Origin of the sequence: Pseudomonas sp. PDM30, from assembly GCF_019218985.1 — a bacterium.
In the GTDB taxonomy this organism is placed as follows: Bacteria; Pseudomonadota; Gammaproteobacteria; order Pseudomonadales; family Pseudomonadaceae; genus Aquipseudomonas; species Aquipseudomonas jessenii.
The window spans coordinates 346,029-403,699 of the sequence record NZ_JAHUWM010000004.1 but is presented as its reverse complement, the minus strand read 5'-3'; the positions used below and the strand labels follow the sequence as shown (position 1 = coordinate 403,699).

The following is a 57,671-nucleotide window of genomic DNA, read 5'->3' as shown; positions in this document are numbered from 1 at the left end:
ATTTTTTTGGATGTTATTTGAAGTCGTTCTGGCGCCAGGCTTCGTAAACGGCCACCGCCACGGTATTGGACAGATTCAGGCTGCGGCAGCCCTCGCGCATCGGCAGGCGCAGGCGTTGCTCGCCGGGCAGGGCATCCAGCACTTCGGCGGGCAAGCCACGGCTTTCCGGGCCGAACAGGAATGCGTCGCCCGGGGCGAAGCTGGCATCATGGAACGGCCGCGAACCCTTGGTGGTGAAGGCGAACAGTCGTGGATGGCCGAGGCTCTCCAGGCAGCTGGCAAGGTCCGCGTGGCGTTGCAGGGTGGCATACTCGTGGTAATCGAGGCCGGCCCGGCGCAGGCGCTTGTCGTCCATCTCGAAGCCCAGCGGTTCGATCAAATGCAGGTGGCAGCCACTGTTGGCGCACAGCCTGATAACGTTGCCGGTATTCGGCGGAATTTCTGGTTGGAAAAGGATGACGTGAAACATGCACGGCTCCGAAGGCAAAGATGACGCGCATTCTACGCCGCCAGAAGGCGTGCGTTCGAAACTATTCCTGCGGGTAATGGGCTCGCTGGCGATTGTCGGGGTGATGGTCGGGATGATGATCGGTCGCCTGACCACGCCAGACCCCAGTCAGCTGCAGCAGGTGGAAGTGACGAACGACGGGCTGGTGGTGTGGTTCAACAATGAACCCAAGACCCACGGCGAAATTGTGGACGGCAGTGTCGCGCTGCTGTTTGGCGCCGAGGGCAAGACGCAGAAAGGTCAGCTCAAGCTCGGCGGCAAGGACGTGAACTGGCGGGTACGTTTGAGCGATGGGGGGTTGTTGCTGACACTGGTAGCGGCCCGGCCCCTGCGGGGCGAATGGGTCGGTAGCGAGGTTGATGACCGCTGGCGGCTGGAGATCCATCTCCGGGAGCAATAAAAGAGGGAATCCCCGGCCTGCCTGTACCAAGGTTCCCGAAACGGGAGGCTCGTCGCGAGTGCGGTGTGAGCCTGGTGTAAAGAAGGAACCCCTGACCTGCCTGTATCAAGGGCCCCAAAACGGCTGGGCTCGTCGCGGGTGCGGTGTGAGCCCGATGTAAAGAGGGGAATCCCCGGCCTGCCTGTACCAAGGTCCCCGAAACCGGGTAGGTGAACTGATTCACTTGAAAGGGTTATTGCAGGGGGCATGCCAGGTTTTAACAGCTTGGAACAAAAAAACGCTTTGAAGCGCTGAAAGCCCCGAGATCCGGGGCTTTTGTGTTTTTGGGTGGCGGGTAGTATCGAGTTTTATGGCGAGGTTTCAGGACAGTGGTTGTGCGCGATTGCGGTTCACGGTGCATTCAGTCGGTGCATTGATGGCTCTAAAAGCATCGCGAGCAAGCTCGCTCCCACAGGGTTCGATGGTGTCTGCACGATCGTGAAAACACCGAAAATCCACTGTAGGAGCGAGCTTGCTCGCGATTGGGCCTAAAGATCAGCGAAGTACTAAAGGCTGTTTAGCCCTCATCCCCCTCATCATCATCCCCGCCATCAACCTTCATCCCCAATTCCTTGATCTTGCGGGTCAGGGTGTTGCGTCCCCAACCCAGCAAGACGGCGGCATCGCGGCGGCGACCGGCGGTGTGCTTGAGGGCGGTCTCGATCATAATCCGCTCGAAGGCCGGTACGGCGCTGTCGAGCAGGCTTGACTGACCACGGGCCAGCGCCTGGTCGGCCCACTGGCGCAGGGCCTGCTCCCAGTTGGTCACGGGCGCCGAGTCCTGAGGCAGGCTCAGCAGCTCCGGCGGCAGGTCGCCGATGTGCACTTCGCGACCCGAAGCCATCACCGTGATCCAGCGGCAGGTATTCTCCAGCTGACGCACGTTACCGGGCCATGGCAAGTTCTTCAGGTATTCCTCGGTTTCGCTTTTCAGCAGCTTCGGTTCGACTGCCAGTTCCTGGGCAGCGCGGCCGAGGAAGTGCTTGGCCAGGGTCGGGATATCTTCGCGGCGATCCGACAGGCGCGGGATATGGATGCGGATCACGTTGAGGCGATGGAACAAGTCCTCACGGAATTTCCCGGCATGCACCAGGGTTTCCAGATTCTGGTGAGTCGCGGCGATGATGCGCACATCGACCTTCACCGGCACATGACCGCCGACGCGGTAGAACTCGCCGTCGGCCAGTACCCGTAGCAAGCGGGTCTGGGTGTCAGCGGGCATGTCACCGATTTCGTCGAGGAACAGCGTACCGCCGTCGGCTTGCTCGAAACGCCCGCGACGCAGGTTGGCCGCGCCCGTGAACGCGCCTTTCTCGTGGCCGAACAGTTCGGATTCCATCAGGTCTTTGGGGATCGCCGCCATGTTCAGCGCAATGAACGGCGAAGCGGCGCGCGGGCTGTGGCGATGCAGGGCGTGGGCCACCAGTTCTTTACCGGTACCGGATTCGCCGTTGATCAGCACGGTGATGTTGGAGTGGCTCAAGCGTCCGATGGCGCGAAACACTTCCTGCATCGCCGGCGCTTCGCCGATGATTTCCGGGGTGCGGGTCAGGGTCGGGGCAACTTCCAGGCCTTGTTGTTCCTGAGCGTGCTGGTTGGCGCGCTTGACCAGGGAAACCGCCTCGTCGACATCGAACGGCTTGGGCAGGTACTCGAAGGCGCCGCCCTGATAGGACGCGACAGCGCTGTCCAGATCGGAGTGCGCGGTCATGATGATCACTGGCAGCCGCGGGTGCTGTTCGCGAATCCGCGCCAGAAGCTCCAGACCGCTGGCGCCGGGCATGCGGATGTCGGAAATGATCACGTCCGGCTGCTGGCGCGCCAGACGGCTCATCACGCCATCGGCGCTGTCGAAGCTTTGCGTGGTCATGCCTTCCTGTTGCAAGGCTTTTTCCAGGACCCAACGGATAGAACGGTCGTCATCGACGATCCACACGGTTTCACTACGGCTCATGTCGATGTGGCTCCTTGTTCCAGTGGCAGAAAGATCGAGAAGGTGGTGTGGCCGGGGTGGCTGTCACATTCGATCAGGCCCTGGTGCTGGCTGATGATGTTCTGGGTAATGGCCAGGCCCAGCCCGGTACCGTCCGGGCGACCGCTGACCATGGGGAAGAAAATGGTTTCCTGAAGTTCTGCCGGGATGCCCGGACCGTTGTCGATGATTTCGATCTTGGTCACCAGACGATGGCGCACGTGGCCGATGGTGAACTGGCGCATGGCGCGGGTGCGCAGGCTGATGCGCCCCAGGCGCAGTTCGTTCTGGCTGCTGATGGCCTGCATCGCATTGCGCACGATGTTCAGCACGGCCTGAATCATTTGTTCGCGATCGATCAGGACGTCGGGGATGCTTGGATCGTAGTCGCGCACCAAGGTGATGCAGCCCTGGCTTTCAGCCTCCACCAGATGGCAGACACGCTCAAGCACTTCATGGACATTGCACATGGCCAGCGACGGCAGCTTGTTGGAGCCGAGCATGCGATCCACCAGATTACGCAGGCGGTCGGCTTCTTCGATGATGACGTTGGTGTAGTCGCGCAGGCTCTCTTCCGGCAGTTCCCGGGCCAGCAATTGTGCCGCGCCGCGAATCCCGCCCAAGGGGTTCTTGATTTCATGGGCAAGGCCGCGCACCAGCATCTTGCTGGTTTCCTGTTTCGACAGTTGTGCTTCTTCTTTGGTGATCCGCAGCAGGCGGTCACGGGGGTGGACTTCGAGCAGCAGCATCGTGTCGCCGTTGCTCAGAATCGGTGTTACCGCGTAGTCGACGGTCAGGGTCTGGCCGGTGAGGGCGGTGAGCATGGCTTCGCGCTTGGTGAACGGGTGCGCCTGTTCGACGGCCTGGCGCAACGAGTTCAGCGCTTCAGTCGATTCGGTAAACAACTCACTGATGAACTGCCCATGGCTGCGCTGACCGCTGATGGCCAGCAGCATCTCCGCCGCCGGGTTCATGTACTCGAGGCGCAGTTCGGCGTCGAGCAGGATGGTGGCAGTGGTGAGGTTGTCGAGTAGCAAACGGTGGAGTGCGTCGCTAATGGTCATCGGGACCTCTTTTAGGGCAGAGCGTGCGTAAAAAAATGCAGATACGGGCAAAATGCAAAAACCAAACCAAGGCTCCGAAAAGAAGCGTTCAGCGCCTGAAACAGGCGTTTGACGCTCGTTTACGTGGCGTTCTGCCAGCTATTGCGGGTACTTTCGAACCAAAATGGGTTGGAGCGTGAGTACGGCGCAAACAATTGCACCAATATAGTGCGTAAGCCTGGACGAGGTTAAAAAAGTCTCAAGAAAGGATTTTTTTCTTCGCCTGGTCTGTCGCTGAGCGGGCATTCCGGCCGCTGGCCGTAGTCTTCGAGAGTGCAGGGTTTGATCCTGCGCTTCTGGGCGAGAGACGTGCGCTGCATGTGGAAAGGTTGGTTGGCGGTGCGTTCGACGATGCGCCCCTGTTCGTCGAGGATTTCCACGGACAGGGTATGGCTGCCGCGATCGATGTTGCTCAGCGGGAACACCGGGCTCAGGCCAGGTTCGGCGGTGGGCTGGCCGTCGAGCAGCAACCGGTAGTGGTGACCGGGTTGCAGGGCCGGTTCGTTGGTGGCGCTGACAATGACTTCGCCGGTGTTGCTGCGGATGGTTGCGTCGGGTTCCGGGATCAGGATACGCAGCACCTCATAGTGGAACAGCGCCTGTACTTCAGGACTGCTCTCGGCGATCAACAGTGCTGCGCTGGTGGGGTTGGCCGCTATTCGATTGCTCTTTGTCAGCGGTACACGCCGGGCGTCGCCGGGTTTTGGCTGGTCGGTGAAAACCCGGTTGCCCTGAGCATCGACATACATGAAGACCTCTGCCGAGGCGGGCTGGGCGATCAGGCAGGCGATCAGTAGCCAGGCCTTCAAGGTATGTGCACCCGCTGTACGGTGAATGTCACCGCAGGGCTCTGCTGCACAACGTTTTCGCCATCGATCACTTGCACGGCGAGGCGGTGTTCGCCGCGATCGATGTTCACCAGTTGCAGGATCGGCACATTGCCTGGCTGGCCGTAGGGCTGACCGTCCAGCAGCAGGCGTAACAGGTGGGGGCCTTGCAGGCGGGGCTTGATCAGTACTGTTACGGTGAACGTGCCGTTGTTGGCGCGCAGGGCTTCGGTGCTGGGCAGGCCTGTCAGCTCCAGCACTTCATAGGTTTTGTGGGGGAGTTCATTGTGAGCGGCTTCGGCTTTGGCTTCAGCAGCAGGTGCGGCTTCGCCGGAAGGCTGGCGTTCGACGCTGTTGAGGGGCGGCAAGTCGACCGGTTGGGCGCTGATGCCATCAGGCGGTTGATTGCTGTACGCGGTGGCGCCGTTGGCGTCCGTGTACTTGTAGATCTGCGCCGTGGCGGGCAGAACAACCAGCAGCAGGATGAAGAGAAAACCACGACCCATGGAATCGACCGGAAACGAAAGCGTTGGGTTGCAGCATAGGCCAGGCTGGGTGGTTATCCCAAGCTACGACACATTCGGGCATGGTTTGCGAAGGAAGTCCGGCAACCCAGATCCCCTGTGGGAGCGGGCTTGCTCGCGAAGGCGCCAGTACATTCAAGATCAATGTGTCAGACAGATTGCTTTCGCGAGCAAGCCCGCTCCCACAGGGTACTTTGTCGGCCATTGAATCGCAGGCAATAAAAAAGGCCTCCCGAAGGAGGCCTCTTTTTGTCACGCCGCGTGCCGCGGCGCTACCGGATCAGCAGCTGTAGTACAGCTCGTATTCCAGTGGGTGTACGAAGGTACGTACCTTGATTTCTTCTTCGCTTTTCAGGGCGATGTAAGCGTCGATGAAGTCGTCGCTGAAAACGCCGCCTTTGGTCAGGAACGCACGACCTTTGTCCAGCTCTTCCAGGGCTTCTTTCAGGCTGCCGCAAACTTGTGGGATCTCTTTGGCCTCTTCAGGCGGCAGGTCGTACAGGTTTTTGTCAGCGGCGTCGCCAGGGTGGATCTTGTTCTGGATGCCGTCCAGGCCAGCCATCAACAGTGCGGCGAAGCACAGGTACGGGTTGGCAGCCGGATCCGGGAAGCGTGCTTCGATACGGCGGGCTTTCGGGCTCGACACGTAAGGAATACGGATCGAAGCGGAACGGTTGCGAGCCGAGTAGGCCAGCATCACTGGAGCTTCGAAACCTGGAACCAGACGCTTGTAGGAGTTGGTCGCCGGGTTGGTGAAGCCGTTCAGGGCCTTACCGTGCTTGATGATGCCGCCGATGAAGTACAGGGCGGTGTCGGACAGGCCGGCATAGCCTTCGCCAGCGAAGGTGTTCTTGCCATCTTTCCAGATGGACATGTGTACGTGCATACCCGAGCCGTTGTCGCCGTACAGAGGCTTAGGCATGAAGGTCGCGGTGCGGCCGTAGGCATCGGCAACGTTGTGCACGACGTACTTCAGGGTTTGGGTTTCGTCGGCTTTCTTCACCAGGGTGTTGAACTTGACGCCGATTTCGTTCTGGCCGGCAGTCGCCACTTCGTGGTGGTGAACTTCGACGGTCAGGCCCATTTCTTCCAGTGCGTTGCACATGGAGGTACGGATTTCGTGGTCGTGGTCGAACGGCGGAACCGGGAAGTAGCCGCCTTTGACGCCTGGACGGTGGCCTTTGTTGCCGCCTTCGATGTCCTGGTCGGACATCCACGAACCTTGTTCAGAGTAGATCTTGAACATGGAGCCGGAAATGTCGGACTTGAACTTCACCTGGTCGAAGATGAAGAACTCTGGCTCAGGACCTGCGTATACGGTGTCACCGATAGCGGTGGCTTTCAGGTGCTCTTCGGCGCGCTTGGCGATCGCACGTGGGTCGCGGTCGTAGCCTTGCATGCTCGAAGGCTCGATGATGTCGCAGACCAGGATCAGGGTCGGTTCTTCGGTGAACGGATCCAGAACAGCGGTGGAGTCGTCCGGCATCAGGATCATGTCGGAGGCTTCGATGCCTTTCCAGCCGGCGATGGAGGAGCCGTCGAACATTTTGCCGACTTCGAAGAAGTCGTCATCCAGCGCATCGCGAGCCGGCATGGTCACGTGGTGCTGAGTGCCTTTGGTGTCCGTGAAGCGCAGATCAATCCACTTGACGTCATGATCTTTGATGAGTTGAACCGACTTCGACATAGTGTCCTCCGGGTGTATTAGGGCTGGTAGTGGATGCCCTTAAATGTTTGTGATGCCGGCGCGAATACTCTGCCAAGGCAACCTGCCTCACAAGGGAGCAAATTGCATGCCAGTGCCCCAGCATGGATTTTTTGCCCCAAAATCACGCTTGAGAGGGCGTTTTGCCCTTTAAAGCAGAAAAGCTCGCCCTGTTATGTGGCGTCATATCCAATAAATGACCTGTTTTGGTGCGTGCGAAACCTTCTGCACATTAACTGGTTAAACCTTGAGCAATTTCCGCTATAATCCGCGCCCCCCTTTTTCGGCAGGCCATGCGCGCGCTGTTTCCATGAAATTAATCGTAAAAGTCTTCCCCGAGATCACCATCAAGAGTCGACCTGTCCGGACGAAATTTATCCGCCAGTTGGCCAAAAACATCCGCGCCGTGCTCCGTGATCTGGACCCGGTCGTGGTGGTGAACGGCGTGTGGGACAATCTCGAGCTGGAAACCCGTGTTACCGACCCGAAAGCCTTGAAAGAGATGGGTGAGCGCCTGACCTGCATGCCGGGCATCGCGCACTTTCTGCAGATCGACGAGTACCCGCTGGGCGACTTCGACGACATCACCGAAAAGTGCAGGCAGCACTACGGCGATGCGCTGGCCGGGAAAATTTTCTCGGTGCGCTGCAAGCGTGCGGGCAAGCACACGTTCAGCTCGATGGACGTCGAAAAATACGTCGGCAGCAAGCTGCGTCGCGAGTGCGGCGCCGCCGGAATCGACCTGAAAGCGCCGGAAATCGAAGTCCGGATCGAGGTTCGCGACCAGCGGTTGTTCGTGATCCACAGCCAGCACAACGGCATCGGCGGATATCCGCTGGGCGCGCTGGAGCAGACCCTGGTGCTGATGTCCGGTGGCTTCGACTCCACCGTGGCGGCCTACCAGATCATGCGCCGCGGCCTGATGGCGCATTTCTGCTTCTTCAATCTGGGCGGACGTGCCCACGAACTGGGCGTCATGGAAGTCGCGCATTTCATCTGGAAGAAGTACGGCAGCTCCCAGCGCGTGCTATTTGTCAGTGTGCCGTTCGAAGAAGTGCTGGGCGAAATTCTCGGCAAAGTCGATAACAGTCATATGGGCGTAGTATTGAAGCGTATGATGTTGCGCGCTTCCTCCCAAATTGCCGATCGACTGCACATCGACGCACTGGTCACCGGTGAGGCGATCTCCCAGGTGTCGAGCCAGACGCTGCCGAACCTGTCAGTGATCGACTGCGTGACCGAAAAGCTGGTACTGCGCCCGCTGATCGCCAGTCACAAGCAGGACATTATCGACACGGCAATCGAAATCGGCACCGCCGATTTCGCCCGGCACATGCCGGAATACTGCGGCGTCATCTCGGTCAATCCGAAGACCGCGGCCAAGCGCTATCGCGTCGAGCATGAAGAGAAAGAATTCGATATGGCGGTACTCGAGCGTGCGCTCGAAAACGCCAAGCTGGTGCCGATCGATCGCGTGATCGATGAACTGGGCCAGGACTTGCAGATTGAAGAAGTCAGCGAAGCGCTGGCCGGTCAGATCGTCATCGACATCCGTCACCCGGATGCCGCTGAAGACGACCCGCTGGACCTCGCTGGCATCGAGGTACAAACGATGCCGTTTTATGCAGTGAACGCTCGTTTCAAGGAACTGGACCCTACTCGCCAGTACCTGCTGTATTGCGACAAAGGCGTGATGAGTCGCCTGCATGCCCACCATTTGCTCAGTGAGGGGCATGCCAATGTGCGCGTTTATCGACCGAGCTAAGTGCCCGGGGCTGTTTGCCTGTGGCCTGCGTCACCGGCCCCCCGATGCCACCGTCAAGCTGTAACGGCTTTCACGGACGCTACTGTTAATCGCTGCCAAGACTTGTCAGCACACCGAATCCTCTGATCGAGATACACAAGTGATCGAAAATCTACGCAACATCGCCATCATTGCCCACGTTGACCATGGTAAGACCACCCTGGTAGACAAACTCCTGCGTCAATCCGGCACCCTGGAGCGCAACGAGCTCAACGACGAGCGCGTGATGGACTCCAACGACCAGGAAAAAGAGCGCGGTATTACCATTCTGGCGAAAAACACCGCCATCAACTGGAACGGCTACCACATCAACATCGTGGACACCCCGGGCCACGCCGACTTCGGCGGCGAAGTTGAACGCGTTATGTCGATGGTCGACTCCGTTCTGCTGCTGGTTGACGCTCAAGACGGCCCTATGCCGCAAACCCGTTTCGTGACCAAGAAGGCTTTCGAAGCCGGCCTGCGTCCGATCGTGTGCATCAACAAGGTTGACCGTCCAGGCGCGCGTCCGGACTGGGTTCTGGACCAGATCTTCGACCTGTTCGACAACCTGGGTGCCACCGAAGAACAGCTGGACTTCAAAGTCGTCTACGCCTCGGCCCTGAACGGTATTGCCGGTCTGGACCACACCGAAATGGCTGAAGACATGACCCCGCTGTACCAGTCGATCGTCGACAACGTACCGGCGCCGGCTGTTGACCGTGAAGGTCCGTTCCAGATGCAGATCTCCGCACTGGACTACAACAGCTTCCTGGGTGTTATCGGTGTTGGCCGTATCGCTCGTGGTCGCGTCAAGCCGAACACCCCGGTTGTGGCTATCGGTGCCGACGGCAAGAAGCGTAACGGTCGTATCCTGAAGCTGATGGGTCACCACGGTCTGCACCGCATCGACGTTGAAGAAGCTGCAGCAGGCGATATCGTGTGCATCAGCGGTATGGACTCGCTGTTCATCTCCGACACCCTGTGCCACCCGGACACGGTCGAAGCGATGAAGCCGCTGACCGTCGACGAGCCAACCGTTTCCATGACCTTCCAGGTAAACGACTCGCCATTCTGCGGTAAAGAAGGCAAGTTCGTGACTTCCCGTAACATCAAGGAACGTCTGGACAAAGAGCTGCTGTACAACGTTGCACTGCGCGTTGAAGAAGGCGACTCGGCTGACAAGTTCAAGGTTTCCGGCCGTGGCGAACTGCACCTCTCGGTACTGATCGAAACCATGCGTCGCGAAGGCTTCGAAATGGCTGTAGGCCGTCCGGAAGTGATCATCCGTCTGGTTGACGGCGTGAAGCACGAACCGTTCGAAAACGTCACCATCGACCTTCCGGAAGAATCCCAGGGCAAGGTGATGGAAGAGATGGGCCTGCGTAAGGGCGACCTGACCAACATGGTGCCGGATGGCAAGGGCCGTGTACGTCTGGAATACAACATCCCTGCTCGCGGTCTGATCGGTTTCCGTAACCAGTTCCTGACCCTGACCAACGGTGCTGGCATCCTGACCTCGATCTTCGACCGTTACGACGTGATGAAGTCCGGCGACATGTCCGGCCGTCAGAACGGCGTTCTGGTTTCGGTTGAAACCGGCAAGGCACTGACCTACTCCCTGGAAACCCTGCAGGCGCGTGGCAAGCTGTTCGTAGAACACGGTCAGGAAATCTACAACGGTCAGATCGTTGGTCTGAACAGCCGTGACAACGACCTGGGCGTTAACCCTACCAAGGGCAAGAAGCTCGACAACATGCGTGCTTCGGGTAAAGACGAAACCATCGCTCTGGTTCCACCTGTTCGCTTCACCCTGGAACAGGCTCTGGAATTCATCCAGGACGACGAGCTGTGTGAAGTAACTCCTAAGTCCATCCGTCTTCGCAAGAAGATCCTGGACGAAAGCGAGCGTACCCGCGCTGCCAAGAAAGCCAAGGCATAAGATTTAGCCCTGGCTGAACAAAAACGCCCCCGGTCGAGAGACCGGGGGCGTTTTTGTTTGTCTGGGATTTATGCGGTGTTTGTTCGGGCCTCATCGCGAGCAAGCTCGCTCCCACAGTGTTCGAGGTGAACCACAAATTGTGTGAACACCACAGAACCCCTGTGGGAGCGAGCTTGCTCGCGATGGCGGCCGATCAGCCGCCACGGGTTTCAGGAAATATCAGAACCGCTCAATCGACCGCGAATTCCGCTCGCGCTCCACTTCTTTTGGCTTGTACGCGCAATACCCCGGCCGCGGGCCGATTTTCGGGTGATTGCGGCAAGTATCCGGGCGCTTATCATAAATAGTGCACAGACGGCTCTTACGATCCAGGTACAGGCAATCGTTGTTGCTCATGCGCTGGAGGGTAAAGATCCCTGACTTCTGATTGAAGCGTTCGACCAAGCCTTCCTTTTGCAGGCGCTTGGCGATGTTCTTCGGCGGATCACCCAGCTCGAATTCATCGACCACGCCGATGCGGATCAGATCCTTGATCTTGACCTCGACGGGCAGGGTGCAGCAGCTGGACATGCACGAGCCGCACATCGGGGCAGAGTACTTGGCCCAGGTATCGAGGCGATCGATCTCTGCGGCAGCGATCAGGTTCGGCTTCATCATCGTTTGTTACCAGCGTGTGCATCAGGGCGCGCGATCATACCGGGACTGGTGGATTTTTGAACAACCTTTCGCCAGATTTTTTCACGGCCGGCCAATAAACCGCTAATCCGGCACGGCCCCTGCATTGAATCAGGTACACGACAATGTATTGCCGACCCGATTCGCCCTTACAGGAAAAACTGCCGAACCAGAGCCTCTACCGCCTGTCAGACCGTCTAGGCTCAGACAACTCCAAGCTCGCTCGAGGTCCTATCGATGACTCAAGAACCACTTGTTCGCGAAGCAGAGGTGGCCGCATTCCGCGACGCCGTCTTGACCAAACTCACTTATGCAGTGGGTAAAGACCCGGATCACGCCTTCGACCACGACTGGTTCGAAGCCATTGCCCTGGCCGCGCGGGATCACATGGTCGAGCACTGGATGGACCACACGCGGCAGATCTACCGCAAAGGTCAGAAGCGCGTCTATTACCTCTCCCTGGAATTTCTCATCGGTCGGCTGTTGTTCGACAGCCTGAGCAATCTCGGCCTGCTCGACGTGGCCCGCGAAGCCCTGACCGAACTCGGCGTCGACCTTGAGCGCATTCGCATGCTGGAGCCCGATGCGGCCCTGGGCAACGGCGGCCTCGGGCGTCTGGCGGCGTGTTTCCTGGAAAGCATGTCGACCCTCGGCATCGCCGGTCATGGCTACGGCATCCGCTATGAGCACGGGTTGTTCCGCCAGGCGATTGTCGATGGCTGGCAGCAGGAGCAGACCGAACACTGGCTGGATTTCGGCAACCCGTGGGAGTTCGAGCGGCCGGAAGTGGCTTACACCATCGGTTTCGGCGGCGGTGTCGAGACCCTGACCGACGACACCGGCAAATCCCGACAAGTCTGGTCCCCGGCGGAAACCGTGCGGGCGATTGCCTACGACACGCCGGTGGTCGGCTGGCGTGGGGCGAGCGTCAACACGCTGCGCCTGTGGCGTGCCCGGGCGATGGAAGATCTGCACCTGGAGCGTTTCAACGCCGGCGACCACCTGGGCGCCGTGGCCGAAGTGGCCCGGGCCGAAAGCATCTCCCGGGTGCTGTACCCGGCGGACAGCACCGAGGCCGGCCAGGAGTTGCGCCTGCGCCAGGAGTACTTCTTCGTCGCCGCCTCGTTGCAGGATCTGCTGCGCCGCCATCGCAACATGCACACCTCGGTGCTGACCCTGGGCGATCACGCGTCGATTCAGCTCAACGACACTCACCCCTCGATTGCCGTGGCTGAACTGATGCGGCAACTGGTCGACGTGTATGACGTGGCGTGGGATGCCGCGTGGCAGGTCACCGTCGATACGCTGTCCTACACCAACCACACATTGCTGCCCGAAGCGCTGGAAACCTGGCCGGTCGGCTTGATGGAACGCATGTTGCCGCGGCACATGCAGATCATTTACCTGATCAACGCCCACCACATCGACTCCCTGCGGGCCAAGGGCATTCACGACTTCGACGTACTGCGCGCGGTGTCGCTGATCGAGGAAGACAACGGTCGCCGGGTGCGCATGGGCAACCTGGCGTTTCTCGGTTCCCACAGCATCAACGGTGTGTCCGGGCTACATACGCAGCTGATGCGTCAAACGGTGTTCTCCGAACTGCACAAGCTCTACCCGGAGCGGATCAACAACAAAACCAACGGCATCACCTTCCGCCGCTGGTTGTATCAGGCCAACCCCGAACTGACCTCGATGCTGGTCGATGCCTTGGGCTCCGCGGTACTGGACAACCCGGAAGAGCGTTTGCTCGCCCTTGAACCGTTCGCCGAGAAAAGTGCATTCCGCAAGGCGTTTGCCGAGCAACGCCTGCACAGCAAGAAAGCCCTGGCGTACCTGATTCATGAGCGACTGGGCGTGGCGGTCAACCCGGCGGCGATGTTCGACGTGCAGGTCAAGCGAATCCACGAGTACAAACGCCAGTTGCTCAACCTGATGCACACCGTGGCGTTGTACCAGGCGATTCGCGCGGAGCCTGAAATCGACTGGGTGCCACGGGTGAAAATCTTCGCCGGCAAGGCAGCCGCGAGCTATCACCAGGCCAAACTGATCATCAAGCTGACCAACGACATCGCCCGGGTGGTGAACAACGACCCGACCGTGCGCGGCTTGCTCAAAGTGGTGTTCCTGCCCAACTACAACGTCAGCCTGGCGGAGAGCATCATTCCGGCGGCGGATTTGTCCGAGCAGATCTCCACCGCCGGGTTCGAAGCCTCTGGCACCAGCAACATGAAATTCGGCCTGAACGGCGCGCTGACTATCGGTACCCTGGATGGGGCCAACGTGGAAATGAGCGAGCGCATCGGCACCGAGCACATGTTTATCTTTGGTCTCAGCGCGCAGCAGGTGGAGGCGCGCAAACAGAATCATGAGTTCAGCGCGGTGCCGGATATCGCCGCGTCCCATCGTCTGAACGATGTGCTGCAAGCGATTCGTGGTGGGGTGTTCTCGCCGGACGATCCGTCCCGTTACGCCGGATTGATCGATTCGCTGGTGGACTACGACCGCTTCCTGGTCTGCGCCGACTTCGATTCCTACTGGCACGCCCAGATGCGCGTCGAAGCCCATTGGCACGATTCGAAGGAGTGGTGGCGCTCGGCGGTGTTGAACACGGCGCGGATGGGCTGGTTCTCGTCGGACCGGACCATTCGCGAGTACGCCACGGAAATCTGGAAGGCACTGGAGTAGTTTTCAGCCAGAACTGCGAGCAAGGCCCGGTTGTTGACGGGCTGGGTCGATATACTAGGCGCTGGATTACCGGGCGGCAGGGTTGATCAGATTCTGAACACACCACAATCCCTTGTGGGAGCGAGCTTGCTCGCGATAGCGCACTGACATTCAACATTAATGCTGAATGTTATGGCCTCATCGCGAGCAAGCTCGCTCCTACAGGGGGTTGTGGTGTTTTCGCACTAGACTGATCAGACACTGTACCGCTTGGACTTGCCTCATGATGGGGCCGCTTAGGGATATCGACCATGCAATGGATGTTCATGCTGATAGGGCTGGTGCTTGGCTGGATACTCGACGAGTCATTCAGCGATGCGCTGCTGGGCGCGTTATTCGGATTGAGTATCGGCCAGGCCCTTCGCATGGCTCGCATGGACTCGCAGGCAGTCGAGCAGCAGCGTTTGCTGGAGCAGGCGCAGGTAGCGCTGCAGGCGGTCGAGCAACGGCTGGCGCTGCTCGAAGCATCGGGCGTCAAGGCGCCGGAAACCCGCGAGCCACTTGTCTCACCTGAAACCATCCTCGATGAAGCGCCTGCCGCAGCCCCGGAGTTGGTCTGGGAGCTGCCGCCCGAACTCGAGCCGATCGCCGCAGCGGCCACCGAAACCAACCGTTCGCAGCCCGCCGATGCCTGGAAGCCCGAGCCGATCGCTCGCCAGGCACAACCACCTGTCCCTCCGCGCGGCCCGAACCTTATCGATCGCGCCATCAGCCGTGCCCGAGCCTGGTTGTTCGGTGGCAATACCGTGTTGCGGGTCGGCGTGGTGCTGTTGTTCCTCGGCCTGGCCTTTTTGCTGCGCTATGCCACCGAAGGCGTGGTGGTGCCGGTTGAGTTGCGGTATGCAGGCGTTGCGGCGGCGGCCTTGGGGTTGCTCGGGCTGGGCTGGTGGTTACGGGCGCGCAACAGCAGTTATGCGTTGATCCTGCAAGGGGCCGGGATCGCCGTGTTGTACCTGACGGTGTTTGCCGCGATGCGCCTGCATCCGCTGCTCGATCCCACAGCGGGGTTTGGCCTGCTGGTGGCGGTGACAGTCTGTTCGGCGATTCTCGCCATTACCCAGGACTCCCTGGGGTTGGCCGCCGCTGCCGCACTGGGCGGATTCGCCGCGCCGCTGCTGGCCTCCACCGGCGCCGGCAGCCACGTCGCGCTGTTCAGCTATTTTGCCCTGCTCAACGCCGGCATCTTCGCCATCGCCTGGTTCAAGGCCTGGCGGCTGTTGAATGTCATCGGGTTCAGCGGCACCTTCGGCATCGGTTTCGCCTGGGGCCTGCGTTCCTACTCGCCGGAGCAGTTGTGGAGCACCGAGCCGTTTCTGATTTTGTTTTTCCTGATGTACCTGGCCATTGGTCTGCTGTTCGCCCGGCGCAGGCTGCTGGAAATGAGCGATGCACCGGCAGAGAGCAGTCGCGAATCGCTGCTGCAATGGTCGGCGCGCAAGGGCGACTACGTCGACGGCACGCTGCTGTTCGGTCCGCCTCTGGTGGGTTTCGGCTTGCAGTTCGCACTGGTGCAGCATCTGGAGTTCGCTGCGGCGTTCAGTGCCTTGGCGCTGGGCATGATTTATATGGGGCTTGCCCGTTGGCTGATGGCCGGGCGCACGCTGTTGCTGGGGGAAACCTGCCTGGCCTTGGGCGTGATCTTCACCAGCCTGGCGATTCCGCTGGGGCTCGATGCACGCTGGACGACAGCGGCGTGGGCGGTGGAGGGCGCGGGGATCTTCTGGCTCGGCCTTCGCCAGCAAAGGCCCCTGGCCCGGGCGTTTGCCTTGCTCCTGCAACTGGGCTCGGCGCTGGTGTTTCTCAGCGAGCTGCACAACAGCGAGAGCAGCCTGCTCGGTGGTGTACCGCTAGGCGCACTGTTACTGGGCGTTGCGTTGTTGTTCAGCTTCTACCAGTTGCGTAAAGCCTTGCCGGAGCAGATCAGGCCTTGGGAGCTAAAAGGTCTGCCAGTCCTGGCGTGCCTCGGGCTGGCGTTTCTCTATTTGCTGGCGCCGTTGTTTTTCTTCAGCCACGGCACGGTGATCAGTTGGGCCTTGGCCGGGGCGTTGACGTTGTTGGTTGGCTTGCGCCTGCCATCGCGCACATTCGTATTCACCGCGCTCGCTGTGCAACTGTTGGGTGGTGCACTGTTCCTGGTGACGGGGCCGCTGTTCAGTGAAGGGCTGAGTCCCTTGGCTCATGCTGGATTCTGGGCGCCGCTGGTGTTGGGGCTGGCAGCGATGGTCGGGGCATGGCGTTTGCAGATGGGGCATTCGCCCGAAGCATTCGAAGGGCTGAGCCTGTTGCGATTGTCCCAGGCGTTGCTGGTGTGGGGCGCGGGCTGGTGGGCATTGGCCTGGGTCATCGAAGTGCTGCATTTTGCGTCGCTGCCGATGCAGGCGACTTTGTTGTTGAGCATCGCAGCTGTGAGTGTTGCGCTGTGGACGGTGTTGGCGCTGCGCCTGAAATGGCCGTCACTGGGGGTGCTCAGTACGGTGTTGATTCCCGCGGCGGCGCTGGTGCTGCTGGCAGCCTGGCACTCGCGTTACCACCCGGCGGCCAACGTCGGCTGGCTGGCGTGGGCCGCCGTGTTCGTGGTGCATTTCATGTCCCTGCGACGCCTGGCGCCCATGCTGCCAGCACGCGTGACGAGTGTCGCCCATGTGCTCGGCTGTTGGCTGTTGATGGGGGTGCTGGCGCTGGAGCTGCGTTATGGCTTGCTGGTGTTGTCCGAGCAATACAACGCTTGGCGCTGGTTGGGTTGGGCGATTCTGCCAAGTCTGTATCTGGTTCTGATGGCGGCGCCTCGCGCGTGGCCGTGGCCGGTGGCGGCGTACTCGAGGGAATACCGTGTATACGCCGCCGCGCCGCTGGCGTTGCTGATGCTCGGCTGGTTCTGGCTGGCGAATGTCGCCAGTGACGGCAACGCCGAGCCACTGCCCTACGTGCCATTGATCAACCCGCTGGAGCTGGGCCTGTTGTTCGCGCTGTTCGGCATCTATGTCTGGTCCCGCAGCGCCATGACACAACTGGCGCTGTACAAGGATTACGCCGCCATCGCCACGCAAGGGGTCGCAGGTGCCTCGCTGTTCGTGTTCTTTACGGCATTGGTAATGCGTACGGCACACCATTGGAGCGGGGTGCCGTTCGAGCTGGATCTGTTGTTGGCGTCGATGCGGGTGCAAGCCGGGTTGTCCATCGTCTGGACCTTGGTGGCCCTGAGCCTGATGATCGGTGGCCATTTGCGTCGCCACCGCGAAGTCTGGTTGATCGGCGCCGCCTTGATAGGTGTGGTCGTGGCTAAGCTGTTCTTTGTCGAATTGAGTAATCGCGGTGGGCTGGCGCGGATCGTGTCGTTTATCGGTGTCGGCGTGTTGCTGCTGGTGGTGGGCTATTTCGCCCCGCTGCCGCCCAAGCGTGCCGAAGCTGTGCCGGATGTCGAGAAACCGGTCCCGGAATCCGAAGGAGTGTCGTCTTGAGTCAGAAGCTGAACCTGGGTTGGTTGGGCGCTGTTGCCATGGGCGTGGTGTTGTCGGCGGTTGCCCAGGAAAAACCGGCGGACTTCACCACCCAAGTGCCTTTGTCGGTGACGGGCGAAGGGCCCTGGTATCGCCTTGAACTGCCTCTGAACGTACAACTGAATGCACGGCAGGCCGACCTGAGCGATGTGCGTGTGTTCAATGCGGCGGGCGAAGTTCAGGCTTATGCCCTGGCCCGGGAATCGGCGCGGAGCAATGAAGCGCGCACCTTGATCGAGGTGAAATGGTTTCCGCTGTACAACTCGGTGGACGCCACTGAAACCGCGCCGAGCGTGCGGGTGCAATCGAGCACCAACGGCACATTGGTCGAGGTGCAGCCCTCCAGTCAGCTGGAGGCGGGTGAGGAAGAGCTGCGCGGCTGGTTGCTCGACGCTTCGGCTATCAAGGCGCCGTTGCAGCAGTTGGTTCTGGACTGGAGCAGCGAGCGCGACGGCTTCCAGCGTTTCACCATCGAAGCTAGCGACGATTTGCAGCATTGGCAGTTCTGGGGCGAAGGGCAGGTGGCGCGCCTGACCTTTTCCGACGAGCGGGTCGAGCAGCATGAAGTCAACCTGCCGGGCCAGTCGGCACGCTACCTGCGGTTACTGTGGATCACGCCGCATTCGGCACCGACACTGACTTCGGCGCAACTACAGAGCGCCAGTACCCGCAGCCTGCCGCTGCCGTTGGTCTGGTCCCAAGGGTTGACCGGCAGCAGCGTGAAGGCGGGTGAATACACCTGGCAGTTGCCGATGGGGCTGAATGTCGAGCGGGTGCAGGTCGAGTTGAGCCAGCCCAACAGCCTGGCGCCAGTGAGCCTGGCCGGCCGTCGCGACAGCAGTCTGCCATGGCAGTCGTTGGGCAGCGGTTTGCTCTATCGCCTGGCCCAGAGCGGTCAGGATGTGGTGCAAAACGAATTGCAGTTGTCCGGGCAAATCGTCCAGCAATTGAAGCTGACCGTGGACGAACGCGGTGGCGGCCTGGGTGAGCGGGCGCCGACGCTGAAGTATGCCGTGCGTGCCACACAACTGGTGTTCCTGGCGCGCGGGCCTGGGCCTTACACGCTGGTCGTGGGGAATTCGACGGCGAAGGCGGCGAACTTGCCGCTGTCGACGCTGATTCCGGATTACAGCCCGGCGAAGCTCGCGACCTTGGGCAGGGCCATTGTGGATGTCGGGGCGGTGGTCTCGAATGCATCGACAGAGAAAACGCTGGCGACGACGGACACCCAGTGGAAGAAGTTCGGCTTGTGGGCGGTGTTGTTACTCAGTGTCCTGTTCCTGGCGGCGATGGCGTTCAGTCTGCTGCGCAAACCCTCTGTCAAATCCTGACAATGGGCGCTACGCACCCAATCGCGAGCAGGCTCGCTCCCACAGTTGGAACGCGTACCCCTGTGGGAGCGAGCCTGCTCGCGAAAGCGTTCGTTCAGTCACTGAAAAATACCGAAATGACCGCAGTTTCCAGGCTCACATCCAGTCCATTTCCTACTACGCTCATCCCCGCACATGAACTCTCTTTGGCCGATCACGTCTGATAGGAGGAAATGCGCCCCGACTCGCGTTAAACTGCGCGGGTTTTTAGCCCCCCCATTCCACCGGAGCCTTCCATGTCCCGCGTTACCTTGAGTCGCTATTTGATTGAGCAGACCCGCAGCAACAACACTCCTGCCGATCTGCGCTTCCTGATCGAAGTGGTGGCGCGTGCCTGCAAGGAGATCAACCACGCCGTGTCCAAAGGCGCCCTGGGTGGCGTTCTGGGCAGCATGGGCACTGAAAACGTCCAGGGCGAAGTGCAGAAAAAGCTCGACGTGATCTCCAACGAGATCCTGCTCGAAGCCAATGAATGGGGCGGTCACCTGGCCGGCATGGCGTCCGAAGAAATGGACAACGCCTACCAGATCCCGGGCAAATACCCGAAAGGCGCGTACCTGCTGGTATTCGACCCGCTGGACGGTTCCTCGAACATCGACATCAACGCCCCGGTCGGCACCATCTTCTCGGTACTGCGTTGCCCGAACGAATACCTGAGCCAGAACGAGCCCTTGAATGAGAAGGCTTTCCTGCAGCCAGGCACCCAGCAAGTGGCCGCCGGTTACGCGATCTACGGCCCGCAGACCATGCTGATCCTGACCCTGGGCGACGGCGTGAAAGGTTTCACCCTGGACCGTGAGATGGGCAGTTTCGTACTGACCCACGAAAACATCACCATTCCTGAAACCACCCAGGAATTCGCCATCAACGCTTCCAACCAGCGTCACTGGGAAGCACCGGTACAGCGCTACGTCAGCGAATTGCTGGCCGGCGATGAAGGCCCGCTGAAAAAGAACTACAACATGCGCTGGGTTGCCGCGATGGTGGCTGACGTGCACCGCATCCTGACCCGTGGCGGTCTGTTCATGTACCCACGCGACAGCCGCGAGCCGTCGAAGCCGGGCAAACTGCGCCTGATGTACGAAGCCAACCCGATGTCGTTCCTGGTGGAACAGGCAGGCGGCGCGTCCACCGACGGCCACCAGCGCATCCTCGACATCCAGCCGGAAGGCCTGCACCAGCGTGTTGCGGTGTTCCTCGGTTCGAAAGAAGAAGTTGCCCGCGTCACGGCTTACCACAAGGAATAAACCATGACCGCGCCCTGGCAGCCGTTGCTTGATTGGTGGTTCGGAAGTTTCGGGTCAGCGAAGGAAGTGGCGGCGCAGAAGGGCAAGTTGTGGTTTGGCAAGCGCGACAGCCAGGACCACGAAGCGCGCGAGCGTTTCGGGGGCCAGGCCGAGCAGGCACTGGCCGGCGGATTGACCGAGTGGATGCAATGTCCCGAAGGTTGGCTGGCCCTGGTGCTGTTGCTCGATCAAATCCCGCGAATGATCTTTCGCGATACTCCCAAAGCATTCTCCGGCGATTCCCGCGCACAGAAATTGGTAGCCCAAGGTATTGCGGCGGATTTCGATCGCCAGTTGCAGCCGATTCAGCGGGTGTTCATCTATCTGGTGTTCGAGCACAGCGAAAACCTCGCGGTGCAGAACGAAGGTGTCTCGCGCTATATCGAACTGGTGGCGCAGCAGCCTGAAGGTGACCGAACGCTGTTTGCCGATTACCTGGATTACGCCGAGCGGCATCAGAGGGTGATTGCGCAGTTTGGGCGGTTTCCCCATCGCAATGCGGTGTTGGGGCGGGAGTCTACGGCTGAGGAGTTGGCGTTTCTCTCAAAGCCGGGCTCCAGGTTCTAGTTTTTTGTTGTTGCTGATGCCGCCATCGCGAGCAAGCTCGCTCCCACAGTAGATCTCCAGTGCGACAAAGATCCCTGTGGGAGCGAGCTTGCTCGCGATGAGGCCAGTGGCTACGCCTTAGATCCTGAAACTACCCACCAGCTGCTTCAACCGCGCCGCCTGCTGTTCTAGATCGGCACACGCACGCAAGGTCGACTGCAGGTTCTCCACGCCTTCCTGGTTCAGCGTGTTGATTTCGGTGATGTCGACGTTGATCGACTCCACCACGGCGGTCTGTTCCTCGGTCGCGGTGGCCACCGACTGGTTCATGCCATCGATCTCCCCGATGCGCTGGGTCACGCTGCCCAGGCGTTCGCCCGCCTGGTTGGCGATGCCGACGCTGCTTTCGCTCTGGCGCTGGCTGTCGGTCATGATGCCCACCGCTGCCCGGGCACCGACTTGCAGCTCTTCGATCATCGTCTGCACTTGCTGCGCCGAGTCCTGGGTGCGGTGAGCGAGGTTGCGCACCTCATCGGCCACCACGGCAAAACCACGACCGGCCTCGCCAGCGCGGGCCGCTTCAATGGCGGCGTTGAGTGCCAGCAAGTTGGTCTGCTGGGAGATGCTGGTGATCACTTCCAGGATCTGCCCGATGTTGACCGTGTTGCTGTTGAGGGTCTCGATGTTGCCGCACGAGTCGCTGATCTTGGCCGACAGTTGCTGCATCGCCGCGATGGTTTTATCCACCACCTGTTGACCGTCTTCGGCCAGGCTGCGGGCATCGCTGGAATGTTGCGAGGCGAGGGCGGCGTTCTGGGCGATTTCCTGGGCGGCGGCACCGAGCTGGTTGATCGCCGCGGCCACGCTGCTGGTGCGCGAGGCTTGCTGGTCGGAATTGAACATCGACGAGTTCGAGGCGGCGACTACCCGCAGCGCCACTTCGTTGACCTGGCCGGTGGCCGAGGATACTTCGATGATCGAGGTATGGATGCGCTCGACGAAACGGTTGAACGACAGCCCCAGCGCGCCGAATTCGTCGTGGCCGTGAATGGTCAGGCGCTTGGTCAAGTCACCTTCGCCTTCGGCGATGTCATGCATGGCGCGCCCCATGGTCAGCAACGGTTGCATCAACAGGCTGATCAGCATGCCCAGCAGGGCGATGATGATCACCACCGCAATGACCATGGCGATGATCGCCGAGGTGCGGAATTCGCTGAGCATCGAGAACGCGGTTTCCTGGTCGAGCACCAGCGCTACGTACCAGTCCGCCGATGGCACGCCGTTGACGTGGGTGAAAGAGATGAACTGACGCTTGCCGTCGATCTCGACTTCCTTCATGCCCGGGCTGACTTTCGGCGCACCGTTGGGGTAGGCCTCGGTCAGGTTCTTGAGCACCAGCTTACTGTCCGGGTGAATCAGGATCTTGCCGTCGGCACCGACGATGAACGCATGGCCGTGACCGCCGAAGTTCAGCGAGTTGATGATCGCGCTGACACTGGACAGGTCGATGTCGGCGCCGGCGACACCGATCATCTGGCCCAGGTGCTGCACCGGGGTGGCGACTGTGATCACCAGCTTGCCGGAGGAGGCGGCGATGTAGGGTTCGGTGACGATGGTCTGTTGCGCACTATTGGCCGCCTTGTACCAGCCACGGGCGCGCGGATCGTAGTCCGCCGCGCGGTTGCCCGCCGGGACCGAGAACATCACGCCGTCGGCGCCACCGAAGTAACTCAGCTGGAAGTTGCCGGTGTAGGCGGGCAGGTCGATGATTCGTTTCAGGCCAGCGGGAGCATTGCCGTCGGCGTTGATCTGTTGGGCCATCGACTGCAGCAATTGCATGCGGCTTTCCAGCCAGGTCTGGATGTTGCTGGTGGTCAGGCTGCCGAGTTCCTGCATCGAGGCTTCGGTACTGTTGCGCAAGGTTTCGCGTTGGCGATAGTCGTTGAACAGGATGAAACAAGCGAATGCGACGGCCACCACGAGGGCGGCAGCCAGCAATATCTTGTGGCTGAACTTCATGTTTCTGGTCATGGGTGAGCTACCGCAGAGGGGCTGTTCTACAAAATGGGGGAGCAAATGCCACTGACGTGGCTTTGCGTTGCATTTATGTCGACTGAGCGGCGCCAAAGATTAGGCGAATTCTCTGAAAAACGACGAAATGCCCGGTAAACAGGCAAAGTGGCTGATTTTCGGCAAAAGGTAGACGAGTGGCCCGATAAATAGCCTGCCGGGCAGGGAACCTGACAGGGGTTTTCTCTTCTAAGCTTCAGCTTGGCAGCCATGCCAATCCCCTACGCCCCCGGAGTTTCACCATGTCGTTGCGTTCCATCGCCCTGCTTTCATTCTGCGTATTGCTCGCTGCCTGCAGCAAGGTCAATCAGGAAAACTACTCGAAGCTCTCTGCCGGCATGGCCAAGGCCGATGTGGAGACCCTGTTGGGCAAACCCGCCGATTGTTCAGGCGCGCTCGGCATGTCCAGCTGCACCTGGGGCGACAAGAACAGCTTTATCAGCGTGCAGTTCGCCGGTGACAAAGTGCTGATGTTTTCCGGCCAAGGCCTGAAGTAAACCGGGGCGATCGCCCACGGGAGAAAAATAATGAAGCGGTTATTGATCATCCTTTTTGCCGGCCTGGTGTTGGCCGGCTGTGCCACGTCTGGCCAGGACCCATTGGCCCCCAAGACGGTCAATAGCGTCAACCTCAAGCGCTACCAGGGCACCTGGTACGAGCTGGCTCGTATGCCGATGTACTTCCAGCGCGACTGCGCGCAGTCCGAAGCCCATTACACGCTCAAGCCCGACGGCAACCTCGCAGTGCTGAACCGCTGCCTGACGGCACAGTGGCAATGGGAAGAGGTCAAGGGCACGGCTTATCCACAGGTGCCCGGCAAGAGCGACAAGCTGTGGGTCGAGTTCGATACCTGGTTTTCCAGGCTGATCCCGGGTTCGGCGAAGGGCGAATACTGGGTGCTGTACGTCAGCGATGACTACAAGACCGCCATCGTCGGTGACCCGAGCCGCAAGTATCTGTGGCTGTTGTCGCGTACGCCGACCGTGAACGGTGTGGTGCGTGAGGAGTTGCTGAGCAAGGCACGTCAGCAGGGGTATGACACCACGCGGCTGATCTGGCGGGCCTCGGAAAAGCAGATGGCCGAGACGTCCAACTGATTACAGATAACACTGTGGGAGCGAGCTTGCTCGCGATAGCGGACTGTCAGACAACATCAATGTTGAATCTGATGGCCCTATCGCGAGCAAGCTCGCTCCCACAGTTGTTTTGTGTCAGCCCAGGAGTTCGCGCAGGACTTGAGTGAAGGCGCGGCTGCTTTCTTCCTCGTCGGCATGCCGCCCGTCACGCACTACCCACTGGCCATTGACCAACACATCCCGCACCTGGCGAACGCCGCCGGCAAACAACCAGCGGTTGAGAATTCCGTCGCCGCTGGCCGTTGCCAGATACGGGTCGTTGCCATCGAGCACTAGCCAGTCGGCGCGCTTGCCGACTTCCAGGGCGCCAATCGGCTGACCCAGCGCCTGGGCACCACCATCCAGCGCGGCATCAAACAGCGTGCGGCCGACCATTGGCTGATCCGCGCCGTACAAACGATTACGCCGCTGGTCGCGCAGACGCTGGCCGTATTCCAGCCAGCGCAACTCTTCCACCACGCTCAACGACACATGGCTATCGGAACCGATGCCCATGCGCCCGCCTTGCGCGAGGAAATCCACCGCCGGGAAAATCCCGTCGCCAAGGTTGGCTTCGGTGGTCAGGCACAGGCCGGCGATGGCGCGGCTCCTGGCCATCGACGTGACTTCCTCCGGGTTGGCGTGGGTCGCGTGGACCAGGCACCAGCGTTGGTCGACTTCGACGTTTTCGTACAGCCATTGCAGCGGACGACGACCGCTCCAGGTCAGGCAGTCGTCGACTTCTTTCTGCTGCTCGGCAATGTGGATGTGCACCGGGCATTGTTTGTCGCTGGCGGCCAGCACTTCGCTGATCTGTTGCGGCGTGACCGCGCGCAGCGAGTGGAAACACAGGCCCAGGGCCTGCGCCGGCTGCTGCGCCAGCACCGGTTGCAGGCGCGATTGCAGCTTGAGGTAATTTTCGGTGCTGTTGATGAAGCGACGCTGACCTTCGTTCGGAGTCTGGCCGCCGAAACCGGAGTGGCTGTAGAGCACCGGCAGCAGGGTCAAGCCGATACCCGCGGAACCTGCGGCCTGGCTGATACGCAAGGCCAGTTCGGCCGGGTCCGCGTAAGGCTGGCCACTGATATCATGGTGTACGTAATGAAATTCCGCCACCGATGTGTAACCGGCCTTGAGCATTTCGATGTACAGCTGACGGGCGATGACGCCGAGTTGTTCCGGGCTGATTTTTCCGACGAGGCGATACATCAGGTCGCGCCAGGTCCAGAAACTGTCGTTCGGATTTCCCGCCACTTCCGCCAGCCCGGCCATGGCCCGCTGGAAGGCGTGGGAGTGCAGGTTCGGCATGCCAGGCAGCAGCGGACCGCTCAACCGCTCGGCGCCATCTGCATGGGAATCGGCCTGGATATGGGTCAAAACGCCGTCGGCGCTGACCTCAAGACGTACATTGTTGGCCCATCCACTAGGCAGCAGCGCGCGTTCGGCAAAGAAGGCGGACATGGTTCAGCACCCCATCGTGTGTTATTTGTATATACATATACAGACGTTTGCCTGCCCGGTAAACTCCGGCAAGCTAGCAATCTCTTTTCAACGAACAAGGATTAACCGTGCCGACTCCGCCTCCAGTCTCTCCGTTGGCCGCGAACATGGGCGACAGTCCGGCGCCCTTGTACGCCCGCGTCAAACAAATGATCACCCAGCAAATCGACAGTGGAAACTGGCCGCCGCACTACCGCGTGCCGTCGGAAAGCGAGCTGGTCAGCCAGTTGGGCTTCAGCCGCATGACCATCAACCGCGCCCTGCGCGAGATGACCGCCGATGGCCTGCTGGTGCGCATGCAAGGCGTCGGCACGTTCGTCGCCGAGCCGAAAAGCCAGTCTGCCTTGTTCGAAGTGCACAACATCGCCGATGAAATCGCCTCTCGCGGTCATCGCCACACCTGCAAGGTCATCACCCTTGAAGAAGAGGCCGCCGGCTCCGAGCGCGCCCTGGCCCTGGACATGCGCGAAGGGCAGAAGGTGTTCCACTCGCTGATCGTGCATTTCGAAAACGATATTCCGGTGCAAATCGAAGACCGTTTCGTCAATGCGCTGGTGGCGCCGGACTACCTCAAGCAGGACTTCACCCTGCAAACGCCATATGCCTACCTGAACCAGGTCGCGCCGCTGACCGAAGGCGAGCACGTGGTCGAGGCGATCCTGGCCGAGTCGTCCGAATGCAAATTGCTGCAGATTGAAAAAGGCGAGCCGTGCCTGCTGATCCGTCGCCGCACCTGGTCCGGCCGTCAGCCGGTGACCGCCGCTCGCTTGATCCACCCCGGTTCCCGTCATCGTCTGGAAGGTCGGTTCCATAAATGAATCAGTTAAAGGTTTTATACGCCAAAGATTACCCGCGCATGCCGTGGAAAAACGGCGGCGGCAGCACCGAAGAAATCACCCGCGATGCCGGCACCGGTCTGGATGGCTTTGGCTGGCGCCTGTCGATTGCCGACATTGGCGAATCGGGCGGGTTTTCCACCTTCGCCGGTTACGAGCGAGTGATCACTGTTTTGCAGGGCGACGGCATGAGCCTGACGGTGGATGGCCAGGATACTCGGCCACTGTTACCGCTGGACCCGTTTGCCTTCAGCGGTGAAAGCAAGGTTTCCTGCACATTGCTCGGCGGTGCGATTCGCGATTTCAACCTCATTTACGCACCGCAGCGTTACGCCGCGCGGTTGCAGTGGTTGTCGGGCGAGCAGCGGTTTTTCAGTGAGGCGGGGACTGTGCTGGTCTTCAGTATCTGCGATGCGCTTGAAGTGAAGGTCGGTACCAGCGCTTCGCAACTGGGTCGCCATGATTGCCTGCAACTGGTCGGTAACACCGGATTGCTGGAAGTCTCCAGCAATGGCGCCTGCTGCGTGATCGAACTCATTGCACGCTGATACACCACCCCTGTAGGAGCGAGCTCGCTCGCGAATAACCCATATTCGCCGCTGGGCATCTGGTTCTACGCGTTATCGTTCACGACCATCGCGAGCAAGCTCGGCTCCTGCAGGGGCCATGTTTGCACGCGATGTTGTGCTACCCCTCAGACCGTTTCCGTCCGCGCACCAACTTGTTACCGAATGCCCCAGCGTGGCGCAAAACCACGCTCAAGTAACAATCCGCCTATCCTCCAAACAATCCCCTCGAAAAATTTCATCTACGCCAAAACCCTTGTTCCAAGGGCTCTCCAGCTGTTTCCGAACTTTTCTTGAATGCTCATCCAACAAGTTGGCCGCTTGATTGCATATGCTTGTATGTACAAGTAAAGACGTATGCGTATGAGTCACGAAGACTCAACCATCGTCCACTGATTCGCCGGTGTGCACTGATGCCCATTGGCTTGCTCGCCCACTGCCTGGGTTGGTTTGGATTGATTGCTGAGGAGTTCTTTTCGTGACCGAGAATAAACGTACCAAGTTTCGCGACGTCGAAATCCGTGCCGCACGCGGTAACAAGCTGACCGCCAAGAGCTGGCTGACTGAAGCGCCGCTGCGCATGCTGATGAACAACCTCGACCCGGAAGTCGCCGAGAACCCTAAAGAACTGGTGGTTTACGGTGGTATCGGTCGCGCTGCACGTAACTGGGAATGCTACGACAAGATCGTCGAAAGCCTGACCAACCTGAACGACGACGAGACCCTGCTGGTGCAATCCGGCAAGCCGGTCGGCGTGTTCAAGACCCACAGCAACGCCCCGCGCGTACTGATCGCCAACTCCAACCTGGTTCCTCACTGGGCGAGCTGGGAACACTTTAACGAACTGGACGCCAAAGGCCTGGCCATGTACGGCCAGATGACCGCCGGCAGTTGGATCTACATCGGCAGCCAGGGCATCGTCCAGGGCACCTACGAAACCTTCGTCGAAGCCGGTCGCCAACACTACAACGATGACCTCAAAGGCAAGTGGGTACTGACCGCCGGCCTGGGCGGCATGGGTGGCGCCCAGCCTCTGGCTGCAACCCTGGCCGGCGCTTGCTCGCTGAACATTGAATGCCAGCAAGTCAGCATCGATTTCCGCCTGAAAAGCCGCTACGTCGACGAGCAGGCCAAAGACCTCGACGACGCACTGGCCCGCATCGCCAAATACACCAAAGAAGGCAAGGCGATTTCCATCGCTCTGCTGGGCAACGCCGCTGAAATCCTGCCTGAACTGGTCAAGCGCGGTGTGCGTCCGGACATGGTCACCGACCAGACCAGCGCCCACGACCCGCTCAATGGCTACCTGCCAGCCGGCTGGACCTGGGACGAATACCGCGCTCGCGCCAAGACCGAACCTGCTGCCGTGATCAAAGCCGCCAAGCAATCGATGGCCGTGCACGTTAAAGCGATGCTCGACTTCCAGAAGCAAGGCATCCCGACCTTCGACTACGGCAACAACATCCGTCAGATGGCGCAAGAAGAAGGCGTGGAAAACGCATTCGACTTCCCGGGCTTCGTACCGGCCTACATCCGTCCGCTGTTCTGCCGTGGCATCGGCCCGTTCCGTTGGGCTGCACTGTCGGGCAACGCTGAAGACATCTACAAGACCGACGCCAAGGTCAAGGAACTGATCCCGGACGACGCCCACCTGCACAACTGGCTGGACATGGCCCGCGAGCGCATCAGCTTCCAGGGTCTGCCGGCACGTATCTGCTGGGTTGGCCTGGGCCTGCGCGCCAAGCTGGGCCTGGCGTTCAACGAAATGGTCCGTAGCGGCGAGTTGTCCGCGCCAATCGTGATCGGCCGCGACCACCTGGACTCCGGTTCGGTATCGAGCCCGAACCGCGAAACCGAATCGATGCAGGACGGTTCCGACGCCGTTTCCGACTGGCCACTGCTCAACGCTCTGCTCAACACCGCGAGCGGCGCGACCTGGGTGTCCCTGCACCACGGCGGCGGCGTCGGCATGGGCTTCTCCCAGCATTCGGGCATGGTGATTGTCTGCGACGGTACTGACGAAGCGGCCGAGCGTATCGCTCGCGTGCTGCACAACGACCCGGCCACTGGCGTCATGCGTCACGCCGATGCCGGTTACCAGATCGCCATCGACTGCGCCAAGGAACAAGGGCTGAACCTGCCGATGATTACCGGCAAATAACGCTGTACGGCTTTATGTGGGAGCGAGCTTGCTCGCGATGAGGGCGACACATTCAACCTCTTCGTTGACTGTAAAACCGCTATCGCGAGCAAGCTCGCTCCCACAGAAGCCAACACCGACAACCGATATACCTATAACAATCCACAGAGGTTGAATCATGGCTGTTAACAGCGAACGTGCAGGCAACAAACCGTTGATCGAGAAGCGTTCGATCGACTACATCCCGGAAGCGGAAAGACACGGTCGTCTGTTTAGCCAGTTCACCCTGTGGATGGGTGCCAACCTGCAAATCACCGCGATTGTCACCGGCGCATTGGCCGTGGTCCTTGGCGGTGATGTGTTCTGGTCGTTGATCGGTCTGTTGATCGGCCAACTGCTCGGCGGTGGCGTAATGGCGCTGCATGCCGCGCAAGGCCCCAAGCTTGGCCTGCCGCAGATGATTTCCAGCCGGGTACAGTTCGGCGTGTACGGCGCGGCCATCCCGATCGTGCTGGTGTGCCTGATGTACCTGGGCTTCACCGCAACGGGAACCGTGTTATCCGGCCAGGCGCTGGGCCAGTTGTTTGGCGTCAGCGACAGCGTCGGTATCCTCATTTTTGCCAGTGTCATCGTGCTGGTCACGGTGCTCGGTTATCGGGTGATCCATTGGATCGGCCGAGTTGCCAGCGTCATCGGTGTGATTGCCTTCGTTTATCTGTTCTGGCGCCTGATGAGCCAGACCGACGTCGGCGCTCTCCTGCAAATCCGCCACTTCAGCTGGAGCAGCTTCCTGCTGGCGGTGTCGCTCGCGGCGTCCTGGCAGATCGCGTTCGGCCCTTACGTGGCTGACTACTCACGCTACCTGCCGAGCAATATCTCCTCGGTGAAAACCTTTTTCGCCGCAGGTGCGGGTTCGGTCATTGGCGCACAGGTGGCGATGGTCCTCGGCGTGTTCGCTGCCGCTTCGGCCAACGGGCAATTCGCCGGTCACGAAGTGGCCTACATCGTTGGTCTGGGCGGTACCGGTGCCACTGCTGCGCTGCTGTACTTCAGCATCGCGTTCGGCAAGGTCACCATCTCCACGCTGAACTCCTACGGTAGCTTCATGTGCATTGCGACCATCATCAGCGGTTTCCGTGGTGACCTGAAGGTAACGCACTTGCAGCGTCTGGTCTTCGTGCTGGTCATCGTCGGTGCTGCGACCCTGATGGCGTTGCTCGGTCAGCACTCGTTCCTCGGCGCGTTCAAGTCTTTCATCCTGTTCTTGCTAGCGTTCTTTACCCCCTGGAGCGCGATCAATCTGGTGGACTACTACTGCATCACTCGCGAGCGCTATGACGTACCGGCTCTGGCCGATCCGAATGGTCGCTACGGTCGTTGGAACCTCCTCGGTATCAGCGTCTATGTGTTCGGTGTGCTGGTGCAGCTGCCGTTCATCTCCACTAAGTTCTATACCGGTCCGCTGGTGGCGGCCCTGGGTGATGTGGATATTTCCTGGGTCATCGGCCTGGTGCTTCCCGCCGCCCTGTATTACCTGTGTGCAAAAAAATGGCACGGCACAGTGCCTGATCGTTTGATCCTGCCGGTCGAGCAGGGCGCGATCACCGAACAAAAGCTGAATGTCGGTCGCGCTGCGGCGCAGGCCTGATTGGACGTGGACAGGGCTGGATGCCTCTTGACTGCCGTAAGCCAATTCATGATTAGGAGCGTCACTACAATGAAATCGAACAAGACCCTGCTGACCACATTGCTTTCCATGGGCCTGCTGGCCAGTGCTGGCGCCACTCAGGCGGCGGGTTGGTGCGAGTCGGGTAAACCGGTGAAGTTCGCCGGTTTGAACTGGGAAAGCGCCATGCTGCTGACCGACGTGATGCAAGTCGTGTTGGAGAAAGGCTACGACTGCAAGACCGACAGCCTGCCGGGCAACTCCATCACCATGGAAAACGCCCTGAGCAGCAACGACATTCAAGTGTTTGCCGAAGAGTGGGTCGGCCGCAGCGAAGTCTGGAACAAGGCTGAGAAGGCCGGCAAAGTCGTCGGTGTCGGCGCCCCGGTTGTTGGCGCGATCGAAGGCTGGTACGTGCCGCGCTACGTGATCGAAGGCGACGCCAAGCGTAAGCTGGAAGCCAAGGCTCCGGACCTGAAAAACATTGCTGACCTGGGCAAATACTCGGCGGTGTTCAAGGACGCCGAAGAGCCTTCCAAGGGCCGTTTCTACAACTGCCCGGCCGGCTGGACCTGTGAGCTGGACAACAGCGAAATGCTGAAAAGCTACGGCCTGGAAAGCACCTACACCAACTTCCGCCCAGGCACCGGCCCGGCGCTGGATGCCGCTGTGCTGTCGAGCTACAAGCGTGGCGAGCCGATCCTGTTCTACTACTGGTCGCCAACGCCTTTGATGGGCCAGATCGACGCGGTGAAACTCGAAGAGAAACCAGGCGTGAACAAGACAGTGACCATCAAGGTCGGCTTGTCCAAGACGTTCCACGACGAAGCGCCTGAACTGGTGGCCGTGCTGGAAAAGGTCAACGTGCCAATCGACCTGCTGAACCAGAACCTTGGGCGCATGACCAAAGAGCGGATCGAATCACCAAAACTGGCCAAGATCTTCCTGAAGGAACATCCTGAAGTCTGGCACGCATGGGTGAGCGAAGACGCAGCCAAGAAAATCGACGCGGCCTTGTAGGTTGGGCTTCTCCGGCTGTCGGCAACGGCAGTCGGACGCTTGATCGCAACCCCTTGATTGAGAGTCTCTTATGTTTCCCGAAAGCTTTACCTTTTCCATCGCCGACTGGGTCAACGGTTGGGTCGATTCGCTGGTTACCAACTACGGCGACGTTTTCCGCAGCATCTCCGACACCTTGCTGTGGGCCATCGTCAATCTTGAAGGCCTGCTGCGTGCTGCACCCTGGTGGCTGATGCTGGCGATCGTGGCCGGTGTGGCCTGGCACGCGACCCGCAAGGTCGTGACCACTGCCGTCATCGTTGGTTTGCTGTTCCTGGTGGGTGCGGTCGGCCTCTGGGACAAGCTGATGCAGACCCTGGCGCTGATGATGGTGGCGACGATCATTTCGGTGTTGATCGGCATTCCGCTGGGCATTCTCTCGGCGCGCAGCAACCGCCTGCGTTCGGTGCTGATGCCGTTGCTGGACATCATGCAGACCATGCCGAGCTTCGTGTACCTGATCCCGGTTCTGATGCTGTTTGGCCTGGGCAAGGTCCCGGCGATTTTCGCCACGGTGATCTACGCCGCACCACCGCTGATCCGTCTGACCGATCTGGGCATTCGCCAGGTCGACGGCGAAGTGATGGAAGCGATCAACGCCTTCGGTGCCAACCGCTGGCAGCAACTGTTCGGCGTGCAACTGCCACTGGCCCTGCCGAGCATCATGGCCGGGATCAACCAGACCACCATGATGGCCCTGTCGATGGTGGTGATCGCCTCGATGATCGGTGCCCGTGGCCTGGGTGAAGACGTGCTGGTGGGGATTCAGACCCTCAACGTCGGGCGTGGCCTTGAAGCCGGTCTGGCGATCGTGATTCTGGCTGTGGTGATCGACCGCATTACACAGGCGTATGGTCGCGCACGGCATGAGGTGAGCAAATGAACAACGCAACCGTGAGCAAGATCGAAGTCAAGAACGTCTTCAAGATTTTCGGCAACCGTTCCAAGGATGCGCTGGCCATGATCGGCCAGGGCAAGACCAAGGACCAGGTCCTGGCCGAAACCGGCTGCGTGGTCGGCGTGAACGACCTGTCGCTGAGCATCGGCAGCGGCGAGATCTTCGTGATCATGGGCCTGTCGGGCTCAGGCAAGTCGACCCTGGTGCGCCACTTCAACCGCCTGATCGACCCGACCAGCGGCGCGATCCTGGTGGACGGCGTGGACATCCTGCAATACGACATGGAAGCCCTGCGCGAATTTCGTCGGCGCAAGATCAGCATGGTGTTCCAGAGCTTTGGCCTGTTGCCGCACAAGAGCGTGCTGGACAACGTCGCCTACGGCCTGAAAATCCGTGGCGAAAGCAAAGCCATGTGCGCTGAGCGTGCACTGCACTGGATCAACACCGTGGGCCTCAAGGGCTACGAAAACAAATACCCGCACCAGCTATCCGGTGGCATGCGTCAGCGTGTGGGCCTGGCCCGCGCCCTGGCGGCGGACACTGACATCATCCTGATGGACGAAGCGTTCAGCGCCCTCGACCCGCTGATCCGCGCGGAGATGCAGGACCAGTTGCTGGAACTGCAAAAGACCCTGCACAAGACCATCGTCTTCATCACCCACGACCTCGACGAGGCCGTGCGCATCGGCAACCGCATCGCGATTCTCAAGGATGGCCGCCTGATCCAGGTCGGCACGCCTAGAGAGATCCTGCATTCGCCGGCGGATGAGTATGTCGACCGCTTTGTGCAGCGTCGGGCGGCGGTGGTTTAAAAGGTTTGTGCCGGCTGTGCCGGCCCCATCGCGAGCAAGCTCGCTCCCACAGTGGATCCCCGGTGTTCACAAAACCTGTGGGAGCGAGCTTGCTCGCGATGAGGCCGGTAAAGATGCATCAATATTCAGGTTTGTACGCAGAGGTTGAAGATGTCCCAGGCTGAAAAAATCGTTATCACCGAGTCGCAGGTCAGTTGGCAGGATGTGGTCGCCGTTGCTCGTCATGGCGCACAGCTTGAACTCTCGGCACCGATCTGGGCGCGCATCGAAAACGCACAGGCCATCGTCCAGCGCATCGTCACCAGCGGCGAACGTGCCTACGGCATCAACACCGGCCTGGGCGCGCTGTGCAACGTTTCGCTGCAGGACGAACAACTCAGCCAGTTGTCGCGCAACACCTTGCTCAGCCACGCTTGCGGCGTGGGTGCACCGCTGACCGACGAGCAGACCCGCTCGATCATGTGCGCGGCCATCGTCAACTACAGCCACGGCAAATCCGGCCTGCACCGTCAGGTCGTCGAAGCGCTGCTGGCGCTGCTCAACCGGGGCATCACCCCGCAGGTGCCGTCCCAGGGTTCGGTGGGTTATCTGACTCACATGGCGCACATCGGCATCGCGCTGCTGGGCGTGGGCAATGTCAGCTATCGCGGGCAGATCGTTTCCGCGCAGCAAGCGCTGGCCGAAGAAGGTCTGCAACCAGTCAAGCTCGGTGCCAAGGACGGTTTGTGCCTGGTCAACGGTACGCCGTGCATGAGCGGCCTGAGCTGCCTGGCGATTGCCGATGCCACGCGCCTGCTGAAATGGGCCGACGTGATCGGCGCCATGAGCTTCGAAGCCCAGCGCGGGCAGATCGATGCGTTCGACGCGGAGATCATCGCGCTCAAGCCGCACCCGGGCATGCAACAGGTCGGGATCAACCTTCGGGCCTTGCTCGACGGCAGCGAAGTGATCGCCCAGAGCAAAGGCATTCGCACCCAGGATGCCCTGAGCATTCGCTCGATCCCGCAGGTGCACGGTGCTGCGCGCGATCAACTGGTGCACGCGATCAAACAGATCGAAACCGAGCTCAACGGCGCCACCGACAACCCGCTGGTGCTGGGTACCGCGGACAATTACCGCGTGGTGTCCCAGGCCAACCCTCATGGCCAGTCCGTGGCAATGGCGGCGGACCTGCTGGCGATCGCCATGGCGGAAATCGGCTCCATCGCCGAGCGTCGTCTGGACCGTTTGATCAACCCGCACGTCAGCGGCCTGCCGGCTTTCCTGGTGGCCAACCCGGGCGTGAACTCCGGGATGATGATCGTGCAATACGTGGCCGCTTCGCTGTGCGCGGAGAACCGTCAACTGGCGCAACCGGCAGTCCTCGACAATTACGTCACTTCCGGTCTTCAGGAAGATCACCTGAGCCTGGGCACCAACGCCGCGCTGAAGCTGCATCGCGCGCTGGAAAACTGCACGCAGATCCTCGCCATCGAGTATTTGCTGGCGGCCCAGGCGTTTGAATTCTTGAAGGAACAACGCTTTGGTGCGGGCACCGATACCGCTTGGCGTCTGCTGCGTGAGCGAGTTCCTGCCTACGACCAGGACCGCTGGCTTGCACCAGACATTGCCGCCGCTGCCAGTGTTCTGAAAGACCCTGTTTTGCTGCAAAAAACGTTACCGAATTTGAATTGATTTCCCTATAAAACCAGCGTGCCAAGGCGCCACCCTCTCAAAAAGGGGGAAGCGACGGACAACGGACATCTCCGGAGCGTCTGGTTAGTTAATAGCTAACTCTCAAAAGGAGCACAAAAATGACTGCGCTAAATCTGATTCCCGGCCAACTGACCCTCGCCCAACTGCGTGACGTCTATCAGCAGCCGGTGAAACTGACCCTCGACAACAGCGCCTCGGCCCAGATCGAAGCCAGCGTTGCCTGCGTGGAACAGATCCTCGCCGAGAACCGCACCGCCTACGGTATCAACACCGGTTTCGGCCTGCTGGCCTCGACCCGCATTGCCAGCGAAGACCTGGAAAACCTGCAGCGCTCGCTGGTGCTGTCCCACGCCGCCGGTGTCGGCCAGCCGATCAGCGATGAGCTGGTGCGTCTGATCATGGTGCTCAAGGTCAACAGCCTGAGTCGTGGTTTCTCTGGCATCCGTCGTGTGGTGATTGACGCGCTGATCGCCCTGATCAACGCCGAGGTTTACCCGCACATTCCATTGAAAGGCTCGGTCGGTGCTTCCGGTGACCTGGCGCCTCTGGCCCACATGTCGCTGGTGCTGCTGGGTGAAGGCAAGGCTCGCTACAAGGGCGAGTGGATGGAAGCCACCGAAGCGCTGAAAGTTGCTGGTCTGACCCCGCTGACTTTGGCCGCGAAAGAAGGCCTGGCGCTGCTCAACGGCACCCAGGTGTCCACCGCATTTGCCCTGCGTGGCCTGTTCGAAGGTGAAGACCTGTTTGCTGGTGCCTTGGCACTGGGCGGCCTGACCGTTGAAGCGGTCCTGGGCTCGCGTTCGCCGTTCGACGCCCGTATCCATGCTGCCCGTGGCCAGAAAGGCCAGATCGACGCCGCCGCCGCTTATCGCGATCTGCTGGGCGAGCGCAGCGAAGTCTCCGACTCCCATGAAAACTGCGAGAAGGTACAAGACCCGTACTCCCTGCGTTGCCAGCCACAAGTCATGGGTGCCTGCCTGACCCAGTTCCGTCAAGCGGCCGAAGTACTGGCGATCGAATCCAACGCCGTTTCCGACAACCCGTTGGTTTTCGCCGCTGAAGGTGACGTGATCTCCGGTGGCAACTTCCACGCCGAGCCGGTGGCCATGGCCGCTGACAACATGGCATTGGCCATCGCTGAAATCGGTTCCCTGAGCGAGCGCCGTATCTCGCTGATGATGGACAAGCACATGTCGCAACTGCCGCCGTTCCTGGTGGCCAACGGCGGTGTGAACTCCGGCTTCATGATCGCCCAGGTGACCGCAGCGGCATTGGCCAGCGAGAACAAGGCGTTGTCCCATCCGCATTCGGTGGACAGCCTGCCGACTTCCGCCAACCAGGAAGACCACGTATCGATGGCTCCGGCGGCTGGCAAGCGCCTGTGGGAAATGGCCGAAAACACCCGTGGGATTCTCGCGGTGGAATGGCTGGCGGCAGCCCAGGGCCTGGACCTGCGCAATGGTCTGAAGACTTCGCCAAAACTGGAAAAAGCCCGTGCCATTCTGCGTAACGAAGTGCCGTTCTATGAGAAGGACCGCTTCTTCGCGCCGGACATCAATGCGGCGTCTGAACTGTTGGCCTCGCGTTGCCTGAACGAACTGGTGACGGCGAAGTTGCTGCCTAGCCTGTAATTGCCCCTTCGCGAGCAAGCCCGCTCCCACATGGATTGCGTTGAACCTGTAGGAGCTGGCTTGCCAGCGATTCGATTTTGCGTCGGATAACAATAATTAGGGACGAGAAATGCAACAGCCAGAAAAAGGTTTGAAACGCGGGCTCTCTGCCCGACATATTCGCTTCATGGCGCTGGGGTCGGCAATCGGCACCGGGCTGTTTTATGGATCTGCCTCGGCCATTCAAATGGCCGGTCCTGCGGTACTGCTCGCTTACCTGATCGGTGGCGCGGCGGTGTTCATGGTCATGCGCGCCCTCGGTGAGATGGCGGTGCACAACCCGGTGGCCGGCTCTTTCGGCCAGTACGCCAGCACCTATCTGGGGCCGATGGCGGGCTTCATCCTCGGTTGGACCTACGCATTCGAAATGGTCATCGTCGGCATGGCCGACGTCACTGCATTCGGTATCTACATGGGCTTCTGGTTTCCGGAGGTTTCCCGCTGGATCTGGGTGCTGGGTGTCGTTTCCATCGTTGGCGGCCTGAACCTGTGCAACGTCAAAGTCTTCGGTGAAATGGAGTTCTGGCTGTCGCTGCTCAAGGTCGCGGCCATCGTCGCGATGATCCTGGGTGGTTTCGGCATCATGCTGTTCGGCATCAGCTCGGCCCCCGGCCAAGCGACCGACATCAGCAACCTCTGGAGCCACGGCGGCTTCATGCCCAATGGCATGGGCGGTCTGATCGCTTCGTTCGCGGTGGTGATGTTTGCGTTTGGCGGTATTGAAATCATCGGCGTAACGGCAGGTGAAGCCAAAGACCCGCAGCACGTGCTGCCCCGGGCGATCAATGCTGTACCGTTGCGGATCCTGCTGTTCTATGTGCTGACGATGCTGGTGCTGATGTCGATCTTTCCATGGCAGCAGATCGGCAGCCAGGGCAGCCCGTTCGTGCAGATTTTCGACAAGCTGGGGATCAGCTCGGCGGCCACGATCCTCAACATCGTGGTGATCACGGCGGCGATTTCGGCGATCAACAGTGACATCTTCGGCGCTGGCCGCATGATGTTCGGTCTGGCCCAGCAAGGGCATGCACCCAAGGGCTTCGCCCGCCTGTCGCGCAATGGCGTGCCATGGATGACGGTGGTGGTGATGAGTGCTGCGCTGTTGCTGGGTGTGTTGCTGAACTACCTGATCCCGGAAAACGTGTTCCTGTTGATCGCTTCCGTCGCGACCTTTGCCACGGTGTGGGTCTGGCTGATGATTCTGGTGACCCAAGTGGCCATGCGCCGGTCCATGAGCGCCGAGCAGGTTGCACAACTGAAGTTCCCGGTACCGCTCTGGCCTTATGCGCCGGCGGCGGCGATAGCCTTCATGCTGTTCATTTTCGGCGTGCTGGGCTATTTCCCGGACACCCAGGCAGCGCTGATCGTCGGCGTGGTCTGGATCGTGTTGCTGGTGCTGGCTTACCTGACGTGGGTGAAACCGGCGGCGGGCCAGGCAGCCCTGGTGACGCAGGATCCTAATTTTTCCCATCGATAACCTAATGGAGGCCAAGGATGAAAACTCTCTGGCAACACTGTCACGTCGCAACCATGGCACAAGGCGTCTACTCGATCATCGAGGATGCGGCCATCGTGACGTCAGGAGCGCACATTGAGTGGATCGGCCCGCGCGGTGAGTTGCCGGCGGGCGAGTATCCGGCCGTCAATGATTTGAACGGGGCCTGGGTCACGCCGGGCCTGATCGACTGCCACACTCACACGGTGTTCGGCGGTAACCGCAGCGGTGAATTCGAACAGCGCCTGCAAGGCGTCAGCTACGCGGAAATCGCCGCCAGTGGCGGCGGTATCGCCAGCACCGTACGCGCCACCCGCGCAGCCAGCGAAGATGAACTGTTCGCCAGTGCCGCCAAGCGCCTGAAAAGCCTGATGCGTGATGGCGTTACCAGCATCGAAATCAAGTCCGGCTACGGCCTGGACCTGGCCAACGAGCGCAAGATGCTGCGTGTGGCCCGTCGCCTCGGCGCCGAACTGCCGGTCAGCGTGCGCAGCACCTGCCTGGCGGCTCACGCCTTGCCGCCGGAGTACAAGGATCGCGCTGACGACTATATCGATCACATCTGCGCCGACATGCTCCCGGCCCTGGCTGCCGAAGGGCTGGTCGACGCCGTGGATGCGTTTTGCGAGTACCTGGCGTTCTCCCCGGCGCAGGTCGAGCGGGTGTTCATTACCGCCCAGGCACTGGGCCTGCCAGTGAAGCTGCACGCCGAGCAGTTATCGTCGCTGCATGGCTCGAGCCTGGCGGCGCGCTATCACGCGTTGTCCGCCGATCACCTGGAGTTCATGACCGAGGACGACGCCATCGCCATGGCCAAGTCCGGTACGGTCGCGGTGCTGTTGCCCGGCGCCTTTTACTTCCTGCGTGAAACCCAATTGCCGCCGATGGAAGCCCTGCGCAAGCACGGCGTGAAAATCGCCATCGCCAGCGACCTCAACCCGGGCACCTCGCCGGCGCTGTCGTTGCGCCTGATGCTGAACATGGCTTGCACCTGCTTCCGCATGACCCCGGAAGAAGCCCTGGCCGGCGCGACGATTCATGCCGCCACCGCGTTGGGCATGGCCGATACTCATGGTTCGCTGGAGGTCGGCAAGGTCGCGGATTTTGTCGCCTGGCAAATCGATCGTCCGGCCGACCTGTGTTACTGGCTGGGCGGCGACCTGGAAAAACGCGTCGTGCGCCACGGCGTCGAATCAAGTCTGTAGGAGATCTGTTGTGGATAAGGTTCTGAACTTCAAACAAGGCCGCGTACCGCTGCTGATCAGCATGCCCCACGCTGGCGTGCGCCTGACGCCTGCGGTCGAAGCCGGGTTGATCCCTGACGCGAAAAGCCTGCCGGACACCGACTGGCACATCCCGCAGCTATACGACTTCGCCGCGGAACTGGGTGCAAGCACCCTGGCGGCCGAGTACTCGCGGTTCGTCATCGACCTTAATCGACCGTCCGACGACAAGCCTTTGTACGTGGGTGCGACCACCGGCCTGTACCCGGCGACGCTGTTCGACGGCATTCCGTTGTTCCGCGAAGGGCTGGAGCCTTCGAAAGAAGAGCGCGCGACTTATCTGGAGCAGATCTGGACGCCGTACCACAGCACCTTGCAGCAGGAACTGGCGCGGCTGAAGGCCGAGTTCGGCTATGCGCTGCTGTTCGATGCGCACTCGATCCGTTCGATCATCCCGCACCTGTTCGACGGCAAGTTGCCGGACTTCAACCTCGGCACCTTCAACGGCGCCAGTTGCGATCCACAGCTTGCGACCCGACTGGAAGCGATCTGCGCGCTTCACGACAACTACACCCACGTACTCAACGGGCGCTTCAAGGGCGGGCACATCACCCGCCATTACGGTAATCCGGCCGAGAACATCCACGCGGTGCAACTGGAGTTGGGGCAGGGCACCTACATGGAAGAGTTCGAGCCGTTCCGCTATCGCCCGGATCTGGCGGAACCGACGCGGTTGGTGCTCAAGGAGTTGCTGCAAGGCTTGCTGGCCTGGGGCGAAAAACACTACAAGCGCTAAAGCCTGACACGTAACCCTGTGGGAGCGAGCTTGCTCGCGATAGCGGTCTGTCTGTTACATCTATGTCGACTGATCCACCGCCATCGCGAGCAAGCTCGCTCCCACAGGTAAGTGTTCATTTTGAAAGCGCGACGTAACAGTCGCCACCGTGCAAAACACGGTCGCCACAGGTCGCTTTTACCGCTCGTCTGCTGCGTAATGTTCTGGCCACGGTGCACAAAGACACCGACCTCACAATAATCGCTGCCGCACGAGATGCTCTCTATGACAAGCACCAAAGGTTTGTTCGCCCGCTGTCTCTCAATCCTCTGCGGCACGGCTCTCCTGAGCACCGGCGCCCTGGCCGCTGACGACGCCTCCTGCAAAACAGTGCGCATGGGCGTGGTCAACTGGACCGATGTGATCGCCACCAGTGGCATGGCCGACGTGTTGCTCAATGGCCTCGGCTACGAAAGCAAACAGACCAGCGCCGTTCAGCAAATCATCTTCGCCGGGATCCGCGACAAGCGCCTGGACATTTTCCTTGGTTACTGGAAACCGGCGATGGACAAAAACATCGCGCCGTTCCTGGCCGCCAATCAAGTCAAAGTCATGGACAAGCCGAGCCTGGCTGATGCCCAGGCCACCCTTGCAGTCCCTGACTATGTAGCAGCGGCGGGCCTGAAGACCTTCTCCGACATCGCCAGATTCAAGGATCAGCTCGGCGGCAAAATCTACGGCATCGAGCCGGGCAGCGGCGCCAACACCACGATCAAGACCATGATCGAAACCAATCACTTCGGCCTGAAGGATTTCAAACTGATCGAGTCCGGTGAAGCCGGCATGCTCGCCGCCGTACAGCGCGCCGTGAATCGCAAGGAGTTCGTGGTGTTCGTCGGTTGGACTCCACACCCGATGAACATCAACATGAAGATCGCCTACCTGACCGGCAGCGAAGACGTGTACGGCCCGAATGAAGGTGCAGCGACCGTTTCCACCGTAACCGCGCCGGATTACGCCCAGCGCTGCCCGAACGTCAATCGACTGCTGGAAAACCTGACCTTCACCGCCGCCCAGGAAAGCCAGTTGATGGTGCCGATCATGGAGCGCCAAACGGCTCAGGATGTCGCGAAAAAATGGCTGCGCGAGCATCCGGAAGATCTCCAGCGCTGGCTGGCGGGTGTCAGCAGTTTTGATGGCAAGGATGGCGTGGCCACGGTTCAGGCCAGTCTGAAGAACTGACACCTTTCCAGATGTTTGCAAAACCTGTGGGAGCGAGCTTGCTCGCGATGGCGCCCTCACATTCAACATCTATGTTGCCTGTCAGTTCGCAATCGCGAGCAAGCTCGCTCCCACAGGTCATAAGTACGTCTTAAAAACCTGAACAGGCTTGCACCAGTCTTATGGCTCCTTATCCGCTCTCTGAACAAATGACGGCATTCGTCGACAAAACCCTGAGTTTCAATAGCACCGACAGCAGTATCACCGGATTGCGCCAGGCCTACAGCGAGATGTGCCGGGCATTCACGCCGCCGCGTCCCGCCGGGTTGTATGTGGTCGATTTCGAGTTGGCGGGGGTTGCCGTTCGTTCGTATCAGCCGCCGGTTTCACCTTCTGCTGGTGGCGTGCCGTGCATCGTCTATCTACATGGCGGTGGCTGGGTGGTGGGGGATCTGGATTCCCACGACTTCATTTGCGCGGAACTGGCCTCGACCCTCGGTGTGTTGGTGATCGCCGTCGATTACCGCCTGGCGCCGGAACATCCGTTTCCGGCGGCCTTCGACGATTGCCTCAAAGTCTGGCGGGCGTTGCGCACCGGGCCGTTCAAACTTGACCCTGCGCGTACGCTGGTGGCCGGCGACAGTGCCGGTGGCAACCTCGCGGTAGCGTTGTGCCTGGCGCTGCGCGATGCTGGCGAGCCGTTGCCGGCGGCGCAAGTTCTGATCTATCCGGGGTTGGGCGGCGATCAACGGCTGCCGTCGCGCAGTGAGTGCATCGACGCGCCGTTACTCAGCAGCAGTGACGTCGATTGCTATCACGCGCTTTACCTGCAGGGCACCCGCCATCCGAACGCCTACGCCATGCCATTGCTTGCCACGGATTTCAGCAGACTGCCACCGGCATGGATCGCCGTGGCGCAATTGGACCCGTTGCGTGATGACGGCGTGCTGTATGCCGAGCGACTGAGTACTGCCGGCGTTGCTGCCACATTGTACGTCGGCGAGGGTTTGGTCCATGGCTGTTTACGGGCCCGCGGGCAGGTGGCCGAGGTCGATGCGCTGTACGAAACCCTGTTTGGTTATCTTGCGGAAAAACTCTGACTTCGCACGGGCATGCTCATTGACGTAATTCGGGTTTATGATGCCCAACGGCAGAATAATAGAAGTCCCCCCAGGGATGACCTCGACCCCTTACGGAGTGCGCAATGCAGACTTTGTACCCGCAGATCAAACCCCACGCCCGGCACGATCTGGCCGTCGACGAGACCCACACGCTGTATGTCGACGAAAGCGGTTCACCGGAAGGTTTGCCGGTGGTGTTCATCCACGGCGGCCCCGGTGCCGGATGTGATGCCCAGAGTCGGTGCTACTTCGATCCAAATCTTTATCGCATCGTCACCTTCGACCAGCGCGGTTGTGGTCGCTCGACCCCCCACGCCAGTCTGGAAAACAACACCACCTGGGACCTGGTCGCCGACCTCGAGCGGATTCGCCAGCATCTGGGCATCGACAAATGGGTGCTGTTTGGTGGCTCCTGGGGTTCGACCCTGGCGCTGGCCTACGCGCAAACCCATCCTGAGCGGGTACACGGTCTGATCCTGCGGGGGATCTTTCTCTGCCGTCCGCAGGAAATCGAATGGTTCTACCAGGCCGGCGCCAGCCGCCTGTTCCCCGATTACTGGCAGGACTACATCGCGCCGATCCCGCTGGACGAGCGCGACGATTTGCTCGCTGCGTTCCACAAACGCCTGGTCGGCAACGACCAGATCGCCCAGATGCACGCGGCCAAGGCCTGGTCGACCTGGGAGGGCCGCACCGCGACCCTGCGCCCTAACCCTCTGGTAGTCGACCGTTTCTCCGAGCCTCAACGTGCGTTGTCGATTGCCCGCATCGAATGCCACTACTTCAGCAACCACGCCTTCCTGGAGCAGAATCAGCTGATCCGCGACATGGGCAAGATCGCCCATTTGCCCGGCGTGATCATTCATGGTCGCTACGACGTGATCTGCCCGCTGGATAACGCCTGGGAATTGCATCAAGCCTGGCCGAACAGCGAACTGCAGGTCATCCGCGATGCCGGTCATGCCGCTTCCGAGCCTGGCATCACCGACGCACTGGTACGCGCCGCCAATCAGATGGCCCGGCGTCTGCTCGACCTGCCGCCTGAAGAAGCATGAAGGGCCTGCTGCAGCGGGTACGCGGCGCGCGGGTCGAGGTCGCGGGCGAGATCGTGGGTGCCGTCGATCAGGGATTGCTGGTCCTGGTAGCCGTCGAGCCCGACGATACGCGGGCCAGCGCTGACAAACTCCTTAATAAGCTGCTTAACTATCGGGTATTCAGTGACGCTGAGGGCAAGATGAATCTGTCCTTGGCGGATGTGGGCGGTGGGCTGCTGCTGGTCTCTCAGTTCACCCTGGCTGCCGATACAAAAAACGGGCTGCGTCCGAGTTTCTCGACCGCGGCCCCTCCGGCGTTGGGCGAGGAGCTGTTCGACTATCTATTAGGCAAAGCGAAACAGGTGCATGGCACTGTGGCATCAGGTAGATTCGGCGCGGATATGCAGGTGCACCTGGTCAATGATGGCCCGGTAACCTTCCTGTTACAGACCTGAAAGCGCTTGAAACAAGTTTTTACGTTCATTTCGACTGAAAACAGGGGTTTTTCGCGATAAATACTTTGTTACCCCTGATGCGTTGTAACGCGGCCTACTAGATAATCCCGCGCTACGGGGATCAGCGTTCGTTGGTCCATTTTGACTTAGGTAGAGACTTGTCCGGATCCGATTGGGGAATCATTTCGCCACAGCGGAGTCGGAACAATGCTCGCCAACTTGGCAAGAGTGGTTTGCAAGGGCGGTTTTTTCATACCGTACACCGTGCAGGCCCTTTAACTGGCCGTTGGTTTTTTGATCTGTTTTCGGCGAGGGTTGCTCGTGATTGTTAGTCCCTGTAACGCACCAAAATTGTCTGCCAAACGGTTACGCAGCGCCCTGGTAGCGGGCTCTGCACTGCTCTGCCTGCTCAGCGCCGGTCAGCTTTGGGCATTCAGTCTGGATGATGTATCGGTCAAGGCAAAAGAACTGGCCGCGCAGAAATTCGAAGCGCCGCGCAGTAACCTGCCGAACGAGTTCCGCGACATGAAATTCGCGGACTATCAGAAAATTCGTTTTCTGACGGAAAAAGCCGAGTGGGCTGACCAGAAGACGCCGTTCAAGCTGTCCTTCTATCACCAGGGCATGCATTTCGATACGCCGGTGAAAATCAACGAAATCACCGCGAACACCGTCGAAGAGATCAAATACGATCCGAGTCGTTTCGACTTCGGCGATATGAAGTTCGATCCAAAGGCCACCGAACAACTGGGTTATGCCGGTTTCCGTGTGCTGTACCCGATCAACAAGGCCGACAAGCAAGACGAAATCATGACCATGCTTGGCGCGAGCTACTTCCGCGTCGTCGGCAAGGGTCATGTCTATGGTTTGTCCGCTCGCGGCATGGCGCTTGATACCGCATTGCCGTCCGGCGAAGAATTCCCGCGTTTCCGCGAGTTCTGGATTCAGCAGCCCAAGCCGGGCGACAAGCACCTGGTGATCTTCGCCCTGCTGGATTCCCCTCGTGCCACCGGTGCCTACCGCCTGACCCTGCGTCCGGGCAGCGACACCATCGTCGACGTCAAGGCGCAGATGTTCCTGCGTGACAAGGTCGGCAAACTGGGCATCGCCCCGTTGACCAGCATGTTCCTGTTCGGCGCCAACCAACCGTCGAAAGTACTGAACTACCGTCGCGAGCTGCACGATTCCAGCGGCCTGGCGATCCATGCCGGCAACGGCGAGTGGATCTGGCGTCCGCTGAACAATCCGAAGCACCTGGCCGTGAGCAACTTCAGCGTTGAAAACCCGCGTGGCTTCGGTCTGCTGCAACGTGGCCGCGACTTCAGCCACTACGAAGACCTCGACGACCGCTACGACAAGCGCCCAAGCGCCTGGATCGAGCCGAAGGGTGACTGGGGCAAGGGCACGGTCGACCTGGTCGAGATTCCGACCGCCGATGAAACCAACGACAACATCGTTGCTTTCTGGAATCCGGAAAAATTGCCGGAACCTGGCCAGCCGCTCGATGTCGCTTATCGTATGCACTGGACCATGGATGAAGCCTCGATTCACGCGCCGGACAGCGCCTGGGTCAAACAGACCCTGCGCTCCACTGGTGACGTCAAACAGTCCAACCTGATTCGTCAGCCGGACGGCAGCGTTGCCTACCTGGTGGACTTTGAAGGCCCGTCCCTGGCGGCTTTGCCGGCCGAAGCGGACGTTCGCAGCCAGGTCAGCGTCGGCGACAATGCCGAGCTGGTGGAAAACAGCGTTCGCTATAATCCTGAAACCAAAGGCTGGCGCCTGACCTTGCGGATGAAGATCAAGGATCCGAGCAAGTCCACCGAGATGCGTGCCGCGCTGGTGCAGAACATCGTGCCGGCGGACCTGGCCAAGACTTCGATTCCGTCGTCGAACTCGTCGGTTGCCAAGGCCGACAAGGTTGCCGCCAAGCAACAAGAGAAAGCTGACAAGGAAGCCAGGCAAGCGGAGGCCAAGCAGGCCGAAGCCAAGCCTGTTGCAGATGCCAAGGACAAGGCCAATAAAGACGCCAAGCAGCCTGTCGCTGCCGACGCGGCCCCAGCCACACCGGAATCGGCCCCGACTGAAGAAGTCCTGACCGAGACCTGGAGCTATCAGTTGCCTGCCGATGAGTAACTCTCAAGTACGGCCAGAAACTCTTTCCGAGTATCTGGCGCATCTGCCGATGACCGACCAGCAGCGCGCGGAACTCGCGGGCTGCAGGTCTTTCAGTGAACTGCATGAGCGTCTGTCGTCCTCGACTTTCGACGCGCCAGCCGAGGCTGCCCAGGCTTCGGTCGGCAAGCGCTTGACCCTGAGCACTGCCGAAGAATTGCAGGACGCCGAAATGCTGGTGCTCGACGCCAGCGGTCGCGTCTGCCTTAAGGCGACCCCACCGATTCGTCGGACCAAGGTCGTGCCGGAGCCGTGGCGCACCAATATTCTGGTGCGCGGCTGGCGGCGTCTGACCGGTCGCACCAATCCGCCGAAGCCGCCGAAAGACGAGAACGTGCTGCCGGCCGCGCGCTGGCGCACCGTCGGTTCGATCCGCCGCTACATTCTGCTGGTACTGATGCTCGGTCAGACCATCGTCGCCGGCTGGTTCATGAAAGGCCTCATGCCTTACCAGGGCTGGTCATTCGTCGACCTCGACGAAGTCTTGCACCAACCGTTACTGCAAACCGCCACCCAAGTGCTGCCATATGCATTGCAGACCAGCATCCTGATCCTGTTCGGGATCCTGTTCTGCTGGGTTTCGGCGGGTTTCTGGACCGCGCTGATGGGCTTTCTCGAGTTGCTAACCGGGCACGATAAATACCGCATCTCCGGTAAAAGTGCTGGTAACGAGCCGATTCCAAAGGATGCGCGCACCGCGCTGGTGATGCCGATCTGCAACGAAGACGTGCCTCGGGTATTCGCCGGTCTGCGTGCAACGTTCGAATCGGTCGCGGCCACGGGTGACCTGGACCGCTTCGACTTCTTCGTCCTCAGCGACAGTAACGACGCCGATATCTGCGTCGCCGAGCAACAGGCCTGGCTGGATGTCTGCCGCGAAGCCGGGGGCTTCGGCAAGATTTTCTATCGCCGCCGTCGTCGTCGCGTAAAACGTAAAAGCGGCAACCTCGACGACTTCTGCCGTCGTTGGGGCGGTGACTACAAGTACATGGTCGTACTCGACGCCGACTCCGTGATGAGCGGTGAGTGCCTGACCAGCCTGGTACGCCTGATGGAAGCCACGCCGGACGCCGGCATCATCCAGACCGCGCCGCGTGCGTCGGGCATGGACACCCTTTATGCGCGCATGCAGCAGTTCGCCACCCGCGTGTACGGGCCGCTGTTCACCGCCGGCCTGCACTTCTGGCAGTTGGGCGAGTCGCACTACTGGGGCCACAACGCGATCATCCGCATGAAGCCGTTCATCGAGCACTGCGCCCTGGCGCCATTGCCCGGTAAAGGCGCATTCGCCGGTGCGATCCTGTCCCACGACTTCGTCGAAGCCGCGCTCATGCGTCGTGCCGGTTGGGGCGTGTGGATTGCCTACGATTTGCCGGGCAGCTATGAAGAACTGCCGCCGAACCTGCTGGACGAACTCAAGCGCGACCGTCGCTGGTGCCACGGCAACCTGATGAACTTCCGCCTTTTCCTGGTCAAGGGCATGCACCCGGTGCACCGCGCGGTGTTCCTGACCGGCGTGATGTCCTACCTGTCGGCGCCGTTGTGGTTCTTCTTCCTGGTGCTGTCGACCGCGCTGCTGGCGGTCAACACGCTGATGGAGCCGCAATACTTCCTCGAACCGCGTCAGCTCTATCCGCTGTGGCCACAATGGCATCCGGACAAGGCGATCGCGCTGTTCTCGACCACCATCGTGCTGCTGTTCCTGCCGAAGCTGTTGAGCATCATCCTGATCTGGGCCAAGGGTGCGAAAGAGTTCGGCGGCAAGTTCAAGGTGACCCTGTCGATGCTCCTGGAGACGCTGTTCTCCATGCTGCTGGCGCCGGTACGGATGATTTTCCACACCCGTTTCGTACTGGCCGCGTTCCTCGGCTGGGCCGCAACGTGGAATTCCCCGCAGCGTGACGACGACTCCACACCATGGAGCGAGGCGGTCAAGCGCCACGGTCCGCAAACCTTGCTGGGCTTCTTCTGGGCCTTGCTGGTGATCTGGTTGAACCCGAGCTTCCTGTGGTGGCTGGTGCCGATCGTCGGTTCGTTGATGCTGTCGATCCCGGTGTCGGTGATCTCCAGCCGTGTCGGCCTGGGCCTGAAGTCCCGTGACGAGAACCTGTTCCTGATCCCTGAGGAATACAATCCGCCGCAGGCACTGCTGGCGACCGACCAGTACACCCACGAAAACCGCTGGCACGCGCTGAACGACGGCTTCGTCCGCTCGGTGGTCGATCCACAGCAGAACGCCCTGGCGTGCTCGCTGGCGACTTCCCGGCACAATCAGTCCGAGCCGATCGAATGGCTGCGGATCGAACGGGTACGGCATGCAATGAAAGTCGGGCCTGAAGGCCTGACCAACAACGAGCGTGTGCAACTGCTGAGCGATCCGGTAGCTCTGGCTCGCCTGCATGAGCAGGTTTGGAGTGAAGGCCATCCAGAGTGGCTGGGCGCGTGGCGCAAGTCGGTGAAGGCCGATCCCCATGCACCGCTGCTGCCGCTCAAGCCGCTGAGCGTTCAGCCTCAGTTGGCATAATAAAAAACCCCGCGAAAGCGGGGTTTTTTATGGCTTGAAGTTTGTTCTTGAGCTTGCACCAGATTCTGTAACGGCAGCGTCTGGTCGATCGCTTTCACTTTGGCGTTCATGCGATTAGCGAAACTGTCGAGCCCTGTGGGCTTGCCCGCGAAGGCATCACCTCGGTCTTTAGTAGGCCGAGGCATACGGATCACCTCAAACCCTGAACTTGCCCACCAACATCTGCAAATGCGTCCCCAACCGCGCCAGCTCAACGCTGGACGCTGCCGTCTCTTCACTCGCCGCCGACGTCTGATCCGACACATCCCGCACATTCAGCACGCTACGGTTGATCTCCTCCGCCACGGCGCTTTGCTGTTCGGCTGCCGCGGCGATCTGCTGGTTCATCGCCTGGATCGCCGACACCGTGCGGGTGATGCTTTCCAGTGAACCGCCGGCACGGCGGGTCAGTTCGACGCTGCTGTCGGTCAGGGTGCGGCTGTTGTCCATGATGGTCGCCACTTGCTGGGTGCCGTTTTGCAGGCCGACGATCAGCTCTTCGATCTCTTCGGTGGACTTCTGTGTGCGCTGGGCCAGGCTGCGGACTTCGTCTGCCACCACGGCAAAACCACGGCCGGCCTCACCGGCACGGGCGGCTTCAATCGCGGCGTTGAGGGCCAGCAGGTTGGTTTGCTGGGCCACGGACTTGATCACGTCGAGCACGCTGCCGATCTTGTCGCTTTCGCGCTTGAGTTCGCCCATGGCCTCGGTGGAGTGACCGACTTCCTCGGCCAGGCGTTCGATCTGGGCGATGGCTTCGCCGACGACTTTGTCGCCCTCCCGGGCCTGCTGATCGGCGGCGACGGCGGCTTCGGAGGCTTCTTCGGCGTTGCGCGCAACTTCCTGCACGGTGGCGGCCATTTCGTTCATGGCGGTTGCGACCTGATCGGTTTCGACCTTCTGACTGTTGACCCCGGCGCTGGTCTGCTCGGTGACGGCAGACAGCTCTTCAGCGGCGCTGGCGATCTGCGTGACGCCATCGCTGATGCCGCCGATCAGTTCGCGCAGCCCTTGGGTCATGCTTTGCATGGCTCGCTGCAACTGGCCGAGTTCGTCACGGCGCTGCGATGTCAGGTTGTGCGTCAGGTCGCCACTGGCGACGCGCTGGGCCACGATCAGGGTCTGGTTCAATGGAATGATGATCTGTCGGGTGATCGCCCAGGCGGCCAGCAGGCCGAAGGCGATGGCCAGCACGGTGGCGAGGGTCAGCATGTTCTTGGCATGGGCGGCGTCGGTGTCACGCACGACGGTTTGCGAGACGGTGAGTTTCTGGCTCATGTCCAACAGGATGTCGCCTTGGGTGGACATGCGTGCCAGGGCCTTGGCGCTGGCCACCTGGGAGTCGCGGAACTGGCTGACGGCGGCGCGATAGGCCCTCAGCGAGTCAGTTGCCTGTTGCAGGTTGGCGATGTGTTCTTCAGGCAGTTTGATCGGCAGGCTCTCGAGGTTCTTCAGGGCGTTGTCGATCGCGTCGAGGGCTGGCTGTTCGGCTTCGCTCTTACCGCTGTAGGTGTAGCCGCGAACCTGGAAGCGCGCCTGCTGGATCAGTTTGCTCAGGTCGATCACGCTGTTGAACGCCGCTACGCTGTCGCCTTGCAGCATGGATTTTTCCACTTCGGCGACGCGGGCCACGGCATTGTCGGCAGTGGCGCCGAGCTTGCTGCGGGCGTCTTCACGCTGGGCGCCGGCCTGGGTCATGTCGTTGAAGGCGCGGCGGTATTCGGCGACAGCGGCCAGTTGTTGATCGACCATGGCCGTATCGGCCGGTTGCTCGATCAGGCCGCGGGCGGTCTGCAGGCCGCTTTCGAGTTTGCCTAACAGATCGTTGACGGCGCCGGGACCTTGTTCGCCGCGACGCATCTCGTAATCCAGGCGTGCAATGCGCAGGTCCTTGGTCAGGTCGTTGAGGCTGGCGATGAACCCCAGTTTATCGCCACGGCTGGTCACGCCGCTCAGGCCGCTCCAGCCGGTGAAGGTGATCAGCAGGGTCAGCAGCAGCACCAGACCGAAGCCGATCCCCAGCTTGCGTTTGACGCTGACGTTACCCAGATTCTCGGCTAGCCATTGATACATGCTGAAACTCCCCGGACCAAACAATGGTTTTATGGGGGCTTTATCGGCAGGAGGGCTGGATTCTGTAGGTGACTCCCGATGTACGGGCAAGTGATCATCTGTGGCAAATGTTGACCTGTGGGAGCGAGCTTGCTCGCGATGGCGTTGTTTCAGGCAACACGGATGTCGACTGTTACTCCGCTATCGCGAGCAAGCTCGCTCCCACAGGGACAGTGTCTGGATTTAAAAGAGGCGTGCCAGCAACGCGGTCACGGCGGTTTCGACCCGCAGGATGCGCTCGCCCAGTTGCACCGGTTGCAGGCCGGATTTGCCCAGCAGGTCGATCTCGTAGGGAATCCAGCCACCCTCGGGGCCGATGGCCAGGGTCACCGGTTCGCTGAGTGCGCGAGGGCAGGGCGGGTAATTGCCCGGATGCCCCACCAGGCCGAGGGTGCCTTCGGTCATCGCGGGCAGACGGTCTTCGACGAAGGGCTTGAAGCGCTTCTCGATCACGACTTCCGGCAACACACTGTCCCGCGCCTGTTCCAGGCCGAGGATTAACTGCTCGCGAATCGCCTCTGGCTCCAGGAACGGGGTCTGCCAGAAGCTCTTCTCGACGCGATAGCTGTTGACCAGCACGACCCGTGGCACACCCATGGCCGCCACGGTCTGGAACACCCTGCGCAGCATCTTGGGTCGTGGCAGGGCCAATACCAGGGTCAATGGCAGCTTGGCCGGTGGTGGCTGGTCGAGGGTGACGCGCAATTCCGCTTCGTCGGCGTCCAGGCGCAGCACTTCGGCCGAACCCATCAAACCGCCGATTCGCCCGACGCGCATGCTGTCACCGACTTCGCAGCGGTGGACTTCCTGCATGTGGGTCAACCGGCGATCACGCAGGATCGCGCGGTCGGCCGCAATGAAATCGGCCTCTTCGAGGAGCAGCAGGTTCACGCTTGGGTCGCTGGCGGCTGGTCGTTGTGATCGTCAGCCGGTTGGTCTTCCGGATGGTCGCCGCGCTTGCTGATCAGACTGCCGAACAGGATGCCGATCTCGAACAACAGCCACATCGGAACGGCCAGCAGGGTCTGCGAGAAGATGTCCGGTGGTGTCAGGATCATGCCGACCACGAAGCAGCCGATGATCACGTACGGACGGATTTTCTTCAGGTATTTGACATCGACCACGCCGATCCACACCAGCAGCACCACGGCCACCGGAATCTCGAACGCTACGCCAAAGGCGAAGAACAGCGTCATGACGAAATCGAGGTAACTGGTGATGTCGGTCATCATTTCCACGCCGGCCGGGGTGGCGGCAGCGAAGAACTTGAAGATCAGCGGGAACACCAGGAAATAGGCGAAGGCCATGCCGGCGTAGAACAGAAAGATGCTGGAGACCAGCAAGGGCACGGCGATGCGCTTTTCATGCTTGTACAGGCCGGGGGCGATGAAACCCCAGATCTGGTGCAGGATCACCGGAATGGCCAGGAACAGCGAGACCATCATCGTCAGCTTCAGTGGCGTCAGGAACGGCGACGACACGTCAGTGGCAATCATCGTCGCGCCAGCGGGCAGGTATGCGCGCAGCGGCGTGGAGACGAAGGTGTAGATCTGCTGGGTGAAGGCGAACAGCCCGGCAAAGATGATGAAGATCGCCGCTACGCAGCGCAGCAGACGGGTACGCAACTCGGTGAGGTGCGAAACCAGCGGCATGTGCTGGTCGTTTTCAGGGAGATCGCTCATGGGGCTCGCGGCGGCAAAGTGGTGTCATTGGGCGCTGGCGTTGTCGGCGCGGCGGCTGGAGCAACGGGTTCAACCGGCATCGCTGCCACAACAGGCGCAGGTTCCGCCGTCGGAGCAGGTGTCGGGTCGACAGCCGCGGCAGGCGCAAGAATCGTCTGCGTACCCACATGTTCCACCGGCGTCGGCTCCTGCTGGGTCGGCGTGAAGATTTTCCGCGCCTCCTGCTCAAGCGAAAGGATGTGCTCGTTGTGCAGTTGCCGACGAATCTCGTCGGCACCGATTTCACGTTCAACTTCCTGTTTGATTGCGTTGAAGCTGCGCTTCAGGCGCCCGACCCACAGGCCGGCGGTGCGCGCAGCGCCCGGCAAGCGCTCGGGACCCAGCACCAGCAGGGCGACGAGGCCGACGAGCAGCAGTTCAGAGAAGCTGATACCAAACATTAGTCAGTGCTCACACGTCTTTGCGGATCGGCTCTTCGACTTTCTGTGCCTGCACGTCGATGGTGTGCGGCTGGTTCACGGATGCCTGTGCCTGAACCGGGGGAACCGGTTGGGCTGGGGTCGCGTTCGGGTCGGCCGGTTTTTCATCGTCGTTCATGGCTTTGCGGAAGCCCTTGATCGACTCGCCGACGTCAGTGCCGAGGTTTTTCAGTTTCTTGGTGCCGAACACCAGTACCACGACAACCAGGATGACGACCCAGTGTTTCCAGTCAAAAATGCCCATGCTGCTGCTCCTCTCTAATAGTTATTCAGGCGGACGGGCGCGAGGCTTTCTCGGCGTGTCCGGAGAGACCGAAACGACGGTCCAGTTCATCGAGTACAGCCTGTGGATGCTGCCCCAATTGGGCGAGCATGACCATGCTGTGGAACCACAGGTCGGCGGTTTCGTAGATCACATCGCTGCAGTCGCCGCTGACGGCGGCGTCCTTGGCGGCGATGATGGTTTCGACCGACTCTTCGCCGACTTTTTCCAGAATCTTGTTCAAGCCCTTGTGGTACAGGCTGGCGACATACGAGCTGTCGGCGGCGGCGCCTTTGCGCTCCTCCAGTACCTCGGCGAGGCGGGTGAGAGTGTCACTCATGTTTGTGCCCTGCGGAATAGATGGCGTGCGGATCTTTCAGGACCGGGTCGACGGTTGTCCAGTCGCCGTTCTCATAGACGCGGTAGAAGCAGCTCTGGCGGCCGGTATGACAGGCGATGTCGCCGATCTGCTCGACCATCAGGATGATGACGTCGGCGTCGCAGTCCAGGCGCATCTCGTGCAGGGTTTGCACATGGCCGGACTCTTCGCCCTTGCGCCACAGCTTGCCACGGGAACGTGACCAGTAAATGGCACGGTTCTCGGCAGCGGTCAGTTCCAGTGCTTCGCGGTTCATCCAGGCCATCATCAGGACGCGCCCGGTCTTGTGATCCTGGGCAATGGCCGGCACCAGGCCGTCAGCGTCCCACTTGATCTCGTCCAGCCAGTTTTTCATCTTCGACTCCGACAGCGGGCTCGACACTTCAATAGCCGAGCTCAGGCGTTCAAACAGTGTGCCAGTCGTTCACACAACTGGCTATCGGCGCACGACCAGATACAAACCGACCGCCATCATGATTCCCGCCGGCCAATAGGCCAACTGGTTCAGCGGTCCGCCAGCGGCAAGGACGGCGCCACCAGCCAGATGGGCCGTACCGAGCAGGCGCAGGAACCAGTCGTCACGGCGTCGACGCCACGGTGGCGGCGGGTCGTAGGCGTGGGGTTGGGACATGCGTTCGAGCAGGTCGCGGGCCATGTTGGCCAGGTGCGGGATCTGTTCGAACTGGCTGTGCACGTTGCCGAGCAGGGCTTTGGGGCTGACCCGCTCGCGCATCCAGCGTTCGAGGAATGGCTGAGCGGTGTTCCACAGATCGAGGTCCGGGTACAGCTGGCGGCCCAGGCCTTCGATGTTCAACAGGGTTTTTTGCAGCAAGACCAACTGTGGCTGCACTTCCATGTTGAAGCGGCGCGCAGTCTGGAACAGGCGCATCAGCACCTGACCGAAGGAAATATCTTTTAACGGTTTTTCGAAGATCGGCTCGCACACGGTACGGATCGCCGCTTCGAATTCGTTGAGCTTGGTTTCCGCCGGCACCCAGCCCGAATCGATGTGCAGTTGCGCTACGCGACGGTAATCGCGCTTGAAGAAGGCGAACAGGTTGCGCGCCAGGTAATCCTGGTCTTCCGGGGTCAGGCTGCCGACGATGCCGCAGTCGATCGCAATGTACTGCGGGCTCCACGGATTCACGGTGCTGACGAAAATGTTGCCGGGGTGCATGTCGGCGTGGAAGAAACTGTCGCGGAACACCTGGGTGAAGAAAATCTCCACGCCACGCTCGGCGAGCATTTTCATGTCCGTGCGCTGGTCGGCCAGAGTCGCCAGATCGGTAACCTGAATACCGTAGATGCGTTCCATCACCAGCACTTTCGGCCGGCACCAGTCCCAATAGACTTGCGGGACGTACAGCAGCGGCGAGCCGTCGAAGTTGCGCTTCAACTGGCTGGCGTTGGCCGCCTCGCGCAGCAGGTCGAGTTCGTCGTAGATGGTTTTTTCATAATCGCTGACCACGTCCACCGGGTGCAGCAGGCGCGCATCGGCCGAGAGTTTTTCGGCGGCGCGGGCGAGGATGAACAGCCACGCCAGGTCCTGGGCAATCACCGGTTTGAGGCCCGGGCGGATCACCTTGACCACCACTTCTTCACCGGTTTTCAGTTGCGCGGCGTGCACCTGCGCCACTGAGGCCGAGGCCAGCGGTTCGACGTCGAAACGGCTGAAGACTTCGCTGATTTTCTTGCCCAGCTGTTCTTCGATCAGCTTGACCGACACCTGCGAGTCGAATGGCGGTACGCGGTCCTGCAGCTTCATCAGTTCGTCGGCGATGTCCTCGGGCAACAGGTCGCGGCGAGTGGACAGGATCTGCCCGAACTTGATGAAGATCGGCCCCAGGTCCTGCAACGCCAGGCGCAAGCGCGCGCCACGGCTCAGGTCCAGGGTTTTGCGGGGGAACCAGCGCCACGGCAAGGCGTAACGCAGCGCCCGCAAGAACCAGGGCAGCGGCAGGGCGAACAGCAGGTCATCGAGGCGGTAGCGGATCACGACGCGCTGGATGCGCAACAGACGGCGGACGGCAAGCAGCTTCATGCGTTATCGCTTGGGTCGAGGGATCGGGAAAGGCGCTCGAAACGCGCCTCGAGACGTTCCAGATCGAGCTTGATCTGGTCCAGTTCACTGAATCGGGCTTCGGCTTCGCGCTGGCCGACGAGGGTGCGCGATTCTTCGGCCAGGTATTCGCCCAGGTTCTGGTTGAGGCTGGCGAACCCTTGCTGATACCAGCGGGCGCGGCTGCGCAGGTGACCACCGATCAGTTGCGTGGCCACAGGTCCCAGCCAGCGCGAGAGTTCGTACTCCCAATCCAGCTCCAGGTCCTGGAGGATCGCCGCCAGTTCCAGCAGCACGCCGCTGTCGCCGTCGAGTTCGACTTCAGGGGCGTGCAGGACCGAGGTCTTGTCCTTGCTCATCGCCAGTTTCAACAGGCTCGAGGCAGGTGCGCGCAAGGTGCAGTCGGCGCCGGTTTCCCACTGGGAAGCGAGCATCAGGCCTTCGTCGCTGGGCAGGATGAACAGTTGCAGCACCGGGCTGCGGCAATCGACGGCAATCACCTTGCCGGTCAAATGCGCCAGCCGCGGCAGCGCCGTGCTGTCGAGACGCAGCACCCGGTTCAGGCCGAGTTCAACGCTGGCGAGCAGGCCGGCGAGCAACATCAGGGCTTGATGCCGCGGTGCAGGGCAACGATGCCTGCGGTCATGTTGTGATAGGTCACGCGGTCGAAACCGGCCTCGACCATCATCGACTTCAGGGTTTCCTGGTTCGGGTGCATGCGGATCGATTCGGCCAGGTAGCGATAGCTTTCCGAGTCGTTGGTGATCAGCTTGCCCATCAGCGGCATGAAGGCGAACGAGTAAGCATCGTAGGCCTTGGACATCAGTGCGTTGGTCGGCTTGGAGAACTCCAGTACCAACAAGCGGCCGCCCGGCTTGAGCACGCGCAGCATCGAGCGCAGGGCATCTTCCTTGTGGGTCACGTTGCGCAGGCCGAAGGCGATGGTCACGCAGTCGAAATGGTTGTCCGGGAACGGCAGTTTTTCCGCGTCGGCCTGGACGAATTCGACGTTGCCGGCCACACCGAGGTCCAGGAGGCGGTCACGACCGACCTTGAGCATGGATTCGTTGATGTCGGCCAACACGACCTGGCCGGTCGGGCCTACCAGGTGCGAGAATTTTCTGGTCAGGTCGCCAGTGCCGCCGGCGATGTCGAGCACGCGGTTACCGGCACGAACGCCCGACAGTTCGATCGCGAAACGCTTCCACAGACGGTGCATGCCGCCCGACAGAAGGTCGTTCATCAGGTCGTACTTGGCGGCTACCGAGTGGAAAACCTCAGCGACTTTTTCCGCTTTCTGGCTTTCCGGAACGTTTTTGAAGCCGAAGTGAGTGGTGGGTTCGGCATCGCTGCCTTTGCGCTGATCAGTCATATCGCTGTCACCAAAAGAGAATGCGCGACATTCTAATCCCCAAGGCATGCTTTGTCTTGGCAAGGCTGAAGGTAAGATGGGCAACCATCGGGACGTTTTGACGCAGCAGTGGTCAAAATGCCTCGGGAAAGCATCCATAAAGCAGGAGTCATTTGATGGCCCGTATTAGTGTTGAACGTGCCCATGGCCTGGGTAAGGAAGCGGCTCGCGAGAAGGCCGACAAGCTGGCGCAGAAACTTTCCGATCAGTATGGCCTGGAGCCGCAGTGGTCCGGCGACACCCTCAACCTCAAGCGCTCGGGTGTGAAGGGTGCGGTGCATGTCAGTGAAGATT

Annotated in this window: 49 protein-coding genes and 2 pseudogenes (1 of these 51 only partly in view); 29 read left to right on the top strand and 22 right to left on the bottom strand. The window is 60.6% G+C overall.

The window, feature by feature from the left end:
* Window positions 1-13: 13 nt before the first annotated feature.
* Window positions 14-469 (bottom strand): tRNA (uridine(34)/cytosine(34)/5-carboxymethylaminomethyluridine(34)-2'-O)-methyltransferase TrmL, encoded by a 456-nt coding sequence (gene trmL, locus KW840_RS12360; protein ID WP_090452600.1) that lies wholly within the window; start codon window positions 467-469, stop codon window positions 14-16.
* Between trmL and KW840_RS12355 the strand changes: the two genes are divergently transcribed.
* Complete coding sequence (locus KW840_RS12355; protein WP_218495278.1) at window positions 468-908, top strand: hypothetical protein; 441 nt, start codon at window positions 468-470, stop codon at window positions 906-908. The genes trmL and KW840_RS12355 overlap by 2 nt on opposite strands.
* 556 nt (window positions 909-1,464) lie before the next feature.
* Here KW840_RS12355 and ntrC read toward each other — a convergent pair.
* From ntrC to glnA, 5 genes are all read right to left on the bottom strand, one after another.
* The gene (ntrC, locus tag KW840_RS12350) at window positions 1,465-2,901 is read right to left on the bottom strand and encodes a nitrogen regulation protein NR(I) (protein ID WP_046040882.1); all 1,437 of its coding nucleotides are present in this window, start codon (window positions 2,899-2,901) and stop codon (window positions 1,465-1,467) included.
* On the bottom strand, window positions 2,898-3,983 hold the full coding sequence (gene glnL, locus KW840_RS12345; protein ID WP_057712404.1) for a nitrogen regulation protein NR(II): 1,086 nt from the start codon (window positions 3,981-3,983) through the stop codon (window positions 2,898-2,900). The genes ntrC and glnL overlap by 4 nt, the downstream gene beginning before the upstream one ends.
* A gap of 227 nt (window positions 3,984-4,210) precedes the next feature.
* On the bottom strand, window positions 4,211-4,831 hold the full coding sequence (locus KW840_RS12340) for a DUF4124 domain-containing protein (RefSeq protein WP_218495277.1): 621 nt from the start codon (window positions 4,829-4,831) through the stop codon (window positions 4,211-4,213).
* Window positions 4,828-5,355 carry a DUF4124 domain-containing protein gene (locus KW840_RS12335; RefSeq protein WP_218495276.1) on the bottom strand — a complete coding sequence of 176 codons (528 nt, stop codon included), beginning with the start codon at window positions 5,353-5,355 and terminating at the stop codon, window positions 4,828-4,830. The genes KW840_RS12340 and KW840_RS12335 overlap by 4 nt, the downstream gene beginning before the upstream one ends.
* Before the next feature lie 298 nt (window positions 5,356-5,653).
* A complete protein-coding gene (glnA, locus tag KW840_RS12330; protein ID WP_008002929.1) occupies window positions 5,654-7,060 on the bottom strand; it encodes a type I glutamate--ammonia ligase in 1,407 nt (468 codons plus the stop codon).
* 328 nt (window positions 7,061-7,388) lie between these two features.
* On the opposite strand from glnA, the gene thiI reads away from it, so the two are divergent.
* Window positions 7,389-8,843, top strand: a complete 1,455-nt coding sequence (gene thiI / locus KW840_RS12325; protein ID WP_090452611.1) for a tRNA uracil 4-sulfurtransferase ThiI — start codon at window positions 7,389-7,391, stop codon at window positions 8,841-8,843.
* A 139-nt stretch (window positions 8,844-8,982) separates the two neighbouring features.
* Window positions 8,983-10,803, top strand: a complete 1,821-nt coding sequence (gene typA, locus KW840_RS12320; protein ID WP_057712399.1) for a translational GTPase TypA — start codon at window positions 8,983-8,985, stop codon at window positions 10,801-10,803.
* Between the two features lie 219 nt (window positions 10,804-11,022).
* Here the strand turns inward: typA and KW840_RS12315 are convergent, their stop codons facing one another.
* Window positions 11,023-11,460: a YkgJ family cysteine cluster protein gene (locus KW840_RS12315; protein ID WP_007970630.1), complete on the bottom strand. Its 438-nt coding sequence runs from the start codon at window positions 11,458-11,460 to the stop codon at window positions 11,023-11,025.
* A gap of 255 nt (window positions 11,461-11,715) precedes the next feature.
* Here KW840_RS12315 and KW840_RS12310 point away from each other — a divergent pair, with 255 nt between their 5' ends.
* The 5 genes from KW840_RS12310 to KW840_RS12290 all read left to right on the top strand — a co-directional run bounded on the left by KW840_RS12310 (window position 11,716) and on the right by KW840_RS12290 (window position 20,925).
* Window positions 11,716-14,166, top strand: a complete 2,451-nt coding sequence (locus KW840_RS12310; RefSeq protein ID WP_218495275.1) for a glycogen/starch/alpha-glucan phosphorylase — start codon at window positions 11,716-11,718, stop codon at window positions 14,164-14,166.
* A gap of 290 nt (window positions 14,167-14,456) precedes the next feature.
* Window positions 14,457-17,663 carry a DUF2339 domain-containing protein gene (locus KW840_RS12305; RefSeq protein WP_218495274.1) on the top strand — a complete coding sequence of 1,069 codons (3,207 nt, stop codon included), beginning with the start codon at window positions 14,457-14,459 and terminating at the stop codon, window positions 17,661-17,663.
* Window positions 17,660-19,033 carry a DUF3999 domain-containing protein gene (locus KW840_RS12300; RefSeq protein ID WP_218495273.1) on the top strand — a complete coding sequence of 458 codons (1,374 nt, stop codon included), beginning with the start codon at window positions 17,660-17,662 and terminating at the stop codon, window positions 19,031-19,033. Before KW840_RS12305 ends, KW840_RS12300 begins: the two co-directional genes overlap by 4 nt.
* 275 nt (window positions 19,034-19,308) lie before the next feature.
* A complete protein-coding gene (locus KW840_RS12295) occupies window positions 19,309-20,319 on the top strand; it encodes a class 1 fructose-bisphosphatase (RefSeq protein ID WP_150811990.1) in 1,011 nt (336 codons plus the stop codon).
* Between the two features lie 3 nt (window positions 20,320-20,322).
* Entirely contained in the window at window positions 20,323-20,925 is a 603-nt protein-coding gene (locus KW840_RS12290; protein WP_218495272.1) for a DUF924 family protein, read from the top strand.
* 117 nt (window positions 20,926-21,042) lie between these two features.
* Here KW840_RS12290 and KW840_RS29000 read toward each other — a convergent pair whose 3' ends face one another.
* Complete coding sequence (locus KW840_RS29000) at window positions 21,043-21,807, bottom strand: methyl-accepting chemotaxis protein (protein WP_371318464.1); 765 nt, start codon at window positions 21,805-21,807, stop codon at window positions 21,043-21,045.
* Between the two features lie 93 nt (window positions 21,808-21,900).
* A pseudogene (locus tag KW840_RS28995) lies at window positions 21,901-22,923 on the bottom strand (cache domain-containing protein); the annotation flags it as partial.
* A gap of 293 nt (window positions 22,924-23,216) precedes the next feature.
* Here KW840_RS28995 and KW840_RS12280 point away from each other — a divergent pair.
* Window positions 23,217-23,471 carry a hypothetical protein gene (locus KW840_RS12280; RefSeq protein ID WP_007975531.1) on the top strand — a complete coding sequence of 85 codons (255 nt, stop codon included), beginning with the start codon at window positions 23,217-23,219 and terminating at the stop codon, window positions 23,469-23,471.
* Between the two features lie 30 nt (window positions 23,472-23,501).
* Complete coding sequence (locus KW840_RS12275) at window positions 23,502-24,071, top strand: lipocalin family protein (protein WP_057712393.1); 570 nt, start codon at window positions 23,502-23,504, stop codon at window positions 24,069-24,071.
* Between the two features lie 114 nt (window positions 24,072-24,185).
* Here KW840_RS12275 and KW840_RS12270 read toward each other — a convergent pair whose 3' ends face one another.
* Window positions 24,186-25,550: a formimidoylglutamate deiminase gene (locus tag KW840_RS12270; RefSeq protein WP_218495271.1), complete on the bottom strand. Its 1,365-nt coding sequence runs from the start codon at window positions 25,548-25,550 to the stop codon at window positions 24,186-24,188.
* Between the two features lie 146 nt (window positions 25,551-25,696).
* Between KW840_RS12270 and hutC the strand changes: the two genes are divergently transcribed.
* The 18 genes from hutC (at window position 25,697) to mdoH (ending at window position 48,954) form a co-directional block, all read left to right on the top strand.
* Complete coding sequence (hutC, locus tag KW840_RS12265) at window positions 25,697-26,407, top strand: histidine utilization repressor (protein WP_173677901.1); 711 nt, start codon at window positions 25,697-25,699, stop codon at window positions 26,405-26,407.
* Complete coding sequence (locus KW840_RS12260) at window positions 26,404-26,973, top strand: HutD family protein (protein ID WP_218495270.1); 570 nt, start codon at window positions 26,404-26,406, stop codon at window positions 26,971-26,973. The genes hutC and KW840_RS12260 overlap by 4 nt, the downstream gene beginning before the upstream one ends.
* 496 nt (window positions 26,974-27,469) lie before the next feature.
* A complete protein-coding gene (hutU, locus tag KW840_RS12255) occupies window positions 27,470-29,152 on the top strand; it encodes a urocanate hydratase (RefSeq protein WP_218495269.1) in 1,683 nt (560 codons plus the stop codon).
* 157 nt (window positions 29,153-29,309) lie between these two features.
* Window positions 29,310-30,779: a cytosine permease gene (locus KW840_RS12250; protein WP_057712389.1), complete on the top strand. Its 1,470-nt coding sequence runs from the start codon at window positions 29,310-29,312 to the stop codon at window positions 30,777-30,779.
* Window positions 30,780-30,848: 69 nt separating this feature from the next.
* Window positions 30,849-31,817, top strand: coding sequence for an ABC transporter substrate-binding protein (locus KW840_RS12245; RefSeq protein WP_218495268.1), 969 nt, complete (start codon window positions 30,849-30,851; stop codon window positions 31,815-31,817).
* 70 nt (window positions 31,818-31,887) lie between these two features.
* Entirely contained in the window at window positions 31,888-32,739 is an 852-nt protein-coding gene (locus tag KW840_RS12240; RefSeq protein WP_057712387.1) for a proline/glycine betaine ABC transporter permease, read from the top strand.
* Window positions 32,736-33,566, top strand: a complete 831-nt coding sequence (locus KW840_RS12235; protein ID WP_052961897.1) for a glycine betaine/L-proline ABC transporter ATP-binding protein — start codon at window positions 32,736-32,738, stop codon at window positions 33,564-33,566. The genes KW840_RS12240 and KW840_RS12235 overlap by 4 nt, the downstream gene beginning before the upstream one ends.
* Window positions 33,567-33,716: 150 nt before the next feature.
* Window positions 33,717-35,240, top strand: coding sequence for a histidine ammonia-lyase (gene hutH, locus KW840_RS12230; RefSeq protein WP_218495267.1), 1,524 nt, complete (start codon window positions 33,717-33,719; stop codon window positions 35,238-35,240).
* Between the two features lie 119 nt (window positions 35,241-35,359).
* Window positions 35,360-36,892 (top strand): histidine ammonia-lyase, encoded by a 1,533-nt coding sequence (gene hutH / locus KW840_RS12225; RefSeq protein WP_218495266.1) that lies wholly within the window; start codon window positions 35,360-35,362, stop codon window positions 36,890-36,892.
* Window positions 36,893-37,001: 109 nt separating this feature from the next.
* A complete protein-coding gene (locus tag KW840_RS12220; RefSeq protein ID WP_218495265.1) occupies window positions 37,002-38,408 on the top strand; it encodes an amino acid permease in 1,407 nt (468 codons plus the stop codon).
* A 17-nt stretch (window positions 38,409-38,425) separates the two neighbouring features.
* Window positions 38,426-39,631: an imidazolonepropionase gene (hutI, locus tag KW840_RS12215; RefSeq protein ID WP_218495264.1), complete on the top strand. Its 1,206-nt coding sequence runs from the start codon at window positions 38,426-38,428 to the stop codon at window positions 39,629-39,631.
* A gap of 10 nt (window positions 39,632-39,641) precedes the next feature.
* Window positions 39,642-40,445, top strand: a complete 804-nt coding sequence (hutG, locus tag KW840_RS12210) for an N-formylglutamate deformylase (RefSeq protein WP_218495263.1) — start codon at window positions 39,642-39,644, stop codon at window positions 40,443-40,445.
* Window positions 40,446-40,709: 264 nt separating this feature from the next.
* Window positions 40,710-41,666 (top strand): choline ABC transporter substrate-binding protein, encoded by a 957-nt coding sequence (locus KW840_RS12205; protein WP_218495262.1) that lies wholly within the window; start codon window positions 40,710-40,712, stop codon window positions 41,664-41,666.
* A gap of 161 nt (window positions 41,667-41,827) precedes the next feature.
* Complete coding sequence (locus KW840_RS12200) at window positions 41,828-42,745, top strand: alpha/beta hydrolase (protein ID WP_218495261.1); 918 nt, start codon at window positions 41,828-41,830, stop codon at window positions 42,743-42,745.
* A 104-nt stretch (window positions 42,746-42,849) separates the two neighbouring features.
* A complete protein-coding gene (gene pip, locus KW840_RS12195; protein WP_057712379.1) occupies window positions 42,850-43,821 on the top strand; it encodes a prolyl aminopeptidase in 972 nt (323 codons plus the stop codon).
* Window positions 43,818-44,255: a D-aminoacyl-tRNA deacylase gene (dtd, locus tag KW840_RS12190; RefSeq protein ID WP_218495260.1), complete on the top strand. Its 438-nt coding sequence runs from the start codon at window positions 43,818-43,820 to the stop codon at window positions 44,253-44,255. Before pip ends, dtd begins: the two co-directional genes overlap by 4 nt.
* Before the next feature lie 321 nt (window positions 44,256-44,576).
* A complete protein-coding gene (locus KW840_RS12185) occupies window positions 44,577-46,391 on the top strand; it encodes a glucan biosynthesis protein G (RefSeq protein ID WP_090452641.1) in 1,815 nt (604 codons plus the stop codon).
* Entirely contained in the window at window positions 46,384-48,954 is a 2,571-nt protein-coding gene (mdoH, locus tag KW840_RS12180) for a glucans biosynthesis glucosyltransferase MdoH (protein ID WP_218495259.1), read from the top strand. Before KW840_RS12185 ends, mdoH begins: the two co-directional genes overlap by 8 nt.
* On the opposite strand, the gene KW840_RS12175 is transcribed toward mdoH, so the two are convergent.
* The 12 genes and pseudogenes from KW840_RS12175 to ubiE all read right to left on the bottom strand — a co-directional run bounded on the left by KW840_RS12175 (window position 48,942) and on the right by ubiE (window position 57,338).
* Window positions 48,942-49,139 (bottom strand): hypothetical protein, encoded by a 198-nt coding sequence (locus KW840_RS12175; protein ID WP_218495258.1) that lies wholly within the window; start codon window positions 49,137-49,139, stop codon window positions 48,942-48,944. The genes mdoH and KW840_RS12175 overlap by 13 nt on opposite strands.
* A 10-nt stretch (window positions 49,140-49,149) precedes the next feature.
* The gene (locus KW840_RS28990; RefSeq protein ID WP_371318463.1) at window positions 49,150-49,863 is read right to left on the bottom strand and encodes a methyl-accepting chemotaxis protein; all 714 of its coding nucleotides are present in this window, start codon (window positions 49,861-49,863) and stop codon (window positions 49,150-49,152) included.
* Window positions 49,864-50,004: 141 nt separating this feature from the next.
* Window positions 50,005-51,066, bottom strand: a pseudogene (locus tag KW840_RS28985) (methyl-accepting chemotaxis protein); the annotation flags it as partial.
* A 222-nt stretch (window positions 51,067-51,288) separates the two neighbouring features.
* Window positions 51,289-51,996 (bottom strand): 16S rRNA (uracil(1498)-N(3))-methyltransferase, encoded by a 708-nt coding sequence (locus tag KW840_RS12165; RefSeq protein WP_102672209.1) that lies wholly within the window; start codon window positions 51,994-51,996, stop codon window positions 51,289-51,291.
* Window positions 51,993-52,787: a twin-arginine translocase subunit TatC gene (gene tatC / locus KW840_RS12160; RefSeq protein ID WP_057712372.1), complete on the bottom strand. Its 795-nt coding sequence runs from the start codon at window positions 52,785-52,787 to the stop codon at window positions 51,993-51,995. Before tatC ends, KW840_RS12165 begins: the two co-directional genes overlap by 4 nt.
* On the bottom strand, window positions 52,784-53,227 hold the full coding sequence (tatB, locus tag KW840_RS12155; protein WP_150811974.1) for a Sec-independent protein translocase protein TatB: 444 nt from the start codon (window positions 53,225-53,227) through the stop codon (window positions 52,784-52,786). Before tatB ends, tatC begins: the two co-directional genes overlap by 4 nt.
* A 10-nt stretch (window positions 53,228-53,237) precedes the next feature.
* Entirely contained in the window at window positions 53,238-53,510 is a 273-nt protein-coding gene (locus tag KW840_RS12150; protein ID WP_218495256.1) for a twin-arginine translocase TatA/TatE family subunit, read from the bottom strand.
* Window positions 53,511-53,535: 25 nt separating this feature from the next.
* A complete protein-coding gene (locus KW840_RS12145) occupies window positions 53,536-53,868 on the bottom strand; it encodes a phosphoribosyl-ATP diphosphatase (RefSeq protein ID WP_007975564.1) in 333 nt (110 codons plus the stop codon).
* Window positions 53,861-54,262 (bottom strand): phosphoribosyl-AMP cyclohydrolase, encoded by a 402-nt coding sequence (gene hisI, locus KW840_RS12140; protein WP_007989281.1) that lies wholly within the window; start codon window positions 54,260-54,262, stop codon window positions 53,861-53,863. Before hisI ends, KW840_RS12145 begins: the two co-directional genes overlap by 8 nt.
* 81 nt (window positions 54,263-54,343) lie before the next feature.
* Window positions 54,344-55,948: a ubiquinone biosynthesis regulatory protein kinase UbiB gene (gene ubiB, locus KW840_RS12135; RefSeq protein WP_057712369.1), complete on the bottom strand. Its 1,605-nt coding sequence runs from the start codon at window positions 55,946-55,948 to the stop codon at window positions 54,344-54,346.
* Complete coding sequence (locus KW840_RS12130) at window positions 55,945-56,568, bottom strand: SCP2 domain-containing protein (protein WP_218495255.1); 624 nt, start codon at window positions 56,566-56,568, stop codon at window positions 55,945-55,947. The genes ubiB and KW840_RS12130 overlap by 4 nt, the downstream gene beginning before the upstream one ends.
* Complete coding sequence (ubiE, locus tag KW840_RS12125; protein WP_007975568.1) at window positions 56,568-57,338, bottom strand: bifunctional demethylmenaquinone methyltransferase/2-methoxy-6-polyprenyl-1,4-benzoquinol methylase UbiE; 771 nt, start codon at window positions 57,336-57,338, stop codon at window positions 56,568-56,570. The genes KW840_RS12130 and ubiE overlap by 1 nt, the downstream gene beginning before the upstream one ends.
* Before the next feature lie 155 nt (window positions 57,339-57,493).
* Between ubiE and KW840_RS12120 the strand changes: the two genes are divergently transcribed.
* Window positions 57,494-57,671: the 5' portion of a polyhydroxyalkanoic acid system family protein gene (locus tag KW840_RS12120; RefSeq protein WP_150811973.1), read on the top strand. 98 nt of this gene lie beyond the right edge of the window; the window shows 178 of its 276 coding nt (coding positions 1-178); the start codon lies at window positions 57,494-57,496; its stop codon lies off the right edge, out of view.

Coding starts and splice junctions, on each gene's coding strand:
- KW840_RS12355 (WP_218495278.1), top strand. CDS start 468: ATGCACGGCTCCGAAGGCAAAGATGACGCGCATTCTACGCCGCCAGAA.
- trmL (WP_090452600.1), bottom strand. CDS start 469: ATGTTTCACGTCATCCTTTTCCAACCAGAAATTCCGCCGAATACCGGC.
- ntrC (WP_046040882.1), bottom strand. CDS start 2,901: ATGAGCCGTAGTGAAACCGTGTGGATCGTCGATGACGACCGTTCTATC.
- glnL (WP_057712404.1), bottom strand. CDS start 3,983: ATGACCATTAGCGACGCACTCCACCGTTTGCTACTCGACAACCTCACC.
- KW840_RS12335 (WP_218495276.1), bottom strand. CDS start 5,355: ATGGGTCGTGGTTTTCTCTTCATCCTGCTGCTGGTTGTTCTGCCCGCC.
- glnA (WP_008002929.1), bottom strand. CDS start 7,060: ATGTCGAAGTCGGTTCAACTCATCAAAGATCATGACGTCAAGTGGATT.
- thiI (WP_090452611.1), top strand. CDS start 7,389: ATGAAATTAATCGTAAAAGTCTTCCCCGAGATCACCATCAAGAGTCGA.
- KW840_RS12315 (WP_007970630.1), bottom strand. CDS start 11,460: ATGATGAAGCCGAACCTGATCGCTGCCGCAGAGATCGATCGCCTCGAT.
- KW840_RS12310 (WP_218495275.1), top strand. CDS start 11,716: ATGACTCAAGAACCACTTGTTCGCGAAGCAGAGGTGGCCGCATTCCGC.
- KW840_RS12305 (WP_218495274.1), top strand. CDS start 14,457: ATGCAATGGATGTTCATGCTGATAGGGCTGGTGCTTGGCTGGATACTC.
- KW840_RS12295 (WP_150811990.1), top strand. CDS start 19,309: ATGTCCCGCGTTACCTTGAGTCGCTATTTGATTGAGCAGACCCGCAGC.
- KW840_RS12290 (WP_218495272.1), top strand. CDS start 20,323: ATGACCGCGCCCTGGCAGCCGTTGCTTGATTGGTGGTTCGGAAGTTTC.
- KW840_RS29000 (WP_371318464.1), bottom strand. CDS start 21,807: ATGTTCAATTCCGACCAGCAAGCCTCGCGCACCAGCAGCGTGGCCGCG.
- KW840_RS12280 (WP_007975531.1), top strand. CDS start 23,217: ATGTCGTTGCGTTCCATCGCCCTGCTTTCATTCTGCGTATTGCTCGCT.
- KW840_RS12275 (WP_057712393.1), top strand. CDS start 23,502: ATGAAGCGGTTATTGATCATCCTTTTTGCCGGCCTGGTGTTGGCCGGC.
- KW840_RS12270 (WP_218495271.1), bottom strand. CDS start 25,550: ATGTCCGCCTTCTTTGCCGAACGCGCGCTGCTGCCTAGTGGATGGGCC.
- hutC (WP_173677901.1), top strand. CDS start 25,697: ATGGGCGACAGTCCGGCGCCCTTGTACGCCCGCGTCAAACAAATGATC.
- KW840_RS12260 (WP_218495270.1), top strand. CDS start 26,404: ATGAATCAGTTAAAGGTTTTATACGCCAAAGATTACCCGCGCATGCCG.
- KW840_RS12250 (WP_057712389.1), top strand. CDS start 29,310: ATGGCTGTTAACAGCGAACGTGCAGGCAACAAACCGTTGATCGAGAAG.
- KW840_RS12245 (WP_218495268.1), top strand. CDS start 30,849: ATGAAATCGAACAAGACCCTGCTGACCACATTGCTTTCCATGGGCCTG.
- KW840_RS12240 (WP_057712387.1), top strand. CDS start 31,888: ATGTTTCCCGAAAGCTTTACCTTTTCCATCGCCGACTGGGTCAACGGT.
- KW840_RS12235 (WP_052961897.1), top strand. CDS start 32,736: ATGAACAACGCAACCGTGAGCAAGATCGAAGTCAAGAACGTCTTCAAG.
- hutH (WP_218495267.1), top strand. CDS start 33,717: ATGTCCCAGGCTGAAAAAATCGTTATCACCGAGTCGCAGGTCAGTTGG.
- hutH (WP_218495266.1), top strand. CDS start 35,360: ATGACTGCGCTAAATCTGATTCCCGGCCAACTGACCCTCGCCCAACTG.
- KW840_RS12220 (WP_218495265.1), top strand. CDS start 37,002: ATGCAACAGCCAGAAAAAGGTTTGAAACGCGGGCTCTCTGCCCGACAT.
- hutI (WP_218495264.1), top strand. CDS start 38,426: ATGAAAACTCTCTGGCAACACTGTCACGTCGCAACCATGGCACAAGGC.
- KW840_RS12205 (WP_218495262.1), top strand. CDS start 40,710: ATGACAAGCACCAAAGGTTTGTTCGCCCGCTGTCTCTCAATCCTCTGC.
- KW840_RS12200 (WP_218495261.1), top strand. CDS start 41,828: ATGGCTCCTTATCCGCTCTCTGAACAAATGACGGCATTCGTCGACAAA.
- pip (WP_057712379.1), top strand. CDS start 42,850: ATGCAGACTTTGTACCCGCAGATCAAACCCCACGCCCGGCACGATCTG.
- dtd (WP_218495260.1), top strand. CDS start 43,818: ATGAAGGGCCTGCTGCAGCGGGTACGCGGCGCGCGGGTCGAGGTCGCG.
- mdoH (WP_218495259.1), top strand. CDS start 46,384: ATGAGTAACTCTCAAGTACGGCCAGAAACTCTTTCCGAGTATCTGGCG.
- KW840_RS12175 (WP_218495258.1), bottom strand. CDS start 49,139: ATGCCTCGGCCTACTAAAGACCGAGGTGATGCCTTCGCGGGCAAGCCC.
- KW840_RS28990 (WP_371318463.1), bottom strand. CDS start 49,863: ATGAACGAAATGGCCGCCACCGTGCAGGAAGTTGCGCGCAACGCCGAA.
- tatC (WP_057712372.1), bottom strand. CDS start 52,787: ATGAGCGATCTCCCTGAAAACGACCAGCACATGCCGCTGGTTTCGCAC.
- tatB (WP_150811974.1), bottom strand. CDS start 53,227: ATGTTTGGTATCAGCTTCTCTGAACTGCTGCTCGTCGGCCTCGTCGCC.
- KW840_RS12150 (WP_218495256.1), bottom strand. CDS start 53,510: ATGGGCATTTTTGACTGGAAACACTGGGTCGTCATCCTGGTTGTCGTG.
- KW840_RS12145 (WP_007975564.1), bottom strand. CDS start 53,868: ATGAGTGACACTCTCACCCGCCTCGCCGAGGTACTGGAGGAGCGCAAA.
- hisI (WP_007989281.1), bottom strand. CDS start 54,262: ATGAAAAACTGGCTGGACGAGATCAAGTGGGACGCTGACGGCCTGGTG.
- ubiB (WP_057712369.1), bottom strand. CDS start 55,948: ATGAAGCTGCTTGCCGTCCGCCGTCTGTTGCGCATCCAGCGCGTCGTG.
- KW840_RS12130 (WP_218495255.1), bottom strand. CDS start 56,568: ATGTTGCTCGCCGGCCTGCTCGCCAGCGTTGAACTCGGCCTGAACCGG.
- ubiE (WP_007975568.1), bottom strand. CDS start 57,338: ATGACTGATCAGCGCAAAGGCAGCGATGCCGAACCCACCACTCACTTC.